The following is a 56076-nucleotide window of genomic DNA, read 5'->3' as shown; positions in this document are numbered from 1 at the left end:
GCAGCAGGCGGAAGCTGGACGGGATCACGCCGGAGGCATCGCCGGAATGCACGCCTTCGTTGAGCACCTTCACGGTGAAATTGCCGCCGGTCAGGCCGCGCAGCGAGGTGGTGCACCACAACTGGTCGTAGTTGGCGCAGCCCGAATCCAGGCAGACCACCAGCGACGGCTTGCCGATGCGGTCGGCGAGGTGGTCGACGTAGGCTGGCAGGTCGTAGCTGCCCGACTCTTCACAGGCTTCGATCAGCACCACGCAGCGCGCGTGCGGCAGGCCCTGGGCCTGCAACGCCAGCACGGCGGCCAGCGAGCCGAAGATGGCGTAGCCGTCATCGGCGCCGCCGCGGCCATACAGCTTGTCGCCGCGCAGGACCGGGGTCCACGGGCCGAGGTCGTCGTCCCAGCCGGTCATTTCCGGCTGCTTGTCCAGGTGGCCGTAGAGCAGGATGGTGTCGTCGCCGGTCTCGGCGCCGGTGGCCGGAATTTCCAGGAAGATCAGCGGGGTACGGCCTTCCAGGCGCACCACTTCAACCTTCAGGCCAGGCAGCTGCTGGGCCCTGGCCCAGTTCTCCATCAGCGTGACCGCCTGTTCCATGTAGCCGTTCTGCACCCAATCGGCGTCGAACATCGGCGACTTGTTGGGAATGCGGATGTAGTCGACCAACTGCGGGACGATCTCGCTGTCCCACTTGTCATTGACGAATTGGCCGAGCTTGGCGCTGTCCATCTGAAACTCCGGTTGCATGGGCTGATCCGGCCATTCTACGCCTGTGCCACGGGTAGGGTTTTTCCTACATCACGTCGGGTATTTGGCTGGCTTACGGAAATCCGGGAAACCGATAGGCTGTGTGCATGTGGTGACGGACACTGTTCCTACCGACGGGATTGCCGGTCGGGGCGGCCAGAATCACAAGGAGATACACGTTGTGCCTTGGTTTGTCGTGTTGAGGGCACTGGTGCTGGTCATGGGGATCGCTGGGGCGCATGCCGCCGAACCGATCGACATCAACCGCGCCGATGCCCAGGCGCTGCAGCAGGGATTGACGATGGTCGGAGCCGCCAAGGCCGAGGCGATCGTCGAGCACCGGCGCAGACACGGCCCGTTTCATCGCGTCGAGGACCTGACGCAGGTGAAGGGGATAGGGAAAGCAATCGTCGAACGGAATCGACAGCGGATCACCGTAGGCAACAGGTTGTTGCCGGCGGATCCGGTACCCGGATCGGTACCGGTGCGGACCGTACCGAGGCGCTGACAGCAGGAATCGTCGGAACCGGCAGGAAGCTGGTTCAGCGGTCACGGACAGGACGGCCGTGACCACCGACCGCCGCAGGACGCGGCACCAATCACCAGGATGGTGGCATCACAGACCTGTGGAAGGGGCTGAGATACAAACAGGACAGACGCGGCCGCGTGCAGGATGCAACGCTACCCCCACAGCGCAGGATGCGAGGGGGCGGCAGCAGGCCGACAAGGACGTAACGATTGCCCGGTACGACACATGGCTGTGTCGCCGGGCAGTTTCATTTCCGGCGCCTGGTTTTGCCGCGGCCACCACGGGCCGATGGTGTACGGTGGCCGCACCGCATGGAAAGGACCCCCGCTGGATGCTCCCGCTCCGCCCCACCACCCTGATGCTCGCCCTTGCACTGGCCCTGCCGCTGCTGGCCCATGCCGCTGCGCCGACAGCGGCTGCCAAGCCCACGGCTGCCGCAGCCAGCAGCGCTGAAGTGCGCGGGCCGACCGACCTCAAGCCGGGCGAATACCTCTGGCATCCGGAAATCTCGCCGACCGGCCCGATCGTGCTGGTGGTCAGCCTCGATGAGCAGCGCGCCTACGTCTACCGCAACGGCATTGCCATCGGCCTGACCACGATCAGCTCGGGCAAGGCCGGGCACGAGACGCCGACCGGCGTGTTCACCATCCTGCAGAAGGACAAGGACCACAGGTCCAACCTCTACAACAGCGCGCCGATGCCGTACATGCAGCGGCTGACCTGGGACGGCATCGCCCTGCATGGCGGCAGCCTGCCCGGGCATCCCGCCTCGCACGGCTGCGTGCGCCTGCCGCAGGCCTTCGCGCAGAAGCTGTTCAGCGAAACCCAGCGCGGCGATACCGTGGTCGTGGCCGATGCCAAGAGCTCACCGATGACCCTGGCCTATCCGTCGGTGCTGGCGCCGGTGAACGCGCGCGGTCAGGCGCTGCCGGAGGCCGAGGGCGGAGCCCCGGCACAGGCCTGGTGGGACGACAGCGCGGCGCCGGCCGGGCAGGTCGGCATCCTGGTCAGCCTGCACGACCAGCGCCTGTACGTGCTGCGCGATGGCGTGATGATCGGCGAGTCGCCGCTGAAGGCTGACGCCCTGCCGGCGTTCCAGGGCACCACGCTGTTCGTGATGGGGCAGGGTTACAGCGACACCCCCAGCCCGCTGGACGTGAACCAGCGCCTGCACCAGTGGACGGCCTACCCGTTGCTGGGCCAGGACCGTGCCCAGGCCACGCCGGACCTGCTGGCCACGCCCTCGCTGCCGATGGCGCTGCCGCCGGATTTCGCCCGCCAGCTGTACCAGGTGCTGGTGCCGGGCACGACCCTGCTGGTGACCTCGCTGCCGGCGGTCCGCCCAAGCCCGGCTGAATCCGGAATGCAGCCGGTCTTGGAATCCGAGCCGCCAGGGTCCACCCTCAAGGGCAACTGAGTGCCCTCGTTGTGCCCATGACTGCATCCCGCCTGTGCCGGCTGGCCGCGTTCGGCCTGCTGGCGACCTCGGCCAGCGCCCCGGCGCTGGCACAGACGCCCGCCCTTGCCACCAGCGCCGATGATCTGGCTGCCCTGCTGTCGCGCAGTGCGCCCAAGGCCGACCGCCACGTGTTGCAGCTGGCGGCGCACGCCATGCGCTGTGCGCTGCAGCGGCCGGAACTGGGCATCAATGGTGATCGCCTCAGCGTGATCGACTATTCGCGCCCGTCCACCGAGCCGCGCCTGTGGGTGTTCGACCTGGCCCACCAGCGCCTGCTGTTCGAGGAGTGGGTGGCGCATGGCCGCAACAGTGGCGAGAACCGCACCGAGCACTTCTCCAACCGCGATGGCAGTTTCATGTCCAGCCTCGGCGCGTTCACCGCGCAGGAGACCTACATGGGTGGCAATGGATATTCGCTGCGCCTGGCCGGGCTGGAACCGGGCTTCAACGACCGCGCGCGTGACCGAGCCATCGTCATCCATGGTGCGCCATACGTGAACCCGGCTGCCGCGCAGCTGCAGGGGCGGCTGGGCCGCAGCCTGGGTTGCCCGGCGGTGCGCCTGTCGGTGGCCAGGCCGCTGATCGATGCGTTGCGTGGCGGCACGATGGTGTTTGCTTACTACCCCGACCAGGATTGGCTGAAGCACTCGCAGCTGCTGGCCGGCGGGTGCGGTGGCCAGGGCACGCTCGCCACGCGGTGATGCACGACGGCGCGCGGCATGATGCAATGCGCCGATGAACATCGACTCCCTGCTGCACACTCCGAGCCAGGTGATCTCCAGCCTGGACTACCGCCGCGAACGTTGGCGCAACGGCCTGGGCTGGACCCGCGAGATCCTGCGCCTGCCCGCGCAGGGGGATGACTGGGCGCTGCGCCTGTCGGTGGCCGAAATCGAACAGGATGCCGCGTTCTCTGCCTTCCCCGGCGTGGAGCGCGAACTGGTGTTGCTGCAGGGCAATGGCGTGCGCCTGCGCTTCGACGATGGACGCGTGGCGGAAGTGCTGCCGCCACACGGACGAGTGCGGTTTGCTGGTGAGGAGACACTGCACGGGGAATTGGTCGATGGCACCACCCACGACTTCAACCTGATGTGGAAGCGCGAGCTGCTGCAGGCCGAACTGCTGCACCGGCCGCTGGTGGGCGCGATGTTCTTCTTCTGCGAACCGGGCGTGGCCTGGGCGCTGCATCTGCTGGCCGGTCAGGCGGAGTTTGGTGCTGACAGCGGGCTGCCGGCGCTGCAGGCGGGCGATACCGCATGGTTGGCGGCCGGCGAACGTCAGCGGCACGCGTTGCAGGGCGGTGGCGAGTTGCTGGCGATACGGGTCAGTGCAGCAGCGGGATGATTGCTGGGCGCCGGTGGGCGCCATCCACGCATGGCGTGGATCTACAGCTGTGCGGTTGTCATCATGCCTGGGCACGCCGTCATGGTGCGGCTGTGGTTGGGGTCAGAGCCCTTTCCTGCGGAAAGGGATCCGACCCCGACGGTTCGTTCAATACACATCGCGCCGGTAACGACCGGCCAGCAACAGCGCTTCCTTGCCCGCAGTACCCAACACCTGCTCGATCACCGCATCCACCGCCGGGGCCATGCCCTGCAGGCTGCCGCAGACCAGGATCGTCGTGCCTTCATCCACCCACTGCCGCAGCGTTGCCGCTTCGGCCAGCAGCCGGTCCTGCACATAGCGATGCGCGCCGCCATCTCGGCTGAACACAGCATCCAGCCGCGCCAGCGTTCCGCTGGCCAGCATCGCCTGCAGTTCTTCACCGAAATGGAAGTCGTGCGCGGCGGTGCGCTCACCGAACAGCAGCCAGGTGCGGCGCGCGCCACTCCGGGCACGTTCGTGCAGATGCGCGCGCAGGCCGGCGATGCCGGTGCCGTTGCCGATCAGCAGCAGCGGCACATCGGCGGGCACGCCATGGAAATTGTCGTTGCGGCGCAGACGCAGCTGCACCGGTTCGTCGATGGCCGCGTGGTCGCACAGCCAGCCACTGCCGATGCCCGGTGTTCCATCGGCGCGCAGTTGGCGGCGCAGCAGCAGCTCCACCGCACCGTCGGCCATCACCGAGGCGATCGAGTACTCGCGATGCGGCAGCGGCTGCAGGGTCGCCAGCAATGCAGGCAGATCACCCGGGGGAACCAATGAGGGCAGGTGCGAGCGCGCGACGCGTGCCAGCAACGTCTGTCCGTCATCCAGCACGATGTCCGCGTCAAAGCGTTGTGTGTCCAGCCAGGCACGCACGGTGTGCGATGCGTGCTGTGGGCCGATCTCGGCGATGTCACCGGCCTGCCATTGCGCATCTGCATCGGCTGGGGGCTGCAGGCGCAACCAATACACGGGGCCGCCGGGGCTGCCCGGGTTCAGATGCTCGCGCTGCAGCAGCGTCCACGGCTGGTACTCGGCCGGACTCCAGTCGGGCAGTTCGCTGGCGTTACCGCCGAGTTGTCCCAGCAACTGCTGCCAATGGCGCAGCGCCGCCGGATCGGCGTTGTCGACTTCGATTGCATCGAACAGTGGATGCGCGCCGTGCTGGCGCAGCCATTGGTCGAGCTGGTGACCGAATCCGCAGAAGTGGCCATAGCTGCGGTCGCCCAGTGCGAGCACGCCGTAGTGCAGATGCTGCAGCGAGGGCGGCGTGGACATCACCCCGCGCAGGAACGGCAGGGCGTGGTCGGGCGGATCACCTTCGCCGGTGGTGCTGGCGATGAACAGCGCGCGCTGGCTGCCGGCCAGCAACACGGCGTCGACCTCGTGCAGTCCGCGCACGCGCACGGGCACGCCGGCACCGCGCAGGGCCTCGGCACTGCGTTCGGCCAGTTCGCGGGCGAAGCCGGTCTGGCTGGACCAGACCAGCAGGATGGGCGCGGTGTCTCCGCTTGCGGCATCGTCGCGCGGGCGCCCACGCCACCACAATGCAGCGCAGGCCAGCGCGTACAGCACCGTGGAGAGCACCGCGATCTGCGACTGCCGCGCAGGTGGCGCGCCCTGCCACCAGGCCTCACCGAGGTGCAGGCGCAGCAGCGCCCAGCCGATCAGCGCCAGCAGAAGCAGGACCAGCGCGTTGCCGAGCCACGCGCGCGACGGCCGGGTACTCATGGGCTCTGCTCGTCGAGCAGGCGCTGGAAGGCGCTGCTGAGGAATTCCTGCGGGCCGTCTGCTGCACGCTGCAGGTAGCGTGCAGCCAGGCCTTCGCGCTCGGCCAGCGCCATGCCCTGTTCGCGGCCCAGCACGGTCAGTGCGGTGGCCCAGGCATCGGCGTGCATGGCGTCGTCGGCCACCACGGTGACTGCCGCGGCAACCTGGCGCACCGGTCTGCCCGAACGCGGGTCCAGGCTGTGACTGTAGGCCTCGCCATCGACCTGGTACTGGTGCCAGCGATCGCCGGAGGTGGCCACCGCCTTGCCCTCCAGCGCCAGCACCCGCAGCGGGGTATTGGTGTGCGCATCTTCTTCCGGCGCGGACTCCACCAGCACGCGCCACGGCTGGCCGTCCGGTTTGCGGCCGTAGCCGGCCAGTTCGCCGCCGACTTCGACCAGCGCGGCAGTGATGCCCTGTGTGCGCAGCCACGCAGCGACATGGTCGACGCCAAAGCCCTTGGCGATCGCGGAGAGATCCAGTTCCAGCCCACCCGGTTGCAGCAGCGCATCGTCCTGCCACTGCAGGCGCTGCCAGCCGCAACGCTCACGCGTGGCCTGCAGAGTAGCGGCATCGGGCTGGCGGCGTTCACCGGCATGTGCACCGAAGCCCCACAGGGCAACCAGCGGACCGACGGTGGGATCGAAGGCGCCGTCACTGGCGGAAGCGATGGCCTGTGCGCAGGCCAGAACGTGGCGGGTCTCAGCCGGCAGCATGCACCATTGGCCAGCGTCGGCGCGGTTGTAGCGGCTCAGGTCCGAACCGTGCTCCCAGGTGCTCATCTGCGCGACCACCTCGTCCAGCCGCGCCTGGATGCCGGCATGCAGCGGGTGCAGGTCGCGCTGGCGCGGCGCGACCAGCGACACGCTCCAGGTGGTGCCCATGGTGGTGCCACCGAGGCGGGCGATGTCGAGCAGGGAATCGGTCATGGTGGTGTGCTGCAGATGCGATGCCGGGGCTGCCCGGCATCGCGGTCCACGTCATTACTGCGGCAGTACTTCCAGCGTGGCGACGTAGCTCAGGCGGCGCTTGGCGGCCTGCTTCACCGACGTCTTGTTGTCCTCGGTGCCGGTTTCCAGCCAGTACATGCCGGCTTCCGGCCAGGTCACCTTGATCTCGCCCTTGGCATCGCTGGTGACCTTCAGCTCGTCCTGCGCGTTGCGGTAGCGGGTGGCGCCACGCACGATCTCGAATTCCAGGTCGGCGGTCGGCTTGCCGTCGACCAGCACGCGGAAGGTGGCTTCCTCGCCGGCGAACAGATCGTTCGGGTGGCCGACGGCAACCAGCTCGATGCCACGGTTGGTCGGCTTCAGCGCGGTGTCGTTCGGCGCGCCGTTGGTGACGAAGGTCTCCACGCGGCCGACCGACTGGCTCACTTCCAGCTTCTTCGCGTCCTTCGGCAGTTCGCCGAAGGTAGCCACGCTGCCGCGCCAGCGCTTGCGCTCGCCGTTCTGCTCGTAGGTGGCGAACAGGCCATCGTTGACCGACGCGATGCGGTAGGTACCCGGCTGCTTCAGCTCGACATCGAACACGCTGCGGTATTTGCCGGTGGACGCGTTCTGCGGTTGCACGGTGCTGCCGTCCGGCGCGGTGATCACCACCGACTCCAGGCGCAGCGGCACGTGGTTGAAATAGAACAGGTCGTTGGAGACCGCACCGTCGACGGTGATCCACGGCGCGTTGCCGGCGATCACGGTCTGCGAGGGCAGCAGCCAGGCCTTGTGGGCCAGGGCGGAGAAGGGAAGGGCAGCGGCCAGGGCGGCGGCGAGGACGAGCGTGCGCTTCATGCGGAAGACTCCAGTTGGAAGGGGTCGGATCCCTTTCCATCGGAAAGGGCTCTGACCCCGGGGGATACGGCGATGGGGTCAGAGCCCTTCCTGCGGAAGGGACTCGACCCCGGCTCAGGCAGTTATGGTTTGACGGCGAGGGTGACCTGGCCCAGTTCGGTGGCGCCCTGCGCCTTGCCGTTCTGCGCGGCGGTGGCCGGCCAGGTGAAGGGGATCTTCAGCAGTTCGCGGCCGCCGACTTCGCGCACCGCTTCCACTACCAGGGTGTAGTTGCCCGGGGCCAGCTGCTTCAGTGCCGGCTGCCTGTCATTGAACGACAGTGCGTGCTTGCCGGCCGGGCGGGTCGGACCGGTCACGCCGTCCACCGGCACCTGCAGGGTGCGGCCGCTCTTGCGCCACCACTGGCGCAGGTCGGGCAGCCACTTGGTGCCGTGGCCTTCGCTGTTGCTGGTCTGCTGGTACCAGACCGAGAGGTTGGCCGCGACCTTCTGGTCGGCGCCTTCCAGCCACACGGCCACATACGGGCGGTGGTATTCGGCCACGTTGAGCTTGGGCACTTCGACGTTGATGTCGAGGGTGGTGGCATAGGCCGGCGAGGTGGCCAGCAGGCCGCTGAGGGCGATGGTCAGGGTGACGCGCATGGGGCGGCTCCGGAAAGGGGGAAAAGTCAGTGGATCAGCAGCAGGGCGATCAGCAGCGGGATCATCAGGCCGAGGCCGACCAGCGGCCAGGTCATGCGCCGCTGCCGTGCATGGAGGTGCAGCAGGAACAGGCCGGTGATGCAGAACACCAGGCAGGCCACGGCGAACAGGTCCAGGAACCAGCCCCATGCCGGGCCGGCATTGCGGCCCTTGTGCAGATCGTTGAGGTAGGACACCGCGCCGCGCGAGGTCGATTCGTATTCCACCGCGCCGGTCTCGCGATCGATGCTCAGCCAGGCGTCGCCGCCGGGGCGCGGCAGCGACAGGTAGATCTCTTCGGGCGACCACTCGGCCGGTCGCCCGCCGATGGCGATGCCCAGCTGCGTGTCCAGCCATTGCCGGGCAGGGCGCGGAATCGGTGCGTTGCCGTCTTCGCGCGTGCCGAGCTGTCCAAGCAGCGCGGCCGGCAGTTCAAGATGCTGGTTCTGCACCTCGGGCTTGGCCTCGATCTTCGCGGCATGGTTGAGGGTCAGGCCGGTCACCGCGAACAGCAGCATGCCGATCAGGCACACCGCCGAGCTGATCCAGTGCCACTGGTGCAGCGTCCGCAGCCAGAAGCCACGGTTCTGTTGCTGCTGCACAGTGGAAGAGGCAGGACGGCTCACGGCAGGGTTCGAGGCGGACGGGGACTGCCCATTACATCATTGATGAGAATAGCTCGCAATTGCGTGTCGTTCTGTATCCCTGGAGCAGGTCTGGCGGGTTGCCGGCCAGCGGCCGGCACTACCGATCGGTAGATCCACGCCATGCGTGGATGAAGCGGTGCCGAGCAAGGTCGGCACCCACCGGGGCCGGGCGCGGCGATCAGAACTTCGCGTTCAACGAAATCCAGTAGCTGCGGCGCTGGTCCTTGGTCGCGTAGTCATCCACGCAACTGAACTCGCTGGGATTGAGCAGCAGGCACGACTGCGAAACGAAGTCCTTGTCGAACAGGTTGTTGACCCGTGCATTGACCGTCAGCCACGGCGTAGCCTTCCAGCTGCCCCCCAGGTGGAAGATCGTGTAGTCCTCGTAATAGCGCACGTGGCGGGTGCCGGCACTGTCGATGAGGGTGTCGCGATAGCGGTCGTAGCGGCCTTCGCCGATCAGCGACAGGCTGATCGCTTCGTTGATCTGCCAGTTGAGGCTGGCGTTGGCCATGTGCTTTGCCGGCGTGGTGCCTGAGATCGGGCGTCCCTTGTCGGGGCCGCTGGTCTGCTCGCTCCTGGTCCAGGTGTAGTTGCCGCGCAGCTGCAGGGTGTCGAGCAGGTCGACATGACCGGCCAGTTCCGCGCCGCGGGTCTCGGCCTTGTCGATGTTCACGCTCTGGGTGAAGGTGCTGTAGCCCAGTGCTGCCCAGCCTGGGCCGATGTCTACGCAGTAGCCGCTGCCGGCGCGCGCCACTTCGCAGTTCGGGAACGTTCCGCCGCTGGCGATCTTGTCTTCGAACGTGTTGAAGAAGCCGGTGACGTTGAAGCCCCAGCGCTGGCCTTCGTAGTAGGCGGCCAGCTCGTAGTTGGTGCTGGTTTCAGGCTTGAGGTTCGGGGAACCGACCAGCGGCAGCACGCCCTGGCCACCAAAGCCGGTGATGCCCGGGAACAACTGGTCCGGTCGCGGGGTCTTGTAGCCGGTGCTGACGCCACCCTTGAAGGTCCACGCATCGCTGGCGTTCCACACCAGGTAGCCACGCGGACTGACGTGGCTGCCGAACACGTTGTGGTCGTCGTAGCGCAGGCCGAAGGTAGCGGTGAGGGTATCGGTCAGCGCCCAGTTGTCCTCGGCGAACAGCGCCCACATGCGGTGCTTCTGCCTGGTGTTGCTGCGATAACCGGCGCCATCCATGCCGAACACGCCGTCGATCATGTCGGTGTCGTTGTACTGGCCGCCGACGGTCAGCTTGTGCGCGCCGAAGTCGAGGTCGAGCATCGTGTCGAGCACGTAGCCTTCCAGTTCCATGGTGCGCAGCGGACGCGGCAGGAACGCCTGCAGGCGCGCCATCTCGCTCGGGTTGAGCGCGGCCAGGGCATTGCCACGGCCGGCCGCACAGTTGTTGGCGGCACCGGTGCGGCGGCAGACGTCATTCCACAGCGTCTGCAGGTTGGCGCGCTCGTCCAGGGTCAGCGGCAGCGAACGACCCAGGTTGCTGCTCTTGCTGTGGGTCAGTGAGGTCTGCCAGGTGCCGAAGCTGTAGCGGCCCTGGTGGGTCAGCGACAGCTGATCGCGCTCGTAGCGCTGGTAGGCGGTGTAGCCGACGCGCGGCTGCACCACGCGGCGGGTGACGGTGCCGCTGCCGTTCGGGTTGGGGATGACCGCATTGCCGACGCGCCACAGGCTGGCCAGGCTGTCCAGCGTGCCGGTCTGGCCTTCGCTGTTGTCGTACTTCTGCCGCGACACGTCGTAGTCCAGCCACAGTTCGTGGTCATCGTTGACCCGGAAGTCCAGGCGCACGCCGGTATTCCAGTTGGTGTTGGCCACCGACTTGCCACCGCCGCCGAAGCCGATGCTGCGCTCCCACAGGCTGCCGTCGGGCAGGGTCAGTGCGTCCCACTCCGGATTGGAGGCCTTGGCGTCGTAGTAGCTGCCGCGGACCGCCAGGCTGAGGCGGTCCTTCAGCAGCGGGCCGCTGAGGTACAGGTCGGTGGTGCGCGCATCACCGAACTGGTCATCCTGCTGCACGGTGAAGCCCTGGGTCACGGCGCCGTGCCAGCGGTCCTGGTTGCGTCGGGTGATGATGTTGATCACGCCACCCATCGCGTCCGAGCCATACAGCGTGGACATCGGGCCGCGCACGACTTCGATGCGCTCGATCGCGTCCAGCGGCGGCAGGTAGGCGAACTGGCCGCCACCGAAATTGTTCGGGTACAGCTGGCCGACATTGCTCTGGCGGCGGCCGTCGATCAGCACCAGGGTGTACTCGGACGGCAGGCCGCGCATGGAGATGGTGGCGCGGCCGTTCTTGTCGGTGGCCTCCAGGCCGACATCGATGCCTTCGACGTCGCGCAGCGCATCGACCAGGTTGGTGTAGGGGCGCTTGCTGAGTTCTTCGCGGCTGACCACGCTGATGCTGGCCGGTGCATCGATCACCTTCTGCTCGAAGCCGGAGGCGGTGACCACCACCTTGTCCAGCGTCTGTGGCGCGCCGGTAGCGTCACCGTGGGCGAAGGCAGGGGCGGTCATGGCTGCCAGCACGGCGCTGGTCAGCAGGGTACGGGACAGGGACGAACGGACACGATGGCGCTGGGCCATGGCAGTAACCTCGAAGGTTGCAGGGTGGTGCGATGCCAGGCGCGAACGGCGCGGCATGCACGGGGAGGCCCGGTCAGGGGCGGCAGGGATGAAGCAGGCAGCGGCGCGCGGGCGCGACCGCGCAGGCGGTCACGCGGGGCCGTGAATCAGGCGAGCGGCGGCGCCTGGCCGCGTTGCTGGCGGCGCCCGGGCGCATCGGCCCAAGGCGTGTCCGGAGCAGCCAGCGGCCAGTCCGGGCGCACGCCGGGCATGGCCGGCGTGGCGGGTACGAGTTCAAGCTCGGTGCGCAGCCATTGGCTGGCCAGCAGCAACGGCGGGCGTGCCTTCTCGGCCGCTTTCACCGGGGTGGAGGCACAGCGGCGCAGCTTGGCCGGGGCTTCTTCCTGCAATGGGCCTTCGCCGCCGCGTTCTTCCAGCGGTACCTGCACGGTCGCCGCTGTCGCCGGATGCGGCAGCAGCGGCAGGGTGCCCAGCAGCAACGCCAGCATCGCCACCCACGCCAGCAGGCTGGCCAGCGCAGGACGCTGGCCGCGCATTGCGGTGCCCATCTTGCGATGGATGAGTGGACGAGGGCGAAGCGGGCGCAGCAAGCAGGGGTCCCCAGGGGTCTGCCGGCAGCGGCCGGCATCAACGGGGCGTGATTGTAATGAGAGCTGTTAGCTGTTGCAAATGAGAATGATTGCCAAAATGTCGCAGGCCAGCCCGACCGGGCTCAGACCTCGCTCCAGCGCCGCAGCAGGTTGTGGTACACGCCGGTCAGCTGCAGCACCGCCTCGGCGTCGCCGCCGGTCTGCCGCAGGCGCTCGATCGAGCCGTCCATTTCCCATAGAAGGCGGCGCTGCACATCGTCGCGGACCATGCTCTGCACCCAGAAGAACGAGGCCACGCGCGCGCCGGCGGTGACGGGGCGCACCTGGTGCAGGCTGCTGGACGGGTACACGATCAGGTCGCCGGCCGGCAGCTTCACTTCGTGCTCGCCGTAGGTGTCGCTGATGATCAGTTCGCCGCCCTCGTACTCGTCCGGCGCCGACAGGAACAGGGTGCAGGAAATGTCCGAACGCAGCTGTTCGCCGTTGGCCAGGTTCATCACCGCGCCATCAACATGGAAGCCATAGGTGCCGCCACCGCTGTAGCGGTTGAAGCGCGGCGGCAGGTATTTCAGCGGCAGCGCGGCGCTGAAGAACAGCGGGTGCCGGGCCAGTGCGACGAGGATGATCTCGCCCAGTTCGCGACGCAGCGGTGAGGCCTCGGGCAGCTGCTGGTTGTGCTTGGCCTGCGCGCCCAGATGGCCGACGGTTTCGCGGCCATCGGTCCAGTCGGCGGCATCCAGTCGGCGGCGAAAGTCGGCCACCTGGTCGGCGCTGAGAATGTCGGGGATGTGCAGCAGCATGCGGGACTCCTCAGAGGGACGGCGGCGCGACCAGGGCGCGGACCTGTGGATGCGGCGACGCGGCCAGTTCGGGCACGATGTGCGCCATGAACGCCGGGCTGCCGTGGGCCAGTGCGAGCCGCAGCCAGTGCACGGCCTGCTCGACCTGGCCGGCCTGCAGCAGGATCGAGGCGTAGTTCGCCTGGCCGCGGAAATCACCGGCTTCGGCCGCGCGCTGGTACCAGGCCAGCGCTGCCTGCGGATCGGGTGCGGTATCCAGCCCGTCTTCGAGGTGGCGGGCCAGCAGGTTCATCGATTTGGCATGGCCCAGGTGTGCGGCACGGGTGTACAGGGCCAGTGCCTGTGCGCGGTCCTGGGTCACGCCGCGGCCGGTGGCCAGCAGGTTGGCCAGGTTGTACAGGCCCCAGTCCAGCCCGGTGTCGGCCGCGCGCCGGTACCACACCGCGGCGAGTGTCGGGTCGGGGGCGGTGCCCTGGCCCAGTTCGTGGCAGCGGCCCAGCATGTTCATCGCCATCGGCGCGCCGTTGTTGGCGGCGGTTTCGTACCAGAGCCGTGCCGCCGAGGCGTCCTGTGTGGTGCCTTTGCCTTCCATGTGCATCTGCGCGAGCAGCAGTTGTGCCTCGACCTGCCCGGCCTGCGCGGCGTCGCGCACGCGTGCGAAGGCAGCCTGCGGATCGTGCTGCAGCAGCGCGGCCAGAGCATCGCTGTCGATGGGGGTACGGGTTGCCATGGGGTGAGTATCGCCGGAAACAAAAACGGCGGCAGGAGAGACTGCCGCCGTGGTGGAGCGCAGTTACATCAGAACTTCACGTTCAGTGCCAGGGTGGCCGAGCGACCCGGGGCGATGCTCGCGTAGTGCGAGGCATAGGCCTTGGTGAAGTAGGTCTTGTCGGTCAGGTTCTGCACGTTGAGCTGCAGGCTGATGTTGTCCTGGATCGCGTAGCTGGCCATCGCGTCGAAGCGGGTGTAGCTGGCAATCCACTTGGTGTTGGCGACGTCACCGTACTGCTTGTCCGAGTAGAACGCACCGGCGCCGATGGTCAGGCCGATCGGGAAGCGGTAGGTGGTCCACAGGTTGGCGCTGTGCTTGGCGGTGTTCGGGAACTCGTTGCCGTTGTTCGGCGACGGCACGTAGACGTTGGACGGGCAGGTGCGGCCCACCGGTGCGCCACAGACGAAACCGTTGTCCTTCAGTTCCGAGTCCAGGTAGGTGTAGCCGCCGTACAGGCTCCAGGCATCGGTCAGCTGGCCGGTGAAGCCCAGCTCGAAGCCGTTGATTTCCTTCTTGCCGGCGTTCTGGCTGGTGCCATTGTCGATGGTCACGCGTGCGTTGTTCATCACGGTGTGGAAGATCGCGGCAGTCAGGTTCAGGCGCTTGTCGAACAGGTCCCACTTGGTGCCCAGCTCGAGGTTCCTGGTGTCCTGCGGCTTGAGGTCGGCCACGGCGGCGCTCAGGCCGTCCGAACCGTCGCCACCGTCCATGCCCGGCGGGGTCGAGGAGGTGCCCCAGGACAGGTAGATGCTGCCGTTGGCGGCCGGCTTGAACACCACGCCGGCCTGGTAGTTCAGGAAGTCGTTGCTGTTGCGCACGCGGGTCGGTGCCTTGCCGGCCACCGGAGTGGTCAGGGTGGTACGGAAGTCGTCGTAGCGCAGGCCGAGGTTGATCATCCACTGCTCATTGAGCTCGATGGTGTCGAACACGTAGGCCGAGGTGGTCTTGGTGCGCTGCTCGACGTCCAGTGCCTTGTCGCTGCGATAGACGATCTGACCGGCCGCCCACGGATCGTTCGGGTTCGGATTGTTGAAGTCGGTGCAGTTGTAGCCGGTGGCCGCGCCGGACACCTGGCAGCGAGTGCTGTTGGCGCTGTTTTCAAGGGGATTGGCGGTGCCCGGCGACATCAGGTAGCTGCCACGGGTCATCTTCTCGTCGCTGTACTCCACGCCCGCGCTGTAGCTGTGCTTGAGCGCGCCGGTCTGGAACGCACCGGTCAGGCCCAGCTGGTCGGCGAAGCTCTTGACGTCGACCGCACGGGTGTTGGTGCGACGCCACAAGGTGCCGTACAGGTTGGGGTTGCCCTTGCTGTCGTCCGGCTGGGTCCACAGGTAGTCGTTGCTGGTGTTGCCCAGGCGCGCGATGTTGCGCAGCTTGTGGCCACCGAAGTCGTAGCTGGCATCCAGGGTGCTGATGTCGGCGCGGGTGCGCTGGAAATCACGGTCGACCAGGCCGTAGTAGTTGTTGCGGTCCGGCACCATCGGGCGGCCATCGCCGTTCTTGGCCACGTTCGGGCCGCTGGAGAACGGATTGCTGTAGGGGAAGCCACCCGCGTCCGGCAGGTCATCGCTCTGCATGTGGTAGTGGCTGGCGATCAGCTGCGCCGGGCCGTTCAAGCCGAAAGCGATCGACGGCGCGATGCCCCAGCGGCTGACGTTGGCGGCGTCGCGGCCGGCGATGTCCGACTCGTGCTTCATCAGGTTCAGGCGGGCGGCGATGCCATCGCCCAGCACGTAGTTGGCGTCCACGGTGCCGCGCGCGTAGCTGTCGGTGCCGATGCCCATGCTGGCGCTGGTCTCGTTCTTCAGCTTCGGCGTCTTGCTCACCAGGTTCAGGCTGCCACCACCGGAGTCACGGCCGCCGTAGGCCGAGCTCGGGCCCTTGACCACTTCCACCTGCTCCAGGTCGAAGATCTCGCGGGTCTGCGAGCCGACGTCGCGCAGTCCGTCGACGAACACGTTGCTCTGCGAATCGAAGCCACGGATGAAGGGGCGGTCACCGGTCGGGTTGCCGCCTTCGCCGGCACCGAAGGTGATGCCCGGCACCATGCGCAGCGCATCCTGCAGGTTGGTCGCACCGGTTTCGGCGATCAGCTTCTCCGACACGATCGACACCGACTTCGGGGTGTCCAGCAGCTCGGCGGTGAACTTCGGCGAGGACGGGTTGAACCAGCTGCCGCGCACCTGCACCTTGTCCAGCTCGGTGGCGTTGCGGGAACCGGCGTCGGCGCCGTCGGCAGCCTGCGCAGCCAGCGGAGCAAAGCCCGCGGCCAGGGTGGCGGTGGCGAGCAGGGAAACGCGCGGGGCGTGCTTGCGGGACGTGATGTGGGTCATGACTGTGGGTAGTGGCTTGGATCGGGAAAGGGCGAGCGCGAGCCGGCGCAGATGGGCATGCGGCGACAGGCGGGAAGTGGGTGCTGTAGAGCCGGGCCAGGCTCGGCTGGCGGGAAACGCAATCAGGCGCACGGCAACGGCCGCAGGGCGCCTCAGCTGGCGTGCGGTGCGGGCGGTGCGTGGCCGGGGTTCAACCGCAGCGCGGGATCATGCAACTGCCAGCGCAGGGCATCGGAGCGCCACAGCGGGATACGCGCGACCAGAGCGGCGCGTGCAGGGACCAGACCGGTGCAGGGCGAGGTGCCCTCGCCATCGAACGGAGTCTCCGGTGCTGGTGCGGCGTGCTGCGGGCATTCGTCGGCTGGCGGTTGCGGCAGCGGCATCGCCTGCAGCAGATCTTCAGCGTGTGCCTGCCAGCCATGCGCAGCCGGATCGCCGCCACGCCCTTCGTGCAAGGCCGACCAGCCCAGAAGCAACGTCAGCAGCACGGCCACGAGCAGTGGCCACCCTTGGCGGGCGAGCTGGCACAGCGTGGCGGTGGGCGCGGGCGAAGCCATGGCGCAGGGGCGATGTCGTTACGAAGATGTTACGTAGAATAACATCAACGATAATGATTCGCATATGCGCAATCGGGTTGCCGATCTGGATGGCCTGGAAGGGCCCTGGAGGGCCCCTCAGTGCACTCCAGTGGATCACCCCATGGGTGGATGCTCTCCCGCGAGGCGCCCTCTGGGGGCTCTCCGGGCCCAGCGCCGCCTCAATCCCGGTCGTCGCGGGTCCAGATCGCGTCATGCTCGCGCTTCACCGGGAACTTGGGCACAGGGCTGTAGGCCGGGGCGCACAGGGCGCGGCCATCGCGCACGTCGAAGCGCGCGCCGTGCAGCACGCACTCCACGCTGCCTTCGGTCGTGTTGAACTCGCCCGAGGACAGTTCGAACTCTTCATGCGTGCACTGGTCTTCCAGTGCGTACAGCTCGCCGTCGAGGTTGAATACCACGATCGGCGTGCCGGTCACTTCGTCGAACACGCTCTTCATTTCACCCGGCAGCAGCTCGTTGCCGGCACAGACAAAGGTCCAGGCCTCACTCACGCGGCGGCTCCGTTCAGCGGCTTTTCCAGGATCTCGAAGCGCAGGTCGTCGCGCTTGGGGATGCCGAAGCGTTCGTCGCCATACGGGAACGGCTTCTTGATGCCCGTACGGCTGTAGCCGCGGCGCTCGTAGAAGGCGATCAGCTCGTCGCGCACGTCGATGACGGTCATCTGCATCACCGGTACGTTCCATTCGCGCGCGGCGTGTGCTTCGGCGGCATCCATCAGCTGCTTGCCGACGCCGCCGCCCTGCTGGGCCGGATCGACCGAGAACATGCCGAAGTAGCCCTTGCCGTCGACATCGGCGACGTGGGCGCAGGCCACCAGCTGGTCCCCGCGCTCGGCCAGCAGGATGGTCGAGCGCGGGCGGTCGAGGTCGGCCTGGATGCCTTCGGCGTCGATGCGGGCGCCATCCAGCAGGTCGGCTTCGGTGGTCCAGCCGACGCGGCTGGCGTCGCCACGGTAGGCCGAGGTGACGAGGGCGATCAGGGCGGGGATGTCGGCCGGCGTGGCGGCGCGGAAGGTCAGAGTGCTCATGGCCCCATTCTAGGTGGGGCGTGGGCGGGCGCAAATGGGGGGAGGGGGCAGATCCCTTTCGCAACGCGGAGGAGCTCTGCCCCCGGCGTCTACTGACCCAACGGCAGGCCATGGACCGACTGGCACGGGCGCGGAATCGGCAGATGCTCGGGGTCAGATCCCTTTGCGCAGCGAAGGGCTCTGACCCTCTGTTACCAGGAGCTGCCCATGCCGAGGCCACGACGGGTCGATGCGCCCGGATACCCGCAACATGTCGTCCAGCGCGGCAACAATCGCCAGCCCGTGTTCTTCACCGATGGCGACCGCGCCGCCTACCTTCGCCTGCTGTGTCATCACGCGCACCAGCAGCATTGCCGGGTTCACGCCTATGTGTTGATGGGCAACCACGTCCATCTTCTGGCAACGCCTGATGCATCCGGCGGGTTGTCCCGGATGATGCAGGCCGTGAGCCGGGCCTACGTACGTCGGGTGAATGATCGGCAGGGCCGCACCGGCACGTTATGGGAGGGGCGCTTCCACTCCACGGTGGTGGATTCGGATCGCTATCTGCTGGCCTGCCAGCGCTACATAGAGCTCAACCCGGTTCGGGCGGGGAAGGTGGCGCATCCCGGCGACTATCGTTGGTCCAGCTATCGCGCCAATGCGCGTGGCAGGCCCAATGCGCTGCTCGAGCCGCATTCGGCATTCGAGCTGATGGGTTCTGATGCGGATGAACGGCGCAGGCGCTATGTGGAGTTCATCGAGGCGGGCATTCCGGCGGGGGATCTGCTGGCGATCCGGCGGGCATTGCAGTCGCAACGGCGGCTGTCGGGAATGCTGGTGGGGTCAGAGCCCTTTCGCATCGCGAAAGGGATCTGACCCCGGTGTGCTACGGGCGGTATGCCGGGTTCATCTGGTCGCGATCCGGCGGGCATTGCAGTCGCAACGGCGGCTGTCGGGAATGCTGATGGGGTCAGAGCCCTTTCGCATCGCGAAAGGGATCTGACCCGGTGTGCCGGCTCAGCCCAACAGCTTCCGTACCTTGGTCAGCGCGGTCATGAACCGCTCGATCTCGGCGTGCGTGTTGTAGAACGCCAGCGAGGCACGGCAGGTTGCCGCCACGCCGAAGTACTGCAGCAGCGGGTGCGCGCAGTGCTGGCCTGACCGCACGGCCACGCCTTCCAGGTCGAGCAGGGTTGCCAGGTCGTGGGCATGCGCGCCGTCGATCAGGAACGAGACCACGGCGGCCTTCTCCGGTGCTTCGCCGATGATGCGCAGACCGTCGACGCGGCGCAGCTCTTCGGTGAAATGCGCCAGCAGTTCAGCCTCGCGTGCTTCCACGTTCTCCTGGCCAAGCTGCTGCAGGTAGTCGGCGGCCACGCCCAGGCCGATGAAGCCGGCGATGTTCGGGGTGCCGGCTTCGAACTTGTGCGGGGCATCGTTGAACACGGTGCCGTCGAAGCTGACTTCCTTGATCATCTCGCCGCCGCCAAGGAACGGCGGCATCGCATCCAGGTGCTCGCGGCGGGCCCACAGCGCACCGGTGCCGGTCGGACCACACATTTTGTGGCCGGTGATGGCGTAGAAGTCACAGCCGATCGCGGCCACGTCGACCTTGCGGTGCGGCACGGCCTGCGAGCCATCGACCACGGTGATGATGCCGCGCTTGCGCGCTTCACGGCAGATCTCGCGCACCGGGTTGACCGTGCCCAGCACGTTGGACACGTGGGTGACCGCCAGCAGCTTGACCTCCGGGGTCATTGCCGCGCGCAGCGCATCCAGATCGAGTGCGCCGTCAGGCGTGATCTCGGCCACGCGGATGGTGGCGCCGGTACGCTGTGCGACCAGCTGCCACGGCACGATGTTGGCGTGGTGTTCCATGCGCGTGATCAGGATCACGTCGCCGGCCTTCAATCGCGGCAGGGCCCACGAATACGCCACCAGGTTGATGGCGAAGGTAGTGCCGCTGCACAGCACCAGGTCGCTGGGGCGCACGTTGAGGAAGCGTGCCAGCGTGTTGCGCGCGCCTTCGTAGGCGTCGGTGGCTTCGCTGCCCAGTGCATGCACCGCGCGGCTGACGTTGGCGTTGTAGCGGCGGTAGAACTCGTCCACCGCGCCGATCACCTGCACCGGCTTCTGGCCGGTGTTGGCATTGTCGAAATAGACCAGCGGCTTGCCGTGCACTTCACGCATCAGCAGCGGGAAGTCGAGGCGGACGCGATCCCAATCGGGCGCGCCGGTGCGTTCTTCGATCGGGCGCGGGGTGGACAGGTTCATGCCACACCCGCTTCGGCCAGGGCCTTGTCCAAACGGCGTGCCAGCTGCTCGCGCAGGGCTTCCGGCAGGATCTTCAGCGGCTCGTGGCAGAACGCGGCGCTCAGCAGTGCCTGCGCCTGTGCCTGCGGCAGGCCGCGCGAGCGCAGGTAGAACAGCGCGTTGGCATCGAGCTGGCCGACGGTGGCGCCATGCGCGGCCTTCACTTCATCGGCGTCGATGACCAGCGTCGGCTGGGTATCGATCTCGGCGTCGGCCGACAGCAGCAGGTTCTTGTTGGACAGGTTCGCATCGGTGCCGTCGGCGCCCTCGCGGATCTGGATGCCACCATGGAACACCACGCGGCTGCGGTTGGCGGCAACGCCACGCCACAGCAGCTCGCAACTCGTATCGCGTGCGATGTGGTCGATGCCCAGGCGGGTTTCGACGTGGCGGCGGCCATTGCCGAGCAGCACGCCGTTGGCGGTCAGCTGGGCATTGTCGCCTTCCAGGCGCACGTTCAGTTCATGGCGGCTGAGCGCGGCGCCCAGTTCCAGGTCGACGCGGTGGTACTGCGCGTCGCGGGCCAGCACGGCGTCGGTGCGCAGGAAGCTGGTCTGGCGCGCGCTGCCGGCCTGCACGCGGGCGTGCTTGAGCACGGCATCGCGGGCGACATGGGCGTGCAGCACGGTGTTGTCCAGGTGCGCCGAATCGCCGACGCTGAGGCGGTGCTCGACCACGCCCAGGCTGGCGCCGGCACGCAGTTCGATCAGGTGGCGGTGGTGCCAGGCCAGGTCGGTCTCGCCGGCGACGCTGGCGAACACCAGCTGCAGAGGCGCTTCGACCTGCACGCCTTCGTCCACGCGCAGCACCACGCCTTCATCGGCCAGCGCGGCATTCAGGCGGGCGAAGATCTCTTCGCTGCGCTCGTAGCGGCGGCCAAGGAAACGCACGGCGTCTTCCCCGGAGGCCAGTGCGGCCGACAGCGGCTGCAGCTGCACGCCGTCCGGCAGGACCTGCACGTCGCTCAGCGCGGCATCCAGGCGGCCGTTGACGAACACCAGGCGCGGTGCCGGGATGTCCTCCAGCAGCGCGGCGTCCAGCGCCGGGCCCTGCAGCGGTGCAGCCGCGAACGCACGGCGTTCCAGCTGGCGCAGCGAGGTGTACTTCCAGGCTTCGTTGCGCGCGGCCGGCAGGCCGTCACGCAGGGCCGCGTCCAGCACTTCGCGGCGCGCGTCGCTGCCGCAGAAGGCCTGGGCCATGGAGTCGAGCAGGGCGCTCATCAGACCGCCGCCTCGCGCACCACGCGATCCTTGAGGAAATCGTAGCCGTGCGCTTCCAGTTCCAGCGCCAGTTCCGGGCCACCGGTCTTGACGATGCGGCCATCGGCCAGCACGTGCACCACGTCCGGCTTGATGTAGTCCAGCAGGCGCTGGTAGTGGGTGATGACCAGGAACGAACGGTCAGCGGCACGCAGCGCGTTGACGCCGTCGGCCACGCTCTTCAGCGCGTCGATGTCCAGGCCCGAATCGGTTTCGTCCAGGATCGCCAGCTTCGGCTCGAGCACGGCCAGCTGGAAGATCTCGTTGCGCTTCTTCTCGCCACCGGAAAAGCCTTCGTTGACGCCACGGTGCAGCAGTTCGTCCTTCAGGTGCAGCACGGCCAGCTTCTGGCGCACCAGCTTGAGGAACTGCATGGAATCGAGTTCCTCCTCACCGCGTGCCTTGCGCTGGGCGTTCAACGCCGCGCGCAGGAAGTAGGTGTTGTTCACGCCCGGGATCTCCACCGGGTACTGGAACGCCAGGAACAGGCCGGCGGCGGCGCGCGCTTCCGGGTCCTGCTCCAGCAGGTCGACGCCGTCGAACTGCACGCTGCCTTCGGTCACTTCATAGCCGTCGCGGCCGGCCAGGACATTGCCCAGGGTGGACTTGCCGGCGCCGTTGGGGCCCATGATGGCGTGCACCTGGCCGGGCTTAACATCCAGCGACAGGCCCTTGAGGATTTCCTTGTCGCCGATGCGGGCGTGGAGGTTTTCGATCTTCAGCATGGTCATGGCTTGGTAGGTTTCGGGGCTGCGGGGGCGATGCGGACGATCTGCACCGTGCCGTTGCCGGGCTGCCCAGGTTGAGCGGGGAGGGCGGAGAAAACCACGATGATCTCTTCACCGGGTTCTTGCAGGCAGGAGACTGCGAGGGAGGCCTGTCGGATGGATTCGGCAGCGGCGCGATCCAGCTCACGGTTGCCCGAGCTCAGGCGAGCCCGGATCGCGCCGAAGCTGCCGTCCTGCCCCGTTGTCAGCACTATCGAAAATTCTTTCGGCGCGGAGATGACCGTGCTGGCGGGCAATCTGACCGGGGTGGCACCCACCAGGTCTTCGGGGGTGCAGGACGCGTTGGCCAGGGCCCAGGGCGAAAGGCCCAGCAGCAACAGTGCGGGCAAAGACGTACGCATCATCCGACGCTTCCTTCCAGCGAGACTTCCAGCAGCTTCTTGGCCTCCACCGCGAACTCCATCGGCAGTTCGCGGAACACCTGCTTGCAGAAGCCGTCGACGATCATCGACACCGCGTCTTCCTGGCTGATGCCACGGGCGCGGCAGTAGAACAGCTGGTCGTCGGAAATCTTCGAGGTGGTGGCCTCGTGTTCGACGGTGGCGCCCGGGTTCTTCACCTCGATGTAGGGGAAGGTGTGTGCGCCACACTGCTTGCCGATCAGCAGCGAATCGCACTGGGTGTAGTTGCGCGCGCCATCGGCGTTGCGGTCCACCCGCACCAGGCCGCGGTAGGTGTTCTGGCCACGGCCGGCACTGATGCCCTTGCTGACGATCTTGCTCTTGGTGCGCTTGCCGACGTGGATCATCTTGGTGCCGGTGTCGGCCTGCTGGCGGTGATGGGTCAGCGCCACGGAGTGGAACTCACCGACCGAGTCGTCGCCGAGCAGCACGCAGGACGGGTACTTCCAGGTGATCGCCGAACCGGTTTCGACCTGGGTCCAGGTGACCTTGCTGCGCGCGCCACGGCATTCGGCACGCTTGGTGACGAAGTTGTAGATGCCGCCGACGCCGTTCTCGTCGCCCGGGTACCAGTTCTGCACGGTGGAGTACTTGATCTCCGCGTCTTCCAGCGCGACCAGCTCGACCACCGCTGCGTGCAGCTGGTTCTCGTCGCGCATCGGCGCGGTGCAGCCTTCCAGGTAGGACACGTAGGCCTTGTCCTCGCACACGATCAGGGTGCGCTCGAACTGGCCGGTGTGGCCGGCATTGATGCGGAAGTAGGTGCTCAGTTCCATCGGGCAACGCACGCCCTTGGGAATGAACACGAAGCTGCCATCGGAGAACACCGCCGAATTGAGCGCGGCGAAGTAGTTGTCGCCTACCGGCACCACGGTGCCCAGGTACTGGCGGACCAGTTCCGGATGTTCCTTGATGGCCTCGGACATCGAGCAGAAGATGATGCCCTTCTCGGCCAGTTCCTTGCGGAACGTGGTACCGACGGACACCGAGTCGAACACCGCGTCCACCGCCACGCCTGCCAGCTTGGCACGCTCGTGCAGCGGCACGCCCAGCTTGTCGTAGGTGTCGAGCAGTTCCTTTGGCACGTCATCCAGCGAGGCGTACTTCGGGCCCTTGGGCGCGGAGTAGTAGCTGAGCGCCTGCAGGTCGATCGGCGCGATCTCCAGCTTGGCCCAGTCCGGCATCGGCATGGTCAGGAAGTGGCGGTAGGCGTCCAGGCGCCACTGCGTCATCCACTCCGGCTCGTCCTTCTTGGCCGACAGGGCACGGATGGTGTCCTCGTCCAGGCCCGGCGGCAGGGAGTCCGATTCGATCTCGGTGATGAAGCCGGCCGAATACTTGCGGCCGAGCTGCTCGTGGATCTCGCGGTTGGGGGTGTCGTCGTGGGCGACGTTTTCGATGGTTTCGGTGGCCATGGGGGGCTGCCTGTGGATCAGGAGACGACGTCGACAACGATGGTGCGGCGCTGTTCGTCATCGGCAAGGGGAAGAGGGGGCAGGATCTGGGCGAGGGTGACATCGCGCAGGGCCTCGGAGACCACGTCGTTGATCAGCCGCCAGCTGCTGCGCGCGCCGCACTTGGGCGCCATGCCGCACTGGTGGTGGTCGTGGCTGCATTCGGTCAGGGCCAATGGCCCTTCCATCGCTTCGACCACTTCGAACAGCGAGATCTCGATGGCCGGGCGGGTCAGGCGGTAGCCGCCACGGACACCGCGCAGGCCTTCGACCAGGCCGGCCTGCGCCAGCGGCTTGAGCACCTTGCTGACGGTGGGCGGCTCCAGGCCGGTGAATTCGGCCAGCTCAGTGGCACTGAGCACCTCGCCCGGACGGGCGGCAAGCACGGTCAGCACCACGGTGGCGTAATCGGTGAGCTTGGTGACACGCAACATGGGAATGCGAGCGGTTCTTAAAGCGGACTGAAATTGTACGCTTTTATTCGCCGGCATCCAACCCGGGCATTCAGCCGGCGCTGGGACGGACCGGGACGACGCACCGGGGCCACCGCCGGGGCGCCATGCTGCGCCAACGGGGTGATTTTCGCAATCACCCGGAATGGGCGAGAATCCCGGTTCCATCCGCTGCAAACAGCCCGTGCCGATGCCGAAGAAGATCCAAGCCCGCAAGTCCGCCATCCATGGCAACGGCGTGTTCGCCGTGGCCCCGATCAAGCAGGGCGAGCGCGTGATCCAGTACAAGGGCCTGCTGCGCAGCCACGGCGACGTTGATGCCGATGACAGCGGCGACGTTGAAAGCGGCCATACCTTCCTGTTCACCCTCAACGATGACTGGGTGATCGATGCCAACTACAAGGGCAACGATGCGCGCTGGATCAACCACAGCTGCGACCCGAACTGCGAGGCGGTGATCGAGGAAGACGAGGACGGTGACAGCCGTGGCGATAAGGTGTTCATCGAGGCGCTGCGTGACATCAAGGCCGGCGAAGAGCTGACCTACAACTACGGCATCACCCTGGCCGAGCGTCACACCGCCAAGCTGAAGAAGATCTGGGAGTGCCGCTGCGGCTCGCCCAAGTGCACCGGCACCATGCTGCAGCCCAAGCGCTGACCGGTACCGGGTAGTGCCGGCCGCTGGCCGGCAAGGCGCAATCCAGGTGCCGGCCAGCGGCCGGCACCACCCGGAGGCTCTCCACCTGCCGTGCACGGCAGGGTCACCGCCGTGCAAGGGCCGTTCTTCCATTCTGTCGGCACCCCCAACCGGAGTGCACCCATGGCAGAAAGATTGAAGGGCAAGCAGATTGCCATCCTTGCCACCCACGGCTTTGAACAGTCCGAACTGACCGAACCCAAGCGTCTGCTGGAAGCCGAAGGCGCGCGCGTCAGCGTCGTGTCGCCTGCAAAGGAGGCGACGATCAAGGGCTGGAAAGAGAAGAACTGGGGCGACGCCGTTGCAGTGGATATTCCGCTGGATGAGGCCGATCCGGCCAGCTTCGATGCCCTGGTGCTGCCGGGAGGGGTCATCAATCCGGACACGCTGCGTACCGACGAGGCTGTACTCGGCTTCGTCCGCGCAGTAGACGAAGCCGGCAAGCCTGTGGCGGCGATCTGCCATGGCCCGTGGCTGCTGATCAACAGTGGCCTCGCCGATGGCCGCGAGCTGACGTCCTGGCCGTCCCTGCAGCAGGATCTGACCAATGCGGGGGCGAACTGGCGCGATGCCGAGGTCGTGGTCGACGGCAACGTGATCACCAGCCGCAAGCCGGACGACATCCCAGCCTTCAGTGAGGCGGTGGTCAAGGCACTCGCCGCCTGATGCGCTGCCGGTAGTGCCGGCCGCTGGCCGGCACCACCTTACTTGCCCAGCACGCCTGCCGGCACCAGGTTGCCCAGGTTCTGGTTGAAGGTGACCACCAGCTTGCCGTTCTTCACCTGTGCCGATTGCACCTGCAGCGCGCCAAGCACGCCGGCCACGGCCGGGTCCAGCTTGTAGATCGGCTCCCGCTGGGCGTAGTCGCTCAGCCAGGCGTTGAGCAGGCCGCGGGTACGGGAGTCGAGACGACCGCCCTGGTTGGCCGGGGTGAAGTCATCCACGCTCGGCTGCTGCAGATGGAATCCCTGGGTCTGCGCGTCGTAGCGCAGGCCGCTGCTGAGCTTCACCGTACCCAGTTTGGCCGGATTGCCACCGGCAGTGGCCAGTGCCACGTCCATGCCAAGGTTCAAGCGCTCGCCGGCCGGGAGGCTCAGCTGGGGGTGGCTCATGGTGAGGGCGATCAGTCCGCCCAACGCGTCCTGGGTGCGCGGGAAGCTGCCATCGAGATACTGCTGCACATCGCTGGCGCCGACCGACAGTTCGCGGCCGGAAATGGATGGGGCGGCCTGCGCGCCAATCGCGGCGGCGATCAGCACGGTGGAGGCGGCGAGGCGGGTCATCAGGGAACGCAGGCGCATGGCGGTGACCGCTGGACTGGGAAAGGATGGAGGAAAGAGTAGCCGGGACGGCTGAATCGCGCGTGCATGCCGCTGCAATGGTTCAGTCCAGCGTTGGCCGCAGTTGCGCCGACTGGATCTGCCAGCCGCGGCCATCAGCACTGGGCTGCACGCGGTACCAGCCGCCGAAGCGGAAGGTCCCTTGGGTGGTGACCGCGCGGATCCGCACCGGCACTTCCAGCAGCTGGGGAGGATGCTGGCCGTCGCGTGCCACCGGGGGCTCGCTGTCCAGCCGCAGCGTACGCACGCCCTGCAGCTGGCGTATGGCAGCGTCATCTGCGCGGTGCGGGTCGGCCGGTGGAATCGCCCATGCCGCGTCGCTGGCGCTGCGGTTGCGGTTGAGCAGCGCGATCACGTAGCGGTTGAGCATCACCGATGGTGGTTGGGCGTCGGCAGCGACCGCAGCGAACAGCGGATCGATCGCCGGTGTCTGCAGGGACGCCGCTTCGGAGCCGGCGATGCCCTGCGTTCCGGCGCCGGCGACAGCCGGCGCTGGCGCAACATCGGGCGCTGCCGCAGGCCTGGAGCAGCCGAGCAGCGCCAGGGGCGCGATCAGGAAAAGCGTCCTGCGCATGCCTCCTCCCCGAGGCGATGTGGGGGAGACAGTGTATCGGCTGCGCGGGAATCAGCGGGAGGAGGGCAACTGCTCCAGCGCATCCAGTGCCGGCAGCACCTGCCCGGCGATGGCGGCCAACGCATGTCCATCGGTCTCCGCGTGGCGCTGCACGATGTCGCGCAGCAGCTGGGTGGCGATCACCAGGGTCGCGCGTTCATCACCGCTGATGCCAGCGGTGCGTGGCGCCGCTTCCAGCAGGCGCATCAGGTCGCGGCTGGCGCGATGTTCCAGTTCGATGGTGCAGCGCCCGGTGCACTGCAACCCGTCCTTTTCGATGGGGGTCACCGAGATCCGGTAGCGGGTGGAGGGGCTGGCCATGAGGGGATGCTCGCCGTAGCTGTGGAGGATGTGCCCACCTTAGGCAAGGCCGTGCGCGGCGGCGATGGCCGGGGCTGCACGCAGTGTTCCACCCGGTACGTTCCAGGGCCTGCCCAGGCCGCGCCTGGCTAATGGCGACGGGCTTGAACGGGGATTTTCCAGTATGCGGCAACGCTGTGTTGCGGATGCCCCGGGGCGGCGCATCCACACGTGGCGTGGACCTGCTGCCGGGAACGTGCAAAAGAAAACGGGACGGCCAGAGCCGTCCCGTCGGAATCCGCGTTGGGGCGCGCGCTTACAGCGCGGCGTCCTTCAGCTTCTTCAGCGGACGCACCTTCAGCTTGGTGGTGGCCGGCTTGGCAGCGAACCACTGCTCTTCCTTGGTGAACGGGTTGATGCCCTTGCGCTTCGGCTTGGCCGGCACATTGACGGTGGTGATCTTCAGCAGGCCCGGCAGGGTGAAGGAGCCAGCGCCCTTCTTGTGCACCGAGGAGGCAACGGCGCTTTCCAGCGAGGCCAGCACAGCGCGGACGTCCTTGGCGACGACGCCGGAGGCTTCAGCGATGTGTGCAACCAGGCCGGACTTGGTCAGCACTTCCTTGATCGGCTTCGGAGCGGCCGGCTTGGCGGCTGCCTTCGTCGCGACTTTCTTCACTGCCTTCTTCGGGGCAGCCTTCTTAGCGGTCTTTGCCATGGTTTCCTGTTCCGTGAACGGTTGGTTGTTTGGTCGGCGCCGAACCCCGTCGGCAAGCGCAATGTAGGGCAACTCTTGGGCGCCGCCAATAGCCCGAAGCGCGGAAAGTGCATGTTTTTTCATATCCAGGCCGATTCAGTACATGGCGCGCCGTGGGGGACGGGGGTGTGGCAGCGCGCGCGACGGCCCACGCCCGCCCATCGGCGGAATGCGAGAAACCACTGAAAACAAGAGAAAAATGCGTTTCCGGCTGGTGAGAAAGTGTCCACGCGCCGGGTTCGGAAGGCGACCTGCGGCGTGCGGCGGAGCGACGCAGGGCTAACGCCTCCCGTGCGAGGGTGACCGTTCATCACCGTCACGCAGGAGCAGCACATGGGAATCTCGCGACACGCCACAGCGCACTGGGAAGGCGATCTGAAGTCGGGCAAGGGGCAGCTGAGCACGCCGCAGAGCGGGCTGCTGGACAAGACACGCTACGGCTTCAACAGCCGTTTCGGCGACGAAAAGGGCACCAATCCGGAAGAGCTCATCGCTGCTGCGCACGCCGGTTGCTTCACCATGGCGCTGTCGGCCAAGCTCGGCGAAGCCGGCTTTACCCCGACCTCGCTGGATACCGAAGCCAAGGTAGATCTGTCATTGGAGGGCGGCCCGCAGCTGTCGCAGATCCGGCTGAAGGTGAAGGCAGTGGTGCCGGGTATCGACGCGACGCAGTTCCGTGCGATTGCCGATGACGCCAAGCAGAACTGCCCGGTGTCCAAGGCGCTGAGCGCGGTGCCGATCAGCCTGGAAGCCGAGCTGGGCTGAGGGTAGTGCCGGCCGCTGGCCGGCAACCGCATGATCTCGAGGTCCAGGTAACAGCCGGCCAGCGTTATGGCGGCCTTCCTGGCCGCCACCCTCCGGGCCGTCGCGTCCGACGTTGGCAGCGGCTCCTGCCGCTGCCTTCGGCTCCACCTCGATGGTGTTTACCAATCGATGGTGCCGCTGATCACCGTCTGCACCTGCCCGCCAGACCAGACCTCGCCGTCCTGGTCGACCAGCAGGGTCAGGCGCGCGTCATGGCCGACTTCGCGGCCCTGGCTGACTTCAAACGGCGTCCGTCCACGCGGCAGCGCGTCACGCAGGTCCAGCCACGCGGCCAGCACCGCATTGGCCGCACCCGAGGCGGCGTCCTCGAAGCGGCGTCCATTGCCGACGAAGGCACGTACGGCCAGGTCGAAACCCTCGCTGCCATCGCTGAAGGCATAGGCGAACACGCCCATGCTGTCGGTGGATTCAGCCAGTGCGGCCACTGCATCCCAGTCTGGCTGCAGCACGCGCAATGCGGCCTCGTCGGCCACCTGCACCACCCACCAGCTGCGGCCGCCCTGCATGCGTGCCGGCGGCAGTGTGCCCAGCGGCCAGTCCTTCAGCGCGGCCTGCAGGCGCGGATCGGTGGCCTCAGCGGTTTCGGCCAGCTGCGCGCGCGGGGTGCGGATGGCGATGCGCTGCTGCGTACCCTCACCGCTGACGCGCAGCGGCAGCGCGCCGGCAATGCCGTCCTGCACCAGCACGCCGTCGACCGCTGCGGCCAGGCCCGCCTGCAGCACCGCGTGCGCGGTACCGACGCTGGGATGGCCCGCGAACGGTACTTCCTTCTGCGGGCTGAACATGCGCAATCGATAGCTGGCGCCCGGCACCTGCGGCGGGAACACGAAGGTGGTTTCGGGCAGGCGCGTCCAGCGCGCGATGGCCTGCATGCTGGCGTCGTCCAGGCCCTCGGCATCGAGTACCACGGCCAGCGGATTGCCAGCGCCGGCGCGCGGGGAGAACACGTCCAGCTGCAGGAAACGGCGGGTGGTCATCAGGCGGCACTCCAGTAAACAGGCCGCATAGCGTAGCGCGGAGCACCAAAAAGGGGACGGAGGGAATTAAGTCGCTTTTGCCTCATGTGCCATAAGCGACTTAATTCCCTCCGTCCCCTTTTTTCCGTGGGCTACCAGCGGATGCTGCCGTCGATCACGCACTGCACCTGGCCGCCGATCCACACCGTGCCCTGCGCATCAACCTCGACCTGTACGCGACCATCGCGGCCGACTTCGCGGCCCTGGCTGGCGACGTAGCGGCCCTCGCGGCCGGGCAGGGCATTGCGCTGGCGCAGCCAGGCACCGATCAGCGCATTGGCGCTGCCGGTCACTGGATCCTCGGGCACGGCGGCTGCATCAGCGGGGCAGAAGGCGCGCACCACCCGGGTGTGGTCGTCGCCGGCCTCGTCGGCGAACACGGCCACACCGGTCGCGTCGGTGGCGAGGCTCCAGTCGGCCAGCGTGGCCATGTCCGGCACAAGGCTGCGTACGGCGGCGGCGTCGCGCAGCGGCAACAGCCACCAGCGTGCGCCGTTGTCCCACAGTTCGGGCACGTGCCCGCTGTCGGCCAGCGCCAGCAGCGCTTCGGGCGCTCCGTCGGCCGCGGTCTCCAGTTGCCGCGCCGGTGGGCTGGCCAGCTGGATCTGCAGTGCCTCGGCCGGGCCGCTCACCCGTACCGGCAGCAACCCCGCCGCACATTGCTGCAGCAGGGCACCGTTGCGCGGTTGCGCCAGGCCGCAGGTCACCGCCGCCCGGGCGGCGCCGACGCTGGGGTGGCCGGCGAAGGCCAGCTCGCGGGTCGGGGTGAAGATGCGGATGTGGTAGTCGGCGCCCGGCGTGCTGGGGCGCAGGAAGAACACCGTCTCGGACAGGTTCAGCCAGGCGGCCAGGGCCTGCATCTGGCTGCTGGAGAGCCCGTCGGCGTCCAGGATGACGCCCAGCGGGTTGCCGGTGCCGGGGCGGGGGGCGAAGACATCGAGCTGCAGGTAACGGAGGACGGCCATCTACGGGGATATTGCGCTTAGAATCAAAGGTTCCGCCCCCGAGGGCGGCTTCCCCACATTCTACATAGCCAATCCATGTCAGCTTCCCCCATTGTCGATCGTTGGATCGTACTGAAGTTCGGCGGCACCTCGGTGTCGCGTCGTCACCGCTGGGACACGATCGGGAAGCTGGCGAAAAAACGCGCGGAAGAGACCGGCTCGCGCGTGCTGGTGGTGGTGTCGGCGCTGTCCGGGGTCACCAACGAACTGACCGCGATCGCCGATGGCGCGCCCGACAGCCGGGACCGCGTGGCGGCGCTGGTCGAACGCCACGAGGCCTTCCTGGTTGAACTCGGCCTGGGCCGCGAGGTGCTGGCCGATCGCCTCGCCGCGCTGCAGGGCCTGCTCGACGACGCGCGTGCAGCCACCCGTCCGCTCGACTGGCAGGCCGAAGTGCTGGGCCAGGGCGAGCTGCTGTCCTCCACCCTGGGTGCGGCCTACCTGCGCGCGTCGGGCCTGGACATGGGCTGGATGGATGCCCGCCAGTGGCTGGACGCGATGCCGCCGCAGCCGAACCAGAGCGACTGGTCGCAGCGCCTGTCGGTGAACTGCCAGTGGCGTGCCGACGCGGAATGGATGCAGCGCTTCCGTGCGCAGCCGACCCGCCTGCTGATCACCCAGGGCTTCATCTCGCGGCACGCCGATGGCGGTACCGCCATCCTCGGCCGCGGTGGCTCGGATACCTCGGCGGCGTACTTCGGTGCGCTGCTCGGTGCCAGCCGCGTGGAGATCTGGACCGATGTGCCGGGCATGTTCAGTGCCAATCCGAAGGATGTGCCGGACGCGCGCCTGCTGACCCGCCTGGACTATTACGAGGCGCAGGAAATCGCCACCACCGGCGCCAAGGTGCTGCACCCGCGCTCGATCAAGCCGTGCCGCGATGCCGGCGTACCGATGGCCATCCTCGATACCGAGCGCCCGGAACTGCCCGGCACCAGCATCGATGGCAGCGCCGCGCCGGTACCAGGGGTGAAGGCGATCAGCCGCCGCAACGGCATCGTGCTGGTGTCGATGGAAGGCATCGGCATGTGGCAGCAGGTCGGCTTCCTGGCCGATGTGTTCAATCTGTTCAAGAAGCACGGCCTGTCGGTGGACCTGATCGGTTCGGCCGAAACCAACGTCACCGTGTCGCTGGATCCGTCCGAGAACCTGGTCAATACCGATGTGCTGGCCGCGCTGTCGGCCGACCTGTCGCAGATCTGCAAGGTGAAGGTGATCGTGCCGTGTGCGGCGATCACCCTGGTGGGCCGTGGCATGCGTTCGCTGCTGCACAAGCTGTCGGACGTGTGGGCCACCTTCGGCCGCGAGCGCGTGCACATGATCTCGCAGTCGTCCAATGACCTGAACCTGACCTTCGTCATCGACGAGGCCGATGCCGATGGCCTGCTGCCGGTGCTGCACGCCGAGCTGATCGACAGCGGCGCGATGCCGGTGGAAGAGACCGAAGTATTCGGCCCGCGCTGGCGCGAGATCGCCGGCACCGTGCGCCCGCGTGGCACGCCGTGGTGGCGCGGCCAGCGTGCGCACCTGCTGCAGCTGGCCGATGCCGGTACGCCGCGCTACGTCTACCACCTGCCGACCGTGCGCGCCCGCGCCCGCGCGCTGGCCGCGATCAAGCCGATCGACCAGCGCTACTACGCGATCAAGGCCAACAGCCACCCGGCCATCCTGCAGCTGCTGGAAGCCGAGGGCTTCGGCCTGGAATGCGTGTCGCATGGCGAGCTGAAGCACGTGTTCCAGCACCTGCCGGAACTGTCGCCCAAGCGCGTGCTGTTCACTCCCAGCTTCTGCCCGCGCAGCGAATACGAAGCCGCATTCGCGCTGGGCGTGACCGTGACGGTCGACAACGTCGAAGCACTGCAGCGCTGGCCGGACCTGTTCCGCAACCGCGAGCTGTGGCTGCGCGTCGACCTGGGCCGTGGCGAAGGCCACCACGCCAAGGTCCGTACCGGTGGCAAGGAGTCCAAGTTCGGCCTGCCGATCGCCCGTGTCGATGAGTTCGTGCGCGCAGCCACCGATCTGGGCAGCCGCGTGGTCGGCCTGCACGCGCACCTCGGCAGCGGCGTGGAGACCGCGCAGCACTGGCGCCTGATGTGCGATGAGCTGGCCGGTTTCGCCCGCCGCATCGGCAGCGTGCAGACCATCGACATCGGCGGCGGCCTGCCGATTCCGTATTCCGCCGAGGACGAGCCGTTCGACCTGGATGCCTGGGCCGAGGGCCTGGCCGAGGTCAAGGCGCTGCATCCGGCGTTCCGCCTGGCGATCGAGCCGGGCCGCTACCTGGTGGCCGAATCCGGCGTGCTGCTGACCCACGCCACCCAGGTGGTGGAAAAGGACGGCGTGCGCCGCGTCGGCCTGGATGCCGGCATGAATGCATTGATGCGCCCGGCCCTGTACGACGCCTGGCACGACATCGAGAACCTCAGCCGCCAGGGTGGCTACGCTGAGGCCGCATTCGATGTGGTCGGCCCGATCTGCGAGTCCAGCGACGTGTTCGGCAAGCGCCGCAAGCTGCCGGTGTCGACCGCGCCGGACGACGTGATGCTGATCGCCGATGCCGGCGCCTACGGCTATTCGATGGCCAACACCTACAACCAGCGGATGCTGCCGCGCGAAGACGTGATCGAATGATCGCCGCGCGCGCCCTGCACCCGCCCACCGACACGCCCCGCGCCATCGCGCGGGCCCGTGCCTGACCGGATACACCATGACTGCTTTCGACAAACACCAGGTTTCCCGCTTCCGCTTCGTCCGCTGCGAATTCGCCGCGGAGACCGGCGTGGCCAAGCTGGTCTATGCCTTTGATGACGGCCCGGAGATGGTGGAAACCATCACCGTGCCGGGCGCCCCGTTCGTGCTGGACGAGGCGCGTGCCGCCGCCGTGCAGCGTGCGCTGCAGCTGCTGCACCTGATCGCGGGTGTCAGCTACTACAAGGCGGGCGTGCCGGAGACGGTCAGCATCGACAGCTACAGCATCGATGCCGATACCGCCGCACTGGTGGAGACCATTTACCTCAACGGCCTGGGCGAATTCGCCTACCGCAATGGCCTGAACCTGCGCGGCCGCTTCCGGTTGCCGGTGCAGGGCGAGGCCGTGCAGGCGCCGTCGCTGGGCCTGCAGCCGCACGCGCTGGTGGCTATCGGCGGCGGCAAGGATTCGCTGGTCAGCATCGAAGCGCTGCGCCGTGCGGGCGTGGACGAGACCGTGACCTGGATCGGTGGCTCGCAGCTGATCCGTGCGTGCGCCGAGCGCACCGGCCTGCCGACATTGAACCTGGGCCGCACGCTGGCACCTGAACTGTTCGAGTTGAATCGCCAGGGCGCATGGAACGGCCATATCCCGGTGACGGTGGTGAACTCGGCGATCATGGTGCTGGCCGCGTTGCTGCACGGCGTGGACCAGGTGGTGTTCTCCAACGAGCGCTCGGCCAGCTACGGCAGCCAGATTCCGGGCACCGGCGAAGTGAATCATCAGTGGTCCAAGGGCTGGGCCTGCGAGCAGGCGTTCGGCAGCCATGTGCAGAAGTACGTGGCGGCGGACCTGCAGTACTACTCGCTGCTGCGCCCGATGTCCGAGCTGGCGGTGGCCCGCCAGTTCGCCAAGAGTGACTTCTACGACGCGCATTTCTCCAGCTGCAACCGCAACTTCCACATCCTCGGCGAGCGCCCGGTGAACCGCTGGTGCGGCGTCTGCCCGAAGTGCCATTTCGTGTTCCTGGCACTGGCCCCGTTCATGCCCAAGACGCGCCTGGTGCGCATCTTCGGCCGCAACCTGCTGGATGATGCCGAGCAGGCCGGTGGCTTCGATGCGCTGCTGGAATTCCAGGACCACAAGCCGTTCGAGTGCGTGGGCGAAGGCCGCGAATCGCGTGCGGCGATGGCGACCCTGGCGCAACGCCCGGAGTGGAAGGAAGACGTGCTGGTGAAGCGCTTCTGCAACGAGATCCAGCCGCAGCTGGATGCCGCCGAACTGGAACTGGCACCGCTGCTGCAGCTGCAGGGCGAGCACCGCGTTCCGGCTGCGCTGTGGGAACGGGTGCGTGAAGATTTCGAAGCTTGACGGAAAGCGCGTTGCACTGTGGGGCTGGGGCCGTGAGGGCCGCGCCGCGTTTGCGGTGCTGCGTGAGCGCCTGCCCACGCTGCCGCTGAGCCTGTTCTGCCCGGCGGCTGAAGTCGAGGCCGCGCGTGCGGAAACGCAGGGCGTGCTGGACGTGCGTGGCGAGCCTTCTGCTGAAGCGCTGGCCGCGTTTGACGTGGTGATCAAGTCTCCCGGCATCAGCCCCTACCAGCCAATCGCGTTGGCGGCGGAAGGGCAGGGCACCCGCTTCATTGGTGGCACCGCGCTGTGGTTCGCCGAACACGCGGCCGACGATGGCATCGTGCACGACACCGTGTGCGTGACCGGTACCAAGGGCAAGAGCACCACCACCGCGCTGGTCGCGCACCTGCTGCGTGCCGCCGGCCACCGTACCGGCCTGGTAGGCAACATCGGCCTGCCGCTGCTGGAAGTGCTGGACCCGCAGCCCGCGCCTGAGTACTGGGCGGTGGAACTGTCCAGCTACCAGACCGGCGAAGTGGCACGCAGTGGCGCCCGCCCGCAGGTGGCGGTGGTGCTGAACCTGTTCCCGGAACACCTGGACTGGCACGGCAGCGAACAGCGTTACATCGAAGACAAGCTGCGGCTGGTGACTGAAGCCGCACCGCGCATCGCCGTGCTCAATGCCGCCGATCCGCACCTGGCCGCGCTGTCGCTGCCCGACAGCGAAGTGGTCTGGTTCAACCAGCCGCAGGGCTGGCACATGCGCGGCGACATCGTGCATCGCGGTGAGCAGGCCGTGTTTGATACCCGCAACACGCCGCTGCCGGGCCGCCACAACCGTGGCAACCTGTGCGCGGTGCTGGCCGCGCTGGAAGCGCTGGGGCTGGATGCCGCGGCGCTTGCGCCGGCGGTGCAGGACTTCCGTCCGCTGCCGAACCGTCTGCAGCGCATCGGCGTGGCCGATGGCCTGACCTACGTCAACGATTCGATCAGCACCACGCCGCATGCCAGCCTGGCCGCGCTGGAGTGCTTCGCCGGGCAGCGCATCGCGCTGCTGGTGGGCGGGCATGACCGTGGCCTGGACTGGACCGATTTCATGCAGCACATGGCGCACGACGTGCCGCCGGTGGAGATCGTGACCATGGGCAGCAACGGCCCGCGCATCCACGCCATGCTGCAGCCGCTGGCCGATGCCGGTCGCTTCGGTCTGCACGCTGCAGGTGATCTGCCCGAGGCGATGGCCTTGGCGCGCGCCGCGCTGGGGGTGCAGGGTGGGGTGGTGCTGCTGTCGCCGGGCGCGCCGAGCTTTGGTGCGTACCGCGATTACGTGGCGCGTGGCCGTCATTTCGCCGAGCTGGCCGGATTCGACCCGGACAACATCAGCGCGATTCCGGGGCTGGGCATCGCCTGAGGGGTCGGATCCCTTTCCGCAGGAAAGGGCTCTGACCCCAACGGGATTCTGGCCGGCAACCCTCCGGAGAAATCCATCCACGCATGGCGTGGATCTACTGCTCCTCGTCGATGAACGCGTAGCCGCCGTCGATCAATTGCTGCAGATACGCATCGAAGCTGGGGGCGATCAACGCATAGCTGTCCGGGTCGTGCAGGTAGCGCACCACCTGGCCGACCGTGCCGCCCGGTGCGGGGTTGAAATCCAGGTAAAGCATCGACGTGCCGCCGTTGTTCATGCAGTGCGAGAAGCACAGGCGGCGGTTCATCGGCAGATCCGCGTCGATGCCTTCACCCAGAATCTCCGGCTCGTCATCCAGCCACTCTTCGTAGATGGAACGGATGCTGTCGTCCCATTGCTGCTGGTCCTCGAAGATCTGCGCGACCGAGCGCAGGTAGTACGGATAGCCGCCGTCTTCCACGTCCGAGCCGAGCATCAGCACGCAGACCCCGCCGCCGGGGTACTCGCGGAAATGGGTGCCATCGACGCGGGACAACAGTTCCACCAGGCTGTCAGGCACCTGCGGCCATTGCATGCGCAGGCGCTGCAGGTCTTGTGCGCTGGCGCCCTGGACGTGAGCCCATTGCGGGGCATCGTCGGCAGGCAGGCGTGGGATCAGGCCAGACAGAAAGCGGTCAACAAGGTTCATGCGAAAAAGGGGACGGAGGGGATTAAGTCGTATCCAACCACACCTGCGTCACGTCGCCAATGCAGAATGCGACGCGGGAGGGGCGAATACGGCTTAATCCCCTCCGTCCCCTTTTTCTTGCGGAGCAGGCGCATGAATCGTTGGCGATGCGGTGTGGCGGTGATGCTGGGGCTGGCGGCGATGCCGGCGTGGGCGGCGATGAAGACGCAGCCGGTGGAGTGGAAACACCAGGGCACGACCTTCAGTGGCGTGCTGGTCTATGACGACGGCGACAACGACAAGCGCCCGGGCCTGGTGATGGTGCCGAACTGGAAGGGTGTGAACGAATCGGCCATCGAGAAGGCCAAGCAGCTGGCCGGCGATGACTACGTGGTGCTGGTGGCCGATGTGTACGGCAAGGGCGTGCGGCCGAAGACCGATGCCGAGGCCGGGCCGGTGGCGACCAAGCTGCGCAACGACCGGCCGTTGCTGCGGGCACGTGCGCTGGAAGCGGTGAACGTGCTCAAGGCGCAGGCCGGCAGGGTGCCGCTCGATGCCAGCCGGATCGGTGCGGTGGGCTTCTGCTTTGGCGGCACCACGGTGCTGGAGCTGGCCCGTGCAGGTGCGCCGTTGGCCGGTGTGGTCAGCCTGCACGGCGGGCTGGGTTCACCGCTGCCGGCGCAGGCCGGTGGCAGTCACCCGTCGGTGCTGGTGCTCAACGGTGCCGACGACAGGAGCGTGACCGCCGAGGATATCGCCGGTTTCCAGAGGGAAATGAACGCGGCCAAGGTCGACTGGGAGTTCACCAACTACAGCGGGGCGGTGCACTGCTTCGCCGAGCGCGATGCCAACAGCCCGCCGGGGTGCCAGTACAACGAGCGGGCGGCCAAGCGCGCGTGGAAGGCGCTGGATGAGTTCTTCGAGGAGCGCTTCGAGAAACGTTGATCCGCGCAGCGGTAGTGCCGGCCGCTGGCCGGCAACCTCATGATGCTGCGGATGTCATCGGGAATGCCGGCCAGCGGCCGGCGCTACCGGATGCGGTCAATGCGAGCGTTTCCGTGCCGACCAACGGTCGGCACCCACCGGAATGCCGGTGGGTGGGTGCCGACCGTTGGTCGGCATACCTCAACCCATCAATGCGAACGCTGCACCGCGTAACGCGCCAGGCCACGCAGGGCCGCCACGGCATCGTTGTCGCCCAGGCCATCGAGCGCGCGCTCGGCGGCTTCGGCATATTCCTCGGCACGCGCGCGGCTGTACTCCAGGCCGCCGGTAGCACGGATCGCGGCCAGCACTTCCGGCATCGCCGAAGCGTCGCCGTCCTGCACGATGGTGCGCAGGCGCTCGCGGGTGGCGTCGTCGGAGTGGGCCATCGCGTGGATCAGCGGCAGCGTGGCCTTGCCCTCGGCGAGGTCGTCGCCCAGGTTCTTGCCCAGTTCCTCGGCATTGGCCGAGTAGTCCAGCACGTCGTCGGCGATCTGGAACGCGTAGCCCAGATGCATGCCGTAGTCGAACAGGGCCTGCTGGGTGGCTTCGTCCACGCCGCTGGCCAGCGCACCCAGGCGGGTGCCGGCGGCGAACAGAACCGCGGTCTTGCGCTCGATCACACGCAGGTAGGCGGCTTCGTCGGTATCCGGGTTGTGCACGTGCAGCAGCTGCAGCACTTCACCCTCGGCGATGCGGTTGGTGGCGTCGGCCAGGATCTGCATCACCGGCATGCGCTCCAGCTCGACCATCAGCTGGAAGCTGCGCGAGTACAGGAAGTCGCCGACCAGCACGCTGGGCGCGTTGCCCCACAGCGCGTTGGCGGTGCTGCGGCCACGGCGCAGGCTGGATTCGTCCACCACGTCATCGTGCAGCAGGGTGGAGGTATGGATGAACTCGATGATCGCCGCCAGCTGGTGGTGCTCCGGACCGGCCTGGCCGACCGCGTGGCCGGCCAGCATCACCAGCATCGGGCGCAGGCGCTTGCCGCCGGCGGAAATGATGTGGTCGGCAATCTGGTTGATCAGCACGACGTCCGAAGACAGCCGGCGCCGGATCAGGGCGTCGACGGCGGCCATGTCGGCCGCGGCAAGCGACTGGATCTGGGGCAGGCCCAGGGCGGGACGGGTGTCTTCGGTGATGGTCATGCGATCAGGCTTTCAGGCTCACCACCGATTATAGGCGCTGGCCGTGAATTCGGGCGCAAACCGGGCTGGCCGGCGTTCCCGGCCCCGCAAACGCTGCCGCCTGCGTGAATACGTATGCAGGTTGCGCCATGCCCGCGAGGCCGCCGCTAAGCTTGCCGGAACAGGATTTCGGCCCGCTTCTGGCGGGTCCCGCATGCCCGGAGGGGGGCTGTCGATGTCGCACTATCCATGGTGGCGCGGAGCCGTCATCTACCAGATCTACCCGCGCAGCTACCTCGATGCCAACGGCGATGGCGTGGGCGACCTGCCGGGCATCATCCAGCGCCTGGACCATATTGCCGCGCTGGGCGTGGACGCGATCTGGATCTCGCCGTTCTTCAAGTCGCCGATGGCCGACTTCGGCTACGACATCGCCGACTATCGCGACGTCGACCCGCTGTTCGGCAGCCTGGACGACTTCGACCGTCTACTGGCCAAGGCGCACGACCTGGGCCTGAAGGTGATGATCGACCAGGTGTTGAGCCATACCTCGATCGAGCACGCCTGGTTCCGCGAGAGCCGCCAGGACCGCAGTAATCCGAAGGCCGACTGGTACGTCTGGGCCGACCCGCGCGAGGACGGCACCCCGCCCAACAACTGGCTGTCGCTGTTCGGCGGCGGCGCCTGGCAGTGGGAACCGCGCCGTGAGCAGTACTACCTGCACAACTTCCTGGTCGACCAGCCGGACCTGAACTTCCACAACCCGGACGTGCAGCAGGCCACCCTGGACAATGTGCGGTTCTGGCTGGACCGCGGCGTGGACGGCTTCCGCCTGGATGCGATCAACTTCTGCTTCCACGACGCGCAGCTGCGCGATAACCCGCCCAAGCCGGCGGACAAGCGCGTGGGCCGCGGCTTCAGTCCGGACAACCCGTACGCCTACCAGTACCACTTCTACAACAACACCCAACCGGAGAACCTGCCATTCCTGGAGCAGCTGCGCGCGCTGCTGGATGAGTATCCGGGCGCGGTGAGCCTGGGCGAGATCTCGTCGGAAGACTCGCTGGCCACCACCGCCGAGTACACCCAGGACGGGCGCCTGCACATGGGCTACAGCTTCGAGCTGCTGGTGGACGACTACAGCGTGGCCTACATCCGCGACACAGTCTCCCGGCTGGAAGCGGCGATGACCGAAGGCTGGCCGTGCTGGGCGGTTTCGAATCACGATGTGGAACGCGCGGTCAGCCGCTGGGGCGGCTATCCGGCCGATCCGCGCCTGGCGCGGATGCTGGTGGCGATGCTGTGCTCGCTGCGCGGCTCGGTGTGCCTGTACCAGGGCGAGGAGCTGGGCCTGGCCGAGGCCGAGGTGCCGTTTGAGGCGCTGCAGGACCCGTATGGCATCACCTTCTGGCCGAATTTCAAGGGCCGCGACGGTTGCCGCACCCCGCTGCCGTGGACCGACGCTCCGCTGGCTGGCTTTACCTCCGGCACGCCCTGGCTGCCGATCCCGGCCGAGCACCGGGCGGCGGCGGTGGCCGTGCAGGAGCGCGACCCGCACTCGGTCCTGGCGGCGTTCCGCGCCTTCCTGGCCTGGCGGCGTAGCCAGCCGGCGCTCCTGCATGGCAGCATCCGGTTCATTGAAAGCGCCGAGCCAGTGCTGCTGTTCGAGCGTATGCTTGCAGATGAAACCCTCCTGCTGGCCTTCAACCTGTCGGCCGAAGCGGTGAGCCATCCGCTGCCGCCGGGCAACTGGCAGCAGGTGGCGGTGCCGGGCCCGGATGCGGGCACGGTGCAGGGCAATGAACTCCAGCTGCCGCCGCGCGCGGTGTATTGCGCCCGACGCAGCTGACCGTTTTCTCCGGTGGCGGTACTTGCGGGGACGGGGCCGAAGCGCCCCGTCCCTTTTTTGTGGGTGAGATTGCGGTGAAGGGCATCCACACAAAAGAAAACCCGCTGCCTGCGCAGCGGGTTTCCGGTCCTGCTCCCCTTGTGTTGCCGGCCAGCGGCCGGCACTACCCGGTCGTGGTCAGAACTTGTAGTTCACGCCCAGCATGTAGGTGCGGCCCCATTCGATGTACTCCAGCGGGCGGTCCTTGCTGCCGGCGTAGGTGCGGTACGGCTCGTTGGTCAGGTTGCTGCCCTGCAGCAGCAGGGTGAGACCGCGCAGGGTGCTGCTGTCGCTGAAGGTGTAGCTGACCTGCGCGTCGGTCACGTTCTCGCCGACGACGTAACGCAGGCTGCGGTTGCCATTGAAGTTGCCGATCTCACCGATGAAGTCCGAACGACGGCGTTGGCTGACACGTGCCTCAAAGCCGTTGCGCTCATAGTAGGCGGTGAAGTTGTACACGCGCTTGGACAGGCCCGGCAGGCTGATCGGGTCGCTGCCCACGCTGGACGCGCTTTCCGGGTCCAGGATGGTGATGTCGCTCTTGTTGAAGGTCGCGCTGGCCTGCACGCCGAACCCGCGCAGGCTGTCGGTCAGCATCTCCAGCGGGAACGACCCGGTCAGCTCCAGGCCCTTCAGCGTGCCGCCCTTGCCGTTCTGCGGCGCGGAGAAGGTGCCGGTGTACTGAACCGGCGCCGCACCTTGCTGAGGAACGTAGTTGCGAAGCAGTTCGGTGAAGTCGTAGTTGTCCACCGACTGGGTGTAGACGTAGCTTTTCAGGTCCTTGTAGAAGATCGCGGCGGCCACGTAGGCCTTCTCGCCGAAGTACTTCTCATAGGACAGGTCCAGTGCGGTGGCGCGCCACGGGTCCAGCAAAGGGTTGCCGCCACTGCCACCGGGGCGGCCGGTGCCGGTATCCACGCCGAACTCCAGGCCGGCACGCATCTGGTCCACGCGCGGCCGCGCAACCTGCTTGGCGGCGGCAAAGCGCAGCGTCTGCTGGTGCGGGAACATGAAGGCCAGGTTCAAGCTCGGCAGCCAGTCGTTGTACTTGCGGCCTGCGGAGTAGGGCTGGATGTTGCTGCCAGCCGGCTGCGAGCTGTCCCAGTAGCGCGAATCCGAGCTCTGGTCGGTGTGCTGCATCTGCACGCCGATGTTGCCGCGCACGCCGACCACGCCGATGTCGGTGTTGATGTTCAGGCGCGCCCACGCGGTGGTGATCTTTTCCTGCACCGTCCACGACTTGGGAATCAGGTAGTCCAGGTTGTCGACCGGGTTGAAGATCATGTAGCGACCGACCGCGGCCGGCACGTTCCAGGCCGGGATGGTGCCGAGGCCGGCGAAGCTCAGGTCGACCGGGCGGTACTGCAGGTCCGAGGCGATGTTGGCATCACCCTGTGCACCGAGCAGGATGTTGCCTTCGGACTGGGTCTTCACCTTGCGGCGGTCGGCATGGTTCACGCCGATGTCGAGGTCTGGCGCCCACGAGGCAATGGCCTCGGGCAGCGCAATCGTGGCGGCCAGCTTGCCGCCCTTCAGGCGGTCTTCCACCTGCGGCACCTTGCCGTAGCCGGAACCGTAGATGGTGTTGGTCAGGAACAGCGCGTCGGGATTGGAGTAGTTCAGGCCCGGGTTGATCTGCGAGAAGCCGTTCTGGCGGATCGACACGCCGACCGTGTCCAGCTGCGGCATCGGGGTCAGCTGCAGGTTGTTTTCCAGGTTCAGCTCAGCGCGCGTGGCCTTGGAGTAGTTCAGGTCGGCGACCAGCTTGACGCCGCCGAAGTTGAACTCGTTGTTCCAGCCGAACGCATCGATCTTGTCCTTGCGCTTGTTGTACATGCCGCGCACCAGCGGATACACGCCGCTGGCGGTGCCGCCGGTGAACGAGCCGTTGGCGTTGATCTGCGGGTTGCTGACCAGCAGGCCCGGGGTGTAGTTGCCGTTGTAGTTGCTGAGGTTCAGCTCGAACTGGTTGGCGGTGTCGATCTGCTCGGCTTCGGTGTGGAACGCATCGAAGGTGCTGGTCCAGCTGTTGTTCGGCCGGAACTGGATCGTGGCCATCACGCCGTCGCGCTTGTTGTTGCCGGTGCGGCGCAGCGCCTTAATGCCATCGGAGAAGTAGGTGCCGGCGCCCACGCCCGGGCGCTCGCCCTTGTCGGTGTGTTCGGTGGTCCACGGTTCGTACAGGCCGACCTGGTTCTCCTGGATCGGCATGTCGCTGTGCGCGTAGCCGATGGCAATGCCCAGGGTCTTGTCCAGGAACTGGTCGATGTAGCTGGCGCTGAAGCGGTTGCCGTACGGATCGACGTTGGCGGCGCGGCCCAGCGAACTCTTCTGGTAGCGGCCGCTGACCGCGATCACGCGCTCGCCAAAGCTGAGCGGGCGTGCAGTCTGCATGTCGATGGTGCCCGACAGGCCCTGGCCGACCAGCGCCGCGTCCGGGGTCTTGTAGACGGTCACGCCGTTGACCAGCTCGGACGGGTACTGGTCGAACTCGACACCGCGGTTGTCGCCGGTGCTGACCACTTCACGGCCATTGAGCAGGGTGGTGGCGAAGTCCGGCGACAGGCCGCGCACGCTGATCACCTGCGCACGGCCGGCCACGCGCTGCGCGGCCAGGCCGGGCAGGCGCGAGATCGATTCGGCGATGCTGACGTCGGGCAGCTTGCCGATGTCTTCGGCGGAAATCGCCTCGACCACCGAAGTGGCGTCCTGCTTGACCGCGATCGCGCTCTCGATGCCGCGGCGGATGCCGGTAACCTGCACCGTATCCAGGTTGGTGGCGGCGGTGGCGGCCGGCGTGGTGGTGCTCTGCGTGGACTGTGCCGACGCCAGCGTCGGCGCCAGCACAACGGCCAGCGCGAGACTCAGCGCACTGCGCTTGTGGTTCAACATTTTCCCCTCCCAGGCAATGTTGCAGATCGATTTGTGAGCGTTCCGGCGGTGCCGTGAACGTGCGACGCGGTGGCCGCTGTCGTCGCCGCTATGGTAGGCAGCGCATTCTTCGCGGGAATCACCCTGCATACGTATTCAATGGCGTTTGCAGGGGTGTAATCGCTTTCAGATCCTGCTTGCGGTGGTGCCGGCCAGCGGCCGGCAATCACGTTCGCCGGCTTGCCGGCCAGCGGCCGGCACTACCGGGGCATTCACAGCGGCGTGAAGCGAATGGCCTGCCCACCGCCCGGTGCCAGCACCAGCGTCAGTGCATCGGCACTGGTCACCTCGCGGGTTTCGCGCGCGAACGCGAACGGATTGCTGCGGAAATCGGCGCCTTCGCCATCGCGGTAGATCTCGGCGCGATAGCGCACGCCCGGCTCCAGGAAGCCCAGCGATACCGGCAGCACGCGGCCGTGTTCGTCGGTGATGCTGCCGAGGAACCAGTCGCGGCTGTTGCGGTCACGGCGCACGATCGTCACGTAGTCGCCCACTTCGCCATCGAGCACGCGGCTCTGCTCCCAGTCCACCGCCACGTCCTCGATGAAGCGGAATGCCTCGCGGCGCTGCAGGTAGTGCTCGGGCAGGTCGGCGGCCATCTGGATCGGGCTGTACAGCACCACGTACAGCGCCAGCTGGCGGGCCAACGTGCTGGGGATGGCCTGGCCGTGGCGGCCCTTCAGGCTGAGGATGCCGGGGGTGTAATCCATCGGCCCGGCCAGCATGCGGGTGAACACCAGGTTGACCTCGTGCTCGGGCGGGTTCGGCGGCTGGCCCCAGGCGTTGTACTCCATGCCGCGCGCGCCTTCGCGCGAGATCCAGTTGGGGTAGGTGCGGCGCAGGCCGGTGTCCTTGATCGGCTCATGCGGGTTCACCGACAGGTGCCGGCGCGCAGCCTCCTGCACCACCTTCAGGTGATGGCGGGCCATGAACTGCCCGTCGTGCCACTCGCGCCACAGTGGGCCCCCCGTGGGATTGCGGCGGTCGACCTGGCCATCGTCGCAGACGTAGCCGGTCTTGAACTGGTCCACGCCCAGCCGTGCGTACAGGTCCAGCGCGGCGCCCAGCTGGTCCTCGTAGTGCTCGATGGCGCAGCCGGTTTCATGGTGGCCGATCAGGTGCACACCCTTTTTCAGGCCATATGCCGACAGCGCTTCAATGTCGAAATCGGGCGTGGCCCGGGTGAAATCGAAGTCGTAGCCGTTGCCCACCCACATGCCGTCCCACCCCGGGTTCCAGCCCTCCACCAGCACGCCGCGGAAGCCATGCGCGGCGGCGAAGTCGATCACCTTCTTCGTCTTGGCGGTGGTGGCCGCGTGCTTCGGCCCCGTGGCCCAGCTCTCGTTGTCCAGGTGCATCGACCACCACACGCCCACGTACTTGGCCGGCTTCACCCAGCTCACATCGCCCAGCGCATTGGGCTCGTTGAGGTTGAGGATCAGGTCCGATTCGACCAGGCCACCCGCGCGGTCTGCGATCTGCAGCGTGCGCCACGGCGTGGCGAAGGGCAGGGCACGACGCACCTTCCAGCCCTCGGCCGAGGGTGACAGCTGCGCGCGCAGGCGTTGCCCCTCGGTGCGCCGCAGCCACATGCCGGCGTAGTCCACCAGAGCGGCCTCATGAATGGCCACATGCAGGCCATCGCGGCTGCGCACGGTCATCGGCGTATGCACCAGCGGCACCTCGCGCAGCGGCGTGCGCTGGTACAGATATTCGTAGTGGATCGGCTCGCCGGCGGGGATCCACCAGGCGGTGGATTCAGGCGCGATGGCGAACTCGGTCAGTTCGTCATCGATGATCGCCTCGTGCAGGTTCGGCTGTTCGGGCAATACATAGCGGAAGCCCAGGCCATCGTCGTAGGCGCGGAACACCACATCCAGCCGACGCTTGCTGCCGGTGGTTTCGGCCAGCTGCACGGTCAGCTCGTTGAAGTGGTTGCGGGTGAGCCGGCGCTCGCCCCACGGCTGCTCCCAGCTGTCGTCGACGCTGCGCCGCTGCTGGCCAAGCAGGGCGAAATCGCGGTCCAGGCGGCCGTCGCGCAGGGCGAAGCCGAGCTTCGAATCCTCCACCACGGGTTCGCCGAAACGCTCGACGCGGTAGCGGGCGGTGCCGCCGTCCAGCACGAGGCTGACCTTGAGCACCTTGCCGGGTGATTCGACGCTGGCGACCTGTGGCGCGGCCTGCGCCAGCGTGGCCACGCCCAACAGGGCCAGACCGAACATGTGCGCGAACAGCGCGCGTACAACCGTATGTGGCATCGGCATTTCCCCTCCCAAGGCGCCGTTGGCAGACCCGGACCATAAGCCAGCGCAGCAGGCGCGCTACCGCGTGGCGCCATGAATACGTATGCAGCTGGACGCAGCCGACAGCCCCGCGTCTACCATGGGGCCAAGGCACCTTGAGGGAGGGGCCGCGCCCGCCCGCCGGCAACGACGGTGCGGACCTACAACGCGTGCAGAGAGGGAGGGAGGCCGACGGGCGCAAGCCGGTCCGCCGCTTCGATGCTGAAGATCATTTGCCTGACCGCTGCCCTGGGGGCAGCGCTGGGATCGACCGCGCAGGCGGCCGACCTGCAATTCGACGGCCGCCATGCGCGCGCCGAAGCCGCTGCCAACGGCAGCTTCGTGATGCATGCGCCGAAGGGCGCAGTGCAGATCGCAGCCGCACCGATGCGCAGCCAGACCGGCAGCGTGATGTTCGACGCGTTGTTCGCGCTGGCCCAGCAGGAGATGGACCAGGACCGCGTGGACGCGATTCGCGATCCCGCGTTCGACGAAGGCCGACCGGTGCCGTGCGAGTGCTTCCAGACCGGCGCGCGCTGGCCCTATGTGTGGACCCGCGATGTCAGCTTCGCCGCCGATCTGGCGCTGGCGCGGCTGGACCCGGAGCGCACCCGGCAGTCGCTGCAGTTCAAGCTGTCGGCGGCGCGCGACGGGCACACGCCCGGCCTGTTCGTGGCGCAGGACACCGGTTCCGGTGGCAGCTGGCCGATCAGCAGCGATCGCGTGGTGTGGTTCCTGGCGGCCCGTCATCTGCTGGAGGATCGCGCGTTCGCCGACCAGGTCTGGCAGGCGCTGAAGGGCACGCTGGCGCAGGACCGCGCGATGGTGTTCGACGCGCAGGTGGGCCTGTACCGTGGCGAGACCTCCTTCCTGGACTGGCGCGAGCAGACCTATCCGGACTGGACCCGCGAGGACGTGCGCTTCATCGGTGATTCCTACGCACTGTCCACCAACGTGCTGCACTACCAGGCATTGCGCCTGGCCGAACGCCTGGCCGGCCAGCACGGCGACGCCCGCGCGGCCGACTACAAGGCGTGGGCCGATGCGTTGGCGCAGCAGATCGATGCGCGCTTCTGGCGCGAGGATATCGGCCAGTACATGAGCTACATCGGCGAAGCCGCGCACCCGGTGCCGTACGCCAAGGTCGATCTGCTGGGCCTGTCGTTGGGCATCCTCGCCGGGGTGCTGCCGCCCGAGCGCGCGCGCCGTGCACTGGCTGCTTACCCGATGGGGCCAGCCGGCAGCCCCGTGGTCTGGCCGCAGGAAGCGCAGCAGCCGATCTACCACAACCGCGCGATCTGGCCGTTTGTCAGCGCCTACTCGCTGCGTGCGGCGCGGCAGCTGGACGATGCGCCGCGCATCGCCGCCGAGATCCGTTCGCTGATGCGGGGCGCCGCGCTGGCCGGTTCCAACATGGAGAACTACGAGCTGGTCAGCCAGGCCGTGCATGTCGAGGAAGGCGCGCTGAGCGGCCCGGTGGTCAACTCCGAACGCCAGCTGTGGTCGGTGGCCGGGTATCTGTCGATGGTGGTCGAAGGCGTGTTCGGCGTGCAGGACGATGGCCGCGTGCAGCCCAAGCTGCCGGCCGCGCTGGTGCCGGAACTGTTCGGCACGCAGCGCAGCATCAGCCTGGAAGTCACTGGCAAGCGCTATGTGCTGGAGCGTCCGCAGAGCGTGGGCGATGGCTTGCTGGTGGCGGGCAGGACCACCACGCGCGGCACGACCACCACGGTGCAGCTGGTGACTGCCCCGGCAGCAACAGGCTTCGCTGCCACGACTGCGGATGCCAACGCGCGTGCGCCCGCAACACCCGCGGCACCGCAGGCCCTGCGCAGGGGCACGGGTTGGAACGTTCCGGTGCAAGCCGGGCAGGTTCTGTGGAAGGACGGCAGGGCCGTCGTCGCCAGCAATGGCCAGGTGCAGATCAGCGACGATGGGCTGCAGCATTGCCTCAGCCTGACCCGACGCGAAGGCGCGTTGGAATCGCTGCACAGCCCAATGGTCTGCGTCGGTCCGCAGCAGGTGCTGAAGGGTGCGCAGCGCTGGCAGTTCACCTCGGCCAAGGCCGGGCAGGTTCGCCTGCGCCTGCAATATCGAAACCCGAACGGGCCGATCAACACCGGCGTCACGGCTGCGGTCAAGCAGCTGGTGCTGCAGTGCCCGGGCCAGCCGTTGCAGCGGCATACGGTCACGCTGCCGCACAGCGTGGCCGTGCAGGACTCGACCTCGGCAACATTCACGGTGCCAAAGGGGCAATGCACGGTTGCGCTTGAAGAGGGCTTCAACATGAGCGCGCTTGAACATTTCGCGCACTACACCGGTGGCAAGGGCGGCCGCGAGGGCGTGCTCAACCAGGCCCAGGTGCAGGCGCTGACGGTGGCGCCGGTGGCGATGGAAGAGGGGGCACGATGAATCGTCCCGCCAAACCGCAGCTGTCGTTCTGGCAGATCTGGAACATGTGTTTCGGCTTCCTCGGCATCCAGTTCGGGTTCGCCCTGCAGAACGCCAACGCCAGCCGCATCTTCGAGACGCTGGGTGCGGACATCGACGCGGTACCCGGGCTGTGGATTGCCGCGCCGCTGACCGGCCTGCTGGTGCAACCGGTGATCGGTTACCTGTCCGACCGCACCTGGACCCGCTGGGGTCGTCGTCGTCCGTACTTCATGATCGGTGCGGTGTTGACCACGCTGGCGCTGCTGGTGATGCCGAACTCGCCGACGCTGTGGATCGCGGCCGGCACGCTGTGGGTGCTGGATGCCTCGATCAACGTATCGATGGAGCCGTTCCGTGCCTTTGTCGGCGACCAGCTGGCGCCACGCCAGCGTCCGGCCGGCTACGCGATGCAGAGCTTCTTCATCGGCGTGGGCGCCATCGTCGCCAGCTTCCTGCCATTCATCCTGGCCCACTTCGGCGTTGCCAACACCGCGGCCGCCGGGGAAGTGCCCGACACTGTGCGCTATGCGTTCTACTTCGGCGCGGTGGTGCTGCTCGCGGCGATCACCTGGACGGTGGTCAGCACCCGCGAATATTCACCGGCGGAGCTGGCCGGGTTCGATGATGCCGAGCCGCCGGAACATCACGCGGCGGCCGCGATCAACGGCCCGGCTTCATGGACGCGGGTGACCCTGTGGCTTGGGTTGGGTGTGTTGTTGGCGCTGCTGATCACCTGGCGGCAGGGCGACCGGATGCTGTACGTGCTGGCCGGCCTGTGCGCCGGCTACGGCCTGCTGCTGGCGGCGGCGCGCGCGCTGCCGGCCACGCATATGCTGGCCGCCATCGTCGGCGACCTGCGCGCGATGCCGGTCACCATGCGCCGCCTGGCGTGGGTGCAGTTCTTCTCGTGGTTCGCGCTGTTCGCCATGTGGATCTACACCACCGCTGCGGTGGCCGGTACCCACTTCGGTTCGACTGATCCACAGTCGGCCGCCTACAACGAAGGTGCCAACTGGGTGGGCGTGCTGTTTGGCGCCTACAACGGCTTCGCTGCGCTGGCGGCGGTGCTGATTCCGCCGATGGTGCGTGCGATCGGCCTGCGCTGGAGCCACCTGGTCAACCTGTGGCTGGGCGGCGCCGGCCTGGTCTCGCTGATGTTCATCCGCGACCCGCACTGGCTGCTGCTGTCGATGGTGGGTGTGGGCTTTGCCTGGGCCTCGATCCTGTCGTTGCCGTATGCACTGCTGTCCGACAGCGTGCCGGCGTCGAAGATGGGTGTGTACATGGGCATCTTCAATTTCTTCATCGTGATCCCGCAGCTGGTGGCGGCCAGCGCGCTTGGCTTTGCCCTGCGCGCCTGGCTGGGTGGCCAGCCGATGCATGTGCTGGTGCTGGGCGGCTGCAGCCTGTTCCTGGCCGGCCTGTGCGTGCTGCGGGTTCCGTCCCGTCCGGAGGTGGTGTGATGCGTGGTGTCCTGGCTGTTGCTGTTTCCCTTGCCCTGTTCGCCGGCCAGGCCGCGGCCGCGCCGCGCCCGGACTACGTCGGCACCACCGAGCCGTTCGCCAGCGATGCGGTGTACTTCGTGGTCACCGACCGCTTTGTCAACGGTGATCCGTCCAACGACCATCGTGACCAGGGTGGCGCGCACCGCACCTTCGATATCCCGGTGCCGTGCCCGGACAAGGTGGACGGCAACATCGGCTATCTCGGCGGCGACTTCCGTGGCGTGCTCGACAATGCGCAGTACATCCGCAACCTGGGCTTCGGTGCGGTGTGGATCACGCCCATCGTCGACAACCCGGACGAGGCCTTTACCGGCAGCAAGCCGATCAGCTGCACCAGCACGCTGACCGACCGCGGCAAGACCGGTTACCACGGCTACTGGGGCATCAATTTCTACAAGCTCGACGAGCACCTGCCGAGCAGGGACCTGGACTTCGCCGGGCTGACCAAGGGCCTGCACGGTGCTGGCTTGAAGGTGGTGCTGGATATCGTAGGCAACCACGGTTCGCCGGCCTGGACCATGCCGACACGGCAGCCGCAGTTCGGGCAGATCTTCGACAAGGACGGAAAACTGATTGCCGACCACCAGAACCTGCCGCCGCAGAAACTGGATCCGAAGCACAACCCGTTGCACGCGTTCTACAACAACATCGGTCCGGTCGACAGCAAGGACGGCTCGATCTTCGACGGCAACCTGGCCGAGCTGTCGGACTTCAACCAGGACAATCCGGCGGTGATGGACTACCTGGTCGGCGCCTACCTGCAATGGACCGCGCAGGGCGTGGACGCATTGCGCATCGACACCATCGGCTGGCTGCCGCACCCGTGGTGGCATGAATTCGTCAAGCGCATCCGCGCCGAGCATCCGGGCATGTTCATGTTCGGCGAAGCGTTCGACTACGATGCCGCGCGCATCGCCGAGCACACCTGGCCCGCCAACGCGAACGTGAGCGTGCTCGATTTCCCATTGCGCGGCGCGCTGGAGCAGACCTTCGGCACCGCCGGCAAGGGCTTCGAAACCCTGGCCGAGCCGCTGCACCTGAGCGGCGGACCGTACGCCAACCCGTACGAGCTGATGAGCTTCTACGACAACCACGACATGCCGCGCCTGCAGGCCAGCGACGATGGTTTCATCGATGCGCACAACTGGCTGTTCACCGCGCGCGGCATTCCGGTGGTCTACTACGGTTCGGAGACGGGCTTCATGCGTGGCCGTGCCGAGCATGCCGGCAATCGTGCGTACTTCGGCCAGCCGCGTGTGGATGCGGCGCCGAAGAGCCCGATCTTCGCGCCGCTGCAGCGTATCGCCAGGCTGCGCGAAGCCACCCCGGCGCTGCAGCGCGGCCTGCAGGTGAACGAGCGCCTGCAGGGCGATGAGGCAGTGTTCTTGCGCGTGCTGCAGCATGGCGAGGTGGCGCAGACCGCGCTGGTGCTGCTGAACAAGGGTGACCAGACGAAGACCTTCAGCGTGACGCGCTTCGTTCAGGCCGGCCGCTGGCGTGATGCGCTGGACGGCGGTTCGTTGCAGGTGAACGGTCCGCTGAAGGCCGACGTGCCCGCGCACGGCGTGAAGGTCTATGTGCTGGACGCTGCCGTGCAGCAGCCGGCGCTGCAGGCCGAGCTGGACAAGGCGATGGCCGACCAGAAGGCGCGGGACCAGCGTCTGGGGCGGTAGTGCCGGCCGCTGGCCGGCAGCCCCGGATTCCGGGTATCTGCAGGTGCCGGCCAGTGGCCGGCACTACCGGGTTTGGCCGCATCCGGCACAATAGGCACCCCTCACGCCCCGCCGTATCGCCATGACCGACCTCGCCCCGCAGACCCCGATCGAAACCCTGCTGAAGGCGGCGATGGACGGGGCGGTGCCGATCCGCGCCTTCATGGAGGCCTTCGTCGCTTCCGAGGTAGTGCTGCTGACCGGCAGCCTGGTCACCCCGGACGGCAGCGGCTTCGACCCGCTGCTGTTCGACAAGCAGGGCACCCTGCATGCGGCGGTGTTCACCGATCCGTCGCGGGTGGGCGTCTACAGCCAGCAGGCCGAACACCAGATCCGCTGGCTGATGCTGGACGTGCTGCGCCGCGTGCCGGGTGGCTACGGCGTGGTGATCAACCCGGGTACTTCGCTGGGCTTTGAGATCTCGCCCAGCGGCGTTGGCGAGATCCTGAAGGACTTCGCCCAGGGTTGATTGTCATGTAGAGCCGAGCCCATGCTCGGCTGCCGTTCGCGCAATGCCGGATCAGTCGAGCACGGCTCGATACTACAGAGAGCTTCTCTTCGGGCACCGTACGTGATCCCCTTTGGACAACATCGGCATCGAGGCTCTCTCCATGGAATTCAGCGAATCACCCGCCGACGCACCGGCACGATCACGCCATTCCCGCTCGGCCCTGATCTTCCTGATCGCGGCGATCGCTGCCGCGCTGGTGTCCATGCCCCTGCTGCGCGCGGTGGGCATGGTGCTATGGCCGGTGTTCGTCATTGCCTGGCTGATCAACCTGGGCGCGGCCTGGCATCTGGCCCAGTGGGCGCGCCAGCAGCGCCGTTCGGCATGGGCGTTCGGGTTGCCGGCGGCGCTCGGTACCGTCGCCTCGATCGTGGTCTTCGTGCTGCTGGCGTTGCTGGGGCCGAAGGCCAGGCCTCAGCCGGAAATCACCGGCTGAGTGCTTCGTTCCACTCGTTCCACAGGACACCGTCCACGGCGGTGAGCAGTGTCTGCTGGACCTCGATCAGCGTGTTCATCTCATCCAAAACCGCCTCCAGGTCGGTGATTGAGATCTCGAATCTGGCCGTGCACTGGCTCATGGCATGTACGTGTCCAGTGCCATGCGCTAGCTCGATGGCTTCCTGGAGGACATGGGGCGCGTCGTTGAGAGAGAGCCGCAGGCGAACGTCTTCATCGCCCGTAATGAGAACACTGTTCCCACCCAGCTCCAATTCGAGCTCAAGACCATAGTCGGCCAATACCTCGGCTGCCCAGTTCAGTGATGCGGAGATTCCGCGTGCGGCGAAGTAGATATGGCTGGATGTCATCGCGGCCTCTCGAAGGTTCACGGAGAGTATCGCTTGCCTTGAAATGGAATCTGATGGTGTCCCTGCATCTCTGGCCAATCAGGACTTTAAATGACGCAATTGGGCGTGGCATGTCGTTTCTGTCTGCAGCAGTGATGCCAGCCATTTGACTGGCACCACCGCATACCTCACATCGTTACCTTGCGCCGGTTGTCATCGCTCACCCGGTCGATCAGCTTGTTGTACGGGTCGAAGCCCGCTTCATCCGGCTTTTCGTCCACCGTTACCGTGATCTTCGGATCGGCGCTGGTGATGTGGTGGCGCTGCAGGTACAGCACCTTCTGGTCGCGCTCCTTGCCCGACGGCCCATTGGCGAACACGCCGACCTCGACCCAGTCATCCATCTTTCCGTCGCTCTCCTTGCCCTTGCCGTCGGCGTACTGCTTGGCGGCGTGCAGGTCCAGGGTCACGTCGTAGCGGCCGTCATCGCGCTTGCGGGCGCTGGCGGCCATCACGCGGTTGTCGTAGAAGCTGATCTTCTCGAACAGGTCGGTGACCAGCTGCTGGCGGTCGGCCGGGGTCTCGGCGCGGATGTAGTCCAGCAGCTCGCGTGAGGTGGTGTACGGCGGTTGCTGGTACCCCTTGTCCTGCAGGAAGCGCTTCAATGCGCGGTTAAGCGCCTGCTCGCCGATCTCCTCGCGCAGCCGGTAGAACACCAGCGAACCCTTCTGGTAGTGGATGTACTGCTGGTTCTCCACACGTTCCAGCGGCTGTTCTTCGATGGCCTCGCCGCCGCGGCCGGACAGGTAGCCGTCCAGCTCGCGCTTGAGGAACTGGCGCATGTGCTGGCGGCCGTACTCCTGCTCCATCACCATCAGTGCCGAATACTGCGACAGCGATTCGGACAGCACCGTCGCGCCCTGCACGTTGGCACCGATCACCTGGTGCGCCCACCACTGGTGTGCGATCTCGTGCGCGGTTACGTAGAAGACGTAGTCCACCTTGTCCGGGTCACGCAGGTCGGCGATGAAACCGATGGCCTCGGAGTAGGGGATGGTGTTGGCGAACGACTGCGCGAAGCGCGCATGGCCCGGGAACTCGATGATGCGCACCTGGCGATGCTGGTACGGGGTGAAGTTCGCTTCGTAGTAGGTCAGCGACTTCTGCACCGCTTCGATCATACGGTCCACGTTGTAGCCGTGCGCCGGGTCGAAGTAGACCTCCACCGGGATGTTCTTGTACTTCGCCCTGCGCACCTCCCAGCGTGCCGAGAGGTAGGCGTAGAAGTTCAGCATTGGCCGGTCCATGGCGTAGCTGAAGCAGCGCCGGCCATTTACCGTGGTCTCCTTCAGAAGGTAGCCCGGCGCCAACGCCACCTGGTCCGGTGCCGTGCAGACCGTGGTGCGGAAGTCGAGCCAGTCGGCATCGTTGGCTATGTACGTGTTGGCACGCGCGGCTTCGTCTTCCAGCTTGGGCATGCGCCGCGGCTCACCCAGGTCGCGCTTGCGCCGCTCGTTGCGGTCGCTGATCTCGGCGCCTTCGTTGTAGCCGAACGACGGCAGTACGCGGCTGTTGAAGAAGGTGCCGTTGTCGACGATGTTGCTTGGTGCCTGGCCCGCGGTGATGCCGTTGGGCTTCTGCACCACGCGGAAATGCACGCTGCGGGTCTCACCCGGTTGCAGCGGTTTCTGCAGGCGGTAGATGCGGTAGCCGAGATCGGCGTCATGCATCGAAAGTGTCTGCCCACCCAGGTCGACCGCGACCAGCTGCTTGTCATCGCCCATCGAGACGTGCACGTCCTGGATCGGCGTGGCGTGGGTATTGCGCACCGTCCAGTTCGCATCGATCACCATCGACTGCGATTCGGGGGACAGGTCCACGCGGTTGTCCACCGCCACGATGCGGGGCTGCGGCAGGTTGCGGTACTTCGACAGCTCGCGCTCGTAGCGGGCCTGCAGATCCAGCTGCTGGTCGGGCGAGATGAACTCGTTGCGGATGTTGGTGCTCCAGTACAGCCAGCCACCCACGCCGACGAAGGCCAATGCGGCGACTCCGGCGAAGACCCCGGTCGGGCCGCGCAGGCGACGGCCGGCCAGGGCCAGGCGCTGGCGCAGGCCCTGGCTGACACCTCGTACCCAGAAGGCCGACGCCAGGCACATCAAGGTCAGCAGGAACAGGGCCCAGTAGCCCTGGAACGCCAGTTGCCCGGTCAGGAAGTGGCCGTAGCCGTTCATGTCCGAATAGGGTGCGTTGGGCCAGCTGCCGAAGTTGTACAGGTTCTGCGTGTAGTCGAGCAGGCCCAGCACGCCCTGGCCGATCATCACCACGATCAGCAGCGCATAACCGACGAACTTGTTGTTGGTGAGCACCTGCAGCACCAGCGCCAGGCCCCCCATCAGGATGTAGACCACCGAATCCAGCGCCAGGCTGCGCAGGTACAGCAACGGCTCCAGATGCGTGTAGCCCTTGGCCAGCTGCACGCCCATCGCGGCCAGCGCGCCGGCGGCCTGGAAGCAGACGATCACGGCCAGCAGTGCGGTGAACTTGGCCAGCAGCGGCACCCAGTTCGGCACTGGCATGGCATCGGTCACTTCATTGATGCGCGCACTGCGTTCCTTCCAGACCAGCTCACCGGCGAAGAACAGCACGATGATCACCAGCAGCCAGCTGAAGGCCCCCTGCAGGCCCATGATCATCTGCGAGGTGACCGGCCAGATCGAGGTGCCGTACAGGGTCTGCCGGAACAGCGCGCTGGGCAGGAAGTTGGCCAGGCCCAATACCAGCAGCACGATGAACGGCACGCTGCGCAGCACGCCGCGTGTATCGAAGCGGACTTGGCGCAGGAACTGCTGCCACGCCGTGCTGGCAGTGAACGCCGGTATCACGCGCGGCAGTGTCGCGCGGGTG

The 56076-nt window shown here is 67.1% G+C and carries 50 protein-coding genes (2 of these 50 running past the window's edge); 18 read left to right on the top strand and 32 right to left on the bottom strand.

Translation table 11 applies throughout. From position 1 onward, the window contains the following. A protein-coding gene (locus AC5P5X_RS07875; RefSeq protein WP_049459155.1) for a M20 family metallopeptidase crosses the window boundary here: on the bottom strand, window positions 1-724 show its 5' portion. It extends 770 nt beyond the left edge of the window; only the first 724 of its 1494 coding nucleotides appear in the window; it begins with the start codon at window positions 722-724; its stop codon lies off the left edge, out of view. Window positions 725-923: 199 nt separating this feature from the next. On the opposite strand from AC5P5X_RS07875, the gene AC5P5X_RS07870 reads away from it, so the two are divergent. From AC5P5X_RS07870 to AC5P5X_RS07855, 4 genes are all read left to right on the top strand, one after another. Further along, on the top strand, window positions 924-1250 hold the full coding sequence (locus tag AC5P5X_RS07870; RefSeq protein WP_024958219.1) for a ComEA family DNA-binding protein: 327 nt from the start codon (window positions 924-926) through the stop codon (window positions 1248-1250). 352 nt (window positions 1251-1602) lie between these two features. After that, complete coding sequence (locus AC5P5X_RS07865) at window positions 1603-2688, top strand: L,D-transpeptidase (protein ID WP_049459154.1); 1086 nt, start codon at window positions 1603-1605, stop codon at window positions 2686-2688. Window positions 2689-2705: 17 nt separating this feature from the next. Further along, entirely contained in the window at window positions 2706-3431 is a 726-nt protein-coding gene (locus AC5P5X_RS07860) for a murein L,D-transpeptidase catalytic domain family protein (protein ID WP_005408415.1), read from the top strand. Window positions 3432-3465: 34 nt separating this feature from the next. Further along, window positions 3466-4074 carry a HutD/Ves family protein gene (locus AC5P5X_RS07855; protein WP_005412516.1) on the top strand — a complete coding sequence of 203 codons (609 nt, stop codon included), beginning with the start codon at window positions 3466-3468 and terminating at the stop codon, window positions 4072-4074. Window positions 4075-4221: 147 nt separating this feature from the next. Here AC5P5X_RS07855 and AC5P5X_RS07850 read toward each other — a convergent pair whose 3' ends face one another. The 13 genes from AC5P5X_RS07850 to AC5P5X_RS07790 all read right to left on the bottom strand — a co-directional run bounded on the left by AC5P5X_RS07850 (window position 4222) and on the right by AC5P5X_RS07790 (window position 17699). Continuing rightward, window positions 4222-5826: a sulfite reductase subunit alpha gene (locus tag AC5P5X_RS07850; RefSeq protein ID WP_065183148.1), complete on the bottom strand. Its 1605-nt coding sequence runs from the start codon at window positions 5824-5826 to the stop codon at window positions 4222-4224. After that, window positions 5823-6794, bottom strand: coding sequence for an FAD:protein FMN transferase (locus tag AC5P5X_RS07845; RefSeq protein ID WP_111189457.1), 972 nt, complete (start codon window positions 6792-6794; stop codon window positions 5823-5825). Before AC5P5X_RS07845 ends, AC5P5X_RS07850 begins: the two co-directional genes overlap by 4 nt. Before the next feature lie 54 nt (window positions 6795-6848). Continuing rightward, window positions 6849-7652, bottom strand: a complete 804-nt coding sequence (locus AC5P5X_RS07840; RefSeq protein ID WP_111189456.1) for a DUF4198 domain-containing protein — start codon at window positions 7650-7652, stop codon at window positions 6849-6851. Window positions 7653-7774: 122 nt separating this feature from the next. Beyond that, window positions 7775-8293, bottom strand: coding sequence for a DUF2271 domain-containing protein (locus tag AC5P5X_RS07835; RefSeq protein ID WP_005408420.1), 519 nt, complete (start codon window positions 8291-8293; stop codon window positions 7775-7777). A 26-nt stretch (window positions 8294-8319) separates the two neighbouring features. After that, a complete protein-coding gene (locus tag AC5P5X_RS07830) occupies window positions 8320-8958 on the bottom strand; it encodes a PepSY-associated TM helix domain-containing protein (RefSeq protein ID WP_005408421.1) in 639 nt (212 codons plus the stop codon). Window positions 8959-9157: 199 nt separating this feature from the next. Then, complete coding sequence (locus AC5P5X_RS07825; protein ID WP_005412519.1) at window positions 9158-11578, bottom strand: TonB-dependent receptor domain-containing protein; 2421 nt, start codon at window positions 11576-11578, stop codon at window positions 9158-9160. A 146-nt stretch (window positions 11579-11724) separates the two neighbouring features. After that, window positions 11725-12126: a hypothetical protein gene (locus AC5P5X_RS07820; protein ID WP_099498038.1), complete on the bottom strand. Its 402-nt coding sequence runs from the start codon at window positions 12124-12126 to the stop codon at window positions 11725-11727. Between the two features lie 164 nt (window positions 12127-12290). Continuing rightward, the gene (locus tag AC5P5X_RS07815; protein ID WP_012510312.1) at window positions 12291-12968 is read right to left on the bottom strand and encodes a Fe2+-dependent dioxygenase; all 678 of its coding nucleotides are present in this window, start codon (window positions 12966-12968) and stop codon (window positions 12291-12293) included. Window positions 12969-12978: 10 nt separating this feature from the next. Beyond that, window positions 12979-13698, bottom strand: a complete 720-nt coding sequence (locus AC5P5X_RS07810) for a tetratricopeptide repeat protein (RefSeq protein ID WP_087803694.1) — start codon at window positions 13696-13698, stop codon at window positions 12979-12981. A 68-nt stretch (window positions 13699-13766) separates the two neighbouring features. Then, a complete protein-coding gene (locus tag AC5P5X_RS07805) occupies window positions 13767-16073 on the bottom strand; it encodes a TonB-dependent receptor (RefSeq protein ID WP_005408426.1) in 2307 nt (768 codons plus the stop codon). A gap of 152 nt (window positions 16074-16225) precedes the next feature. After that, entirely contained in the window at window positions 16226-16630 is a 405-nt protein-coding gene (locus tag AC5P5X_RS07800) for a hypothetical protein (RefSeq protein ID WP_049448608.1), read from the bottom strand. A gap of 200 nt (window positions 16631-16830) precedes the next feature. Further along, entirely contained in the window at window positions 16831-17163 is a 333-nt protein-coding gene (locus tag AC5P5X_RS07795; RefSeq protein WP_005408428.1) for a non-heme iron oxygenase ferredoxin subunit, read from the bottom strand. Next, window positions 17160-17699 carry a GNAT family N-acetyltransferase gene (locus AC5P5X_RS07790; protein WP_005408429.1) on the bottom strand — a complete coding sequence of 180 codons (540 nt, stop codon included), beginning with the start codon at window positions 17697-17699 and terminating at the stop codon, window positions 17160-17162. Before AC5P5X_RS07790 ends, AC5P5X_RS07795 begins: the two co-directional genes overlap by 4 nt. A 207-nt stretch (window positions 17700-17906) precedes the next feature. Here AC5P5X_RS07790 and AC5P5X_RS07785 point away from each other — a divergent pair, with 207 nt between their 5' ends. Next, entirely contained in the window at window positions 17907-18557 is a 651-nt protein-coding gene (locus AC5P5X_RS07785; RefSeq protein ID WP_060380430.1) for a transposase, read from the top strand. Window positions 18558-18698: 141 nt separating this feature from the next. Here the strand turns inward: AC5P5X_RS07785 and AC5P5X_RS07780 are convergent, their stop codons facing one another. From AC5P5X_RS07780 to AC5P5X_RS07755, 6 genes are read right to left on the bottom strand one after another with little or no spacing between them, the layout of a single operon-like run. Then, on the bottom strand, window positions 18699-19955 hold the full coding sequence (locus AC5P5X_RS07780) for a cysteine desulfurase (RefSeq protein ID WP_010483557.1): 1257 nt from the start codon (window positions 19953-19955) through the stop codon (window positions 18699-18701). Then, window positions 19952-21214: a Fe-S cluster assembly protein SufD gene (gene sufD, locus AC5P5X_RS07775; protein ID WP_062606650.1), complete on the bottom strand. Its 1263-nt coding sequence runs from the start codon at window positions 21212-21214 to the stop codon at window positions 19952-19954. Before sufD ends, AC5P5X_RS07780 begins: the two co-directional genes overlap by 4 nt. Further along, window positions 21214-21978 (bottom strand): Fe-S cluster assembly ATPase SufC, encoded by a 765-nt coding sequence (gene sufC, locus AC5P5X_RS07770; RefSeq protein ID WP_024958766.1) that lies wholly within the window; start codon window positions 21976-21978, stop codon window positions 21214-21216. The genes sufD and sufC overlap by 1 nt, the downstream gene beginning before the upstream one ends. Window positions 21979-21980: 2 nt before the next feature. After that, on the bottom strand, window positions 21981-22385 hold the full coding sequence (locus AC5P5X_RS07765; RefSeq protein WP_005408434.1) for a hypothetical protein: 405 nt from the start codon (window positions 22383-22385) through the stop codon (window positions 21981-21983). Continuing rightward, entirely contained in the window at window positions 22382-23857 is a 1476-nt protein-coding gene (sufB, locus tag AC5P5X_RS07760; RefSeq protein ID WP_005408435.1) for a Fe-S cluster assembly protein SufB, read from the bottom strand. The genes AC5P5X_RS07765 and sufB overlap by 4 nt, the downstream gene beginning before the upstream one ends. Window positions 23858-23874: 17 nt before the next feature. Beyond that, window positions 23875-24330 carry an SUF system Fe-S cluster assembly regulator gene (locus AC5P5X_RS07755; RefSeq protein ID WP_062606652.1) on the bottom strand — a complete coding sequence of 152 codons (456 nt, stop codon included), beginning with the start codon at window positions 24328-24330 and terminating at the stop codon, window positions 23875-23877. 208 nt (window positions 24331-24538) lie between these two features. On the opposite strand from AC5P5X_RS07755, the gene AC5P5X_RS07750 reads away from it, so the two are divergent. Further along, window positions 24539-25006, top strand: coding sequence for an SET domain-containing protein (locus tag AC5P5X_RS07750; RefSeq protein WP_012479369.1), 468 nt, complete (start codon window positions 24539-24541; stop codon window positions 25004-25006). 162 nt (window positions 25007-25168) lie between these two features. Continuing rightward, window positions 25169-25711 (top strand): type 1 glutamine amidotransferase domain-containing protein, encoded by a 543-nt coding sequence (locus AC5P5X_RS07745; RefSeq protein ID WP_024956948.1) that lies wholly within the window; start codon window positions 25169-25171, stop codon window positions 25709-25711. Window positions 25712-25749: 38 nt separating this feature from the next. On the opposite strand, the gene AC5P5X_RS07740 is transcribed toward AC5P5X_RS07745, so the two are convergent. The 4 genes from AC5P5X_RS07740 to AC5P5X_RS07725 all read right to left on the bottom strand — a co-directional run bounded on the left by AC5P5X_RS07740 (window position 25750) and on the right by AC5P5X_RS07725 (window position 28013). Then, window positions 25750-26346 carry a YceB family lipoprotein gene (locus AC5P5X_RS07740; RefSeq protein WP_005408439.1) on the bottom strand — a complete coding sequence of 199 codons (597 nt, stop codon included), beginning with the start codon at window positions 26344-26346 and terminating at the stop codon, window positions 25750-25752. 82 nt (window positions 26347-26428) lie between these two features. Beyond that, window positions 26429-26959 carry a hypothetical protein gene (locus AC5P5X_RS07735; RefSeq protein WP_024956949.1) on the bottom strand — a complete coding sequence of 177 codons (531 nt, stop codon included), beginning with the start codon at window positions 26957-26959 and terminating at the stop codon, window positions 26429-26431. A 51-nt stretch (window positions 26960-27010) separates the two neighbouring features. Beyond that, on the bottom strand, window positions 27011-27319 hold the full coding sequence (locus AC5P5X_RS07730) for a DUF3861 family protein (protein WP_005408441.1): 309 nt from the start codon (window positions 27317-27319) through the stop codon (window positions 27011-27013). Window positions 27320-27614: 295 nt separating this feature from the next. Next, window positions 27615-28013 (bottom strand): HU family DNA-binding protein, encoded by a 399-nt coding sequence (locus AC5P5X_RS07725; protein WP_005408442.1) that lies wholly within the window; start codon window positions 28011-28013, stop codon window positions 27615-27617. Between the two features lie 372 nt (window positions 28014-28385). Between AC5P5X_RS07725 and AC5P5X_RS07720 the strand changes: the two genes are divergently transcribed. Beyond that, window positions 28386-28817, top strand: a complete 432-nt coding sequence (locus AC5P5X_RS07720) for an OsmC family protein (RefSeq protein ID WP_005408443.1) — start codon at window positions 28386-28388, stop codon at window positions 28815-28817. Window positions 28818-28975: 158 nt separating this feature from the next. Here AC5P5X_RS07720 and AC5P5X_RS07715 read toward each other — a convergent pair whose 3' ends face one another. Together AC5P5X_RS07715 and AC5P5X_RS07710 are read right to left on the bottom strand one after the other, a co-directional pair. Then, window positions 28976-29854: a PhzF family phenazine biosynthesis protein gene (locus tag AC5P5X_RS07715; RefSeq protein WP_043034181.1), complete on the bottom strand. Its 879-nt coding sequence runs from the start codon at window positions 29852-29854 to the stop codon at window positions 28976-28978. Between the two features lie 131 nt (window positions 29855-29985). Beyond that, window positions 29986-30858, bottom strand: coding sequence for a PhzF family phenazine biosynthesis protein (locus AC5P5X_RS07710; protein WP_111189202.1), 873 nt, complete (start codon window positions 30856-30858; stop codon window positions 29986-29988). A 75-nt stretch (window positions 30859-30933) separates the two neighbouring features. On the opposite strand from AC5P5X_RS07710, the gene AC5P5X_RS07705 reads away from it, so the two are divergent. The 3 genes from AC5P5X_RS07705 to murD all read left to right on the top strand — a co-directional run bounded on the left by AC5P5X_RS07705 (window position 30934) and on the right by murD (window position 36347). After that, entirely contained in the window at window positions 30934-33528 is a 2595-nt protein-coding gene (locus AC5P5X_RS07705) for a bifunctional aspartate kinase/diaminopimelate decarboxylase (protein ID WP_111189203.1), read from the top strand. 76 nt (window positions 33529-33604) lie between these two features. Next, window positions 33605-34957, top strand: a complete 1353-nt coding sequence (gene murL / locus AC5P5X_RS07700) for a UDP-N-acetyl-alpha-D-muramoyl-L-alanyl-L-glutamate epimerase (protein WP_059033454.1) — start codon at window positions 33605-33607, stop codon at window positions 34955-34957. Then, entirely contained in the window at window positions 34938-36347 is a 1410-nt protein-coding gene (murD, locus tag AC5P5X_RS07695; protein ID WP_111189204.1) for a UDP-N-acetylmuramoyl-L-alanine--D-glutamate ligase, read from the top strand. Before murL ends, murD begins: the two co-directional genes overlap by 20 nt. A 94-nt stretch (window positions 36348-36441) precedes the next feature. On the opposite strand, the gene AC5P5X_RS07690 is transcribed toward murD, so the two are convergent. Continuing rightward, window positions 36442-37035 carry an SMI1/KNR4 family protein gene (locus AC5P5X_RS07690; RefSeq protein WP_111174179.1) on the bottom strand — a complete coding sequence of 198 codons (594 nt, stop codon included), beginning with the start codon at window positions 37033-37035 and terminating at the stop codon, window positions 36442-36444. A gap of 132 nt (window positions 37036-37167) precedes the next feature. Here AC5P5X_RS07690 and AC5P5X_RS07685 point away from each other — a divergent pair, with 132 nt between their 5' ends. Next, a complete protein-coding gene (locus AC5P5X_RS07685) occupies window positions 37168-37959 on the top strand; it encodes a dienelactone hydrolase family protein (protein ID WP_111189205.1) in 792 nt (263 codons plus the stop codon). Window positions 37960-38147: 188 nt separating this feature from the next. On the opposite strand, the gene AC5P5X_RS07680 is transcribed toward AC5P5X_RS07685, so the two are convergent. Then, a complete protein-coding gene (locus AC5P5X_RS07680) occupies window positions 38148-39146 on the bottom strand; it encodes a polyprenyl synthetase family protein (protein WP_005408451.1) in 999 nt (332 codons plus the stop codon). A 214-nt stretch (window positions 39147-39360) separates the two neighbouring features. Between AC5P5X_RS07680 and AC5P5X_RS07675 the strand changes: the two genes are divergently transcribed. Continuing rightward, window positions 39361-40974 carry an alpha-glucosidase gene (locus AC5P5X_RS07675; RefSeq protein ID WP_044569629.1) on the top strand — a complete coding sequence of 538 codons (1614 nt, stop codon included), beginning with the start codon at window positions 39361-39363 and terminating at the stop codon, window positions 40972-40974. A gap of 177 nt (window positions 40975-41151) precedes the next feature. On the opposite strand, the gene AC5P5X_RS07670 is transcribed toward AC5P5X_RS07675, so the two are convergent. Both AC5P5X_RS07670 and AC5P5X_RS07665 read right to left on the bottom strand, forming a co-directional pair. Continuing rightward, the gene (locus AC5P5X_RS07670; RefSeq protein WP_181453861.1) at window positions 41152-43905 is read right to left on the bottom strand and encodes a TonB-dependent receptor; all 2754 of its coding nucleotides are present in this window, start codon (window positions 43903-43905) and stop codon (window positions 41152-41154) included. 251 nt (window positions 43906-44156) lie between these two features. Beyond that, window positions 44157-46208: a glycoside hydrolase family 97 protein gene (locus AC5P5X_RS07665; protein ID WP_099498241.1), complete on the bottom strand. Its 2052-nt coding sequence runs from the start codon at window positions 46206-46208 to the stop codon at window positions 44157-44159. A gap of 237 nt (window positions 46209-46445) precedes the next feature. On the opposite strand from AC5P5X_RS07665, the gene AC5P5X_RS07660 reads away from it, so the two are divergent. The 5 genes from AC5P5X_RS07660 to AC5P5X_RS07640 all read left to right on the top strand — a co-directional run bounded on the left by AC5P5X_RS07660 (window position 46446) and on the right by AC5P5X_RS07640 (window position 52820). Further along, complete coding sequence (locus AC5P5X_RS07660) at window positions 46446-48638, top strand: glucosidase family protein (RefSeq protein WP_044569631.1); 2193 nt, start codon at window positions 46446-46448, stop codon at window positions 48636-48638. Beyond that, on the top strand, window positions 48635-50122 hold the full coding sequence (locus AC5P5X_RS07655) for an MFS transporter (protein WP_012479383.1): 1488 nt from the start codon (window positions 48635-48637) through the stop codon (window positions 50120-50122). Before AC5P5X_RS07660 ends, AC5P5X_RS07655 begins: the two co-directional genes overlap by 4 nt. Continuing rightward, complete coding sequence (locus tag AC5P5X_RS07650; protein WP_111189206.1) at window positions 50122-51837, top strand: alpha-amylase family glycosyl hydrolase; 1716 nt, start codon at window positions 50122-50124, stop codon at window positions 51835-51837. Before AC5P5X_RS07655 ends, AC5P5X_RS07650 begins: the two co-directional genes overlap by 1 nt. Before the next feature lie 121 nt (window positions 51838-51958). Then, window positions 51959-52345: an SseB family protein gene (locus AC5P5X_RS07645; RefSeq protein ID WP_111189207.1), complete on the top strand. Its 387-nt coding sequence runs from the start codon at window positions 51959-51961 to the stop codon at window positions 52343-52345. Between the two features lie 142 nt (window positions 52346-52487). Then, entirely contained in the window at window positions 52488-52820 is a 333-nt protein-coding gene (locus AC5P5X_RS07640) for a hypothetical protein (RefSeq protein ID WP_111174208.1), read from the top strand. On the opposite strand, the gene AC5P5X_RS07635 is transcribed toward AC5P5X_RS07640, so the two are convergent. Beyond that, window positions 52810-53211, bottom strand: a complete 402-nt coding sequence (locus tag AC5P5X_RS07635) for a hypothetical protein (protein ID WP_231110268.1) — start codon at window positions 53209-53211, stop codon at window positions 52810-52812. The two genes, AC5P5X_RS07640 and AC5P5X_RS07635, sit on opposite strands and share 11 nt — an antisense overlap. A gap of 146 nt (window positions 53212-53357) precedes the next feature. After that, window positions 53358-56076 carry the 3' portion of an ABC transporter permease/M1 family aminopeptidase gene (locus AC5P5X_RS07630; RefSeq protein ID WP_111189208.1) on the bottom strand. 866 nt of this gene lie beyond the right edge of the window, so 2719 of the gene's 3585 nt are visible here — the last part of the coding sequence; the start codon falls outside the window, past its right edge; it ends in the stop codon at window positions 53358-53360.

The organism is Stenotrophomonas sp. YJH_SMC_91, from assembly GCF_059368495.1.
Note: the sequence above shows the minus strand (reverse complement) of the source record. Positions and strands in the feature narration are given on the sequence as shown.

Excerpts from the sequence above, each read along its gene's own strand:
- AC5P5X_RS07865 (WP_049459154.1), top strand. The coding sequence starts at position 1,603 with ATGCTCCCGCTCCGCCCCACCACCCTGATGCTCGCCCTTGCACTGGCC.
- AC5P5X_RS07860 (WP_005408415.1), top strand. The coding sequence starts at position 2,706 with ATGACTGCATCCCGCCTGTGCCGGCTGGCCGCGTTCGGCCTGCTGGCG.
- AC5P5X_RS07855 (WP_005412516.1), top strand. The coding sequence starts at position 3,466 with ATGAACATCGACTCCCTGCTGCACACTCCGAGCCAGGTGATCTCCAGC.
- AC5P5X_RS07850 (WP_065183148.1), bottom strand. The coding sequence starts at position 5,826 with ATGAGTACCCGGCCGTCGCGCGCGTGGCTCGGCAACGCGCTGGTCCTG.
- AC5P5X_RS07845 (WP_111189457.1), bottom strand. The coding sequence starts at position 6,794 with ATGACCGATTCCCTGCTCGACATCGCCCGCCTCGGTGGCACCACCATG.
- AC5P5X_RS07840 (WP_111189456.1), bottom strand. The coding sequence starts at position 7,652 with ATGAAGCGCACGCTCGTCCTCGCCGCCGCCCTGGCCGCTGCCCTTCCC.
- AC5P5X_RS07835 (WP_005408420.1), bottom strand. The coding sequence starts at position 8,293 with ATGCGCGTCACCCTGACCATCGCCCTCAGCGGCCTGCTGGCCACCTCG.
- AC5P5X_RS07825 (WP_005412519.1), bottom strand. The coding sequence starts at position 11,578 with ATGGCCCAGCGCCATCGTGTCCGTTCGTCCCTGTCCCGTACCCTGCTG.
- AC5P5X_RS07820 (WP_099498038.1), bottom strand. The coding sequence starts at position 12,126 with ATGGGCACCGCAATGCGCGGCCAGCGTCCTGCGCTGGCCAGCCTGCTG.
- AC5P5X_RS07815 (WP_012510312.1), bottom strand. The coding sequence starts at position 12,968 with ATGCTGCTGCACATCCCCGACATTCTCAGCGCCGACCAGGTGGCCGAC.
- AC5P5X_RS07810 (WP_087803694.1), bottom strand. The coding sequence starts at position 13,698 with ATGGCAACCCGTACCCCCATCGACAGCGATGCTCTGGCCGCGCTGCTG.
- AC5P5X_RS07805 (WP_005408426.1), bottom strand. The coding sequence starts at position 16,073 with ATGACCCACATCACGTCCCGCAAGCACGCCCCGCGCGTTTCCCTGCTC.
- AC5P5X_RS07800 (WP_049448608.1), bottom strand. The coding sequence starts at position 16,630 with ATGGCTTCGCCCGCGCCCACCGCCACGCTGTGCCAGCTCGCCCGCCAA.
- AC5P5X_RS07790 (WP_005408429.1), bottom strand. The coding sequence starts at position 17,699 with ATGAGCACTCTGACCTTCCGCGCCGCCACGCCGGCCGACATCCCCGCC.
- AC5P5X_RS07785 (WP_060380430.1), top strand. The coding sequence starts at position 17,907 with ATGCCGAGGCCACGACGGGTCGATGCGCCCGGATACCCGCAACATGTC.
- AC5P5X_RS07780 (WP_010483557.1), bottom strand. The coding sequence starts at position 19,955 with ATGAACCTGTCCACCCCGCGCCCGATCGAAGAACGCACCGGCGCGCCC.
- sufD (WP_062606650.1), bottom strand. The coding sequence starts at position 21,214 with ATGAGCGCCCTGCTCGACTCCATGGCCCAGGCCTTCTGCGGCAGCGAC.
- sufC (WP_024958766.1), bottom strand. The coding sequence starts at position 21,978 with ATGCTGAAGATCGAAAACCTCCACGCCCGCATCGGCGACAAGGAAATC.
- AC5P5X_RS07765 (WP_005408434.1), bottom strand. The coding sequence starts at position 22,385 with ATGATGCGTACGTCTTTGCCCGCACTGTTGCTGCTGGGCCTTTCGCCC.
- sufB (WP_005408435.1), bottom strand. The coding sequence starts at position 23,857 with ATGGCCACCGAAACCATCGAAAACGTCGCCCACGACGACACCCCCAAC.
- AC5P5X_RS07755 (WP_062606652.1), bottom strand. The coding sequence starts at position 24,330 with ATGTTGCGTGTCACCAAGCTCACCGATTACGCCACCGTGGTGCTGACC.
- AC5P5X_RS07750 (WP_012479369.1), top strand. The coding sequence starts at position 24,539 with ATGCCGAAGAAGATCCAAGCCCGCAAGTCCGCCATCCATGGCAACGGC.
- AC5P5X_RS07745 (WP_024956948.1), top strand. The coding sequence starts at position 25,169 with ATGGCAGAAAGATTGAAGGGCAAGCAGATTGCCATCCTTGCCACCCAC.
- AC5P5X_RS07740 (WP_005408439.1), bottom strand. The coding sequence starts at position 26,346 with ATGCGCCTGCGTTCCCTGATGACCCGCCTCGCCGCCTCCACCGTGCTG.
- AC5P5X_RS07735 (WP_024956949.1), bottom strand. The coding sequence starts at position 26,959 with ATGCGCAGGACGCTTTTCCTGATCGCGCCCCTGGCGCTGCTCGGCTGC.
- AC5P5X_RS07730 (WP_005408441.1), bottom strand. The coding sequence starts at position 27,319 with ATGGCCAGCCCCTCCACCCGCTACCGGATCTCGGTGACCCCCATCGAA.
- AC5P5X_RS07725 (WP_005408442.1), bottom strand. The coding sequence starts at position 28,013 with ATGGCAAAGACCGCTAAGAAGGCTGCCCCGAAGAAGGCAGTGAAGAAA.
- AC5P5X_RS07720 (WP_005408443.1), top strand. The coding sequence starts at position 28,386 with ATGGGAATCTCGCGACACGCCACAGCGCACTGGGAAGGCGATCTGAAG.
- AC5P5X_RS07715 (WP_043034181.1), bottom strand. The coding sequence starts at position 29,854 with ATGACCACCCGCCGTTTCCTGCAGCTGGACGTGTTCTCCCCGCGCGCC.
- AC5P5X_RS07710 (WP_111189202.1), bottom strand. The coding sequence starts at position 30,858 with ATGGCCGTCCTCCGTTACCTGCAGCTCGATGTCTTCGCCCCCCGCCCC.
- AC5P5X_RS07705 (WP_111189203.1), top strand. The coding sequence starts at position 30,934 with ATGTCAGCTTCCCCCATTGTCGATCGTTGGATCGTACTGAAGTTCGGC.
- murL (WP_059033454.1), top strand. The coding sequence starts at position 33,605 with ATGACTGCTTTCGACAAACACCAGGTTTCCCGCTTCCGCTTCGTCCGC.
- AC5P5X_RS07690 (WP_111174179.1), bottom strand. The coding sequence starts at position 37,035 with ATGAACCTTGTTGACCGCTTTCTGTCTGGCCTGATCCCACGCCTGCCT.
- AC5P5X_RS07685 (WP_111189205.1), top strand. The coding sequence starts at position 37,168 with ATGAATCGTTGGCGATGCGGTGTGGCGGTGATGCTGGGGCTGGCGGCG.
- AC5P5X_RS07680 (WP_005408451.1), bottom strand. The coding sequence starts at position 39,146 with ATGACCATCACCGAAGACACCCGTCCCGCCCTGGGCCTGCCCCAGATC.
- AC5P5X_RS07675 (WP_044569629.1), top strand. The coding sequence starts at position 39,361 with ATGTCGCACTATCCATGGTGGCGCGGAGCCGTCATCTACCAGATCTAC.
- AC5P5X_RS07670 (WP_181453861.1), bottom strand. The coding sequence starts at position 43,905 with ATGTTGAACCACAAGCGCAGTGCGCTGAGTCTCGCGCTGGCCGTTGTG.
- AC5P5X_RS07665 (WP_099498241.1), bottom strand. The coding sequence starts at position 46,208 with ATGCCGATGCCACATACGGTTGTACGCGCGCTGTTCGCGCACATGTTC.
- AC5P5X_RS07660 (WP_044569631.1), top strand. The coding sequence starts at position 46,446 with ATGCTGAAGATCATTTGCCTGACCGCTGCCCTGGGGGCAGCGCTGGGA.
- AC5P5X_RS07655 (WP_012479383.1), top strand. The coding sequence starts at position 48,635 with ATGAATCGTCCCGCCAAACCGCAGCTGTCGTTCTGGCAGATCTGGAAC.
- AC5P5X_RS07650 (WP_111189206.1), top strand. The coding sequence starts at position 50,122 with ATGCGTGGTGTCCTGGCTGTTGCTGTTTCCCTTGCCCTGTTCGCCGGC.
- AC5P5X_RS07645 (WP_111189207.1), top strand. The coding sequence starts at position 51,959 with ATGACCGACCTCGCCCCGCAGACCCCGATCGAAACCCTGCTGAAGGCG.
- AC5P5X_RS07640 (WP_111174208.1), top strand. The coding sequence starts at position 52,488 with ATGGAATTCAGCGAATCACCCGCCGACGCACCGGCACGATCACGCCAT.